The organism is Nitrosomonas sp. Nm132, assembly GCF_900100485.1.
GTDB lineage: Bacteria > Pseudomonadota > Gammaproteobacteria > Burkholderiales > Nitrosomonadaceae > Nitrosomonas.
This window is the reverse complement of the sequence record NZ_FNDH01000009.1, coordinates 1-56727: the sequence shown is the minus strand read 5'-3', so window position 1 is coordinate 56727 and position 56727 is coordinate 1. Positions and strand designations below refer to the sequence as shown.

67 protein-coding genes, 1 tRNA gene and 2 pseudogenes (1 of these 70 only partly in view) are annotated in these 56727 nt (G+C 45.5%); 21 read left to right on the top strand and 49 right to left on the bottom strand.

What is annotated here, in order from left to right; all coding sequences use genetic code 11:
• The 18 genes from BLP80_RS05565 to BLP80_RS05480 form a co-directional block, all read right to left on the bottom strand.
• On the bottom strand, positions 1-195 hold the 5' portion of the coding sequence (locus tag BLP80_RS05565; protein WP_090540979.1) for a hypothetical protein. 153 nt of this gene lie to the left of the window's left edge; 195 of the gene's 348 nt are visible here — the first part of the coding sequence; the start codon lies at positions 193-195; its stop codon lies beyond the left edge, outside the window.
• Entirely contained in the window at positions 195-1235 is a 1041-nt protein-coding gene (locus BLP80_RS05560; RefSeq protein WP_090540977.1) for a phage head spike fiber domain-containing protein, read from the bottom strand. Before BLP80_RS05560 ends, BLP80_RS05565 begins: the two co-directional genes overlap by 1 nt.
• A 3-nt stretch (positions 1236-1238) precedes the next feature.
• Positions 1239-1580 carry a hypothetical protein gene (locus BLP80_RS05555; RefSeq protein ID WP_090540974.1) on the bottom strand — a complete coding sequence of 114 codons (342 nt, stop codon included), beginning with the start codon at positions 1578-1580 and terminating at the stop codon, positions 1239-1241.
• Positions 1580-1798: a hypothetical protein gene (locus BLP80_RS05550; RefSeq protein ID WP_090540972.1), complete on the bottom strand. Its 219-nt coding sequence runs from the start codon at positions 1796-1798 to the stop codon at positions 1580-1582. The genes BLP80_RS05555 and BLP80_RS05550 overlap by 1 nt, the downstream gene beginning before the upstream one ends.
• Positions 1791-2108 (bottom strand): hypothetical protein, encoded by a 318-nt coding sequence (locus BLP80_RS05545; protein WP_090540970.1) that lies wholly within the window; start codon positions 2106-2108, stop codon positions 1791-1793. Before BLP80_RS05545 ends, BLP80_RS05550 begins: the two co-directional genes overlap by 8 nt.
• A 62-nt stretch (positions 2109-2170) precedes the next feature.
• Positions 2171-3631, bottom strand: coding sequence for a hypothetical protein (locus BLP80_RS05540; RefSeq protein ID WP_090540967.1), 1461 nt, complete (start codon positions 3629-3631; stop codon positions 2171-2173).
• A 45-nt stretch (positions 3632-3676) separates the two neighbouring features.
• Positions 3677-4318 (bottom strand): hypothetical protein, encoded by a 642-nt coding sequence (locus BLP80_RS05535; protein WP_090540965.1) that lies wholly within the window; start codon positions 4316-4318, stop codon positions 3677-3679.
• A gap of 23 nt (positions 4319-4341) precedes the next feature.
• A complete protein-coding gene (locus BLP80_RS05530) occupies positions 4342-5262 on the bottom strand; it encodes a hypothetical protein (protein WP_090540964.1) in 921 nt (306 codons plus the stop codon).
• Between the two features lie 146 nt (positions 5263-5408).
• Positions 5409-5657: a hypothetical protein gene (locus tag BLP80_RS05525; RefSeq protein ID WP_090540962.1), complete on the bottom strand. Its 249-nt coding sequence runs from the start codon at positions 5655-5657 to the stop codon at positions 5409-5411.
• Between the two features lie 76 nt (positions 5658-5733).
• Positions 5734-10269 carry a helicase-related protein gene (locus tag BLP80_RS05520; RefSeq protein WP_090540960.1) on the bottom strand — a complete coding sequence of 1512 codons (4536 nt, stop codon included), beginning with the start codon at positions 10267-10269 and terminating at the stop codon, positions 5734-5736.
• 25 nt (positions 10270-10294) lie between these two features.
• Positions 10295-10621, bottom strand: a complete 327-nt coding sequence (locus BLP80_RS05515; RefSeq protein ID WP_090540958.1) for a hypothetical protein — start codon at positions 10619-10621, stop codon at positions 10295-10297.
• The gene (locus BLP80_RS05510) at positions 10614-16973 is read right to left on the bottom strand and encodes an SNF2-related protein (protein WP_090540956.1); all 6360 of its coding nucleotides are present in this window, start codon (positions 16971-16973) and stop codon (positions 10614-10616) included. The genes BLP80_RS05515 and BLP80_RS05510 overlap by 8 nt, the downstream gene beginning before the upstream one ends.
• A gap of 108 nt (positions 16974-17081) precedes the next feature.
• Positions 17082-17687, bottom strand: a complete 606-nt coding sequence (locus BLP80_RS05505) for a hypothetical protein (protein ID WP_143002236.1) — start codon at positions 17685-17687, stop codon at positions 17082-17084.
• The gene (locus BLP80_RS05500; RefSeq protein ID WP_090540952.1) at positions 17657-18817 is read right to left on the bottom strand and encodes a hypothetical protein; all 1161 of its coding nucleotides are present in this window, start codon (positions 18815-18817) and stop codon (positions 17657-17659) included. The genes BLP80_RS05505 and BLP80_RS05500 overlap by 31 nt, the downstream gene beginning before the upstream one ends.
• Before the next feature lie 288 nt (positions 18818-19105).
• Positions 19106-19687, bottom strand: a complete 582-nt coding sequence (locus tag BLP80_RS05495; RefSeq protein WP_090540950.1) for an HD domain-containing protein — start codon at positions 19685-19687, stop codon at positions 19106-19108.
• A 27-nt stretch (positions 19688-19714) separates the two neighbouring features.
• Positions 19715-19909 carry a hypothetical protein gene (locus BLP80_RS05490; protein WP_090540948.1) on the bottom strand — a complete coding sequence of 65 codons (195 nt, stop codon included), beginning with the start codon at positions 19907-19909 and terminating at the stop codon, positions 19715-19717.
• On the bottom strand, positions 19893-21476 hold the full coding sequence (locus tag BLP80_RS05485; protein WP_143002235.1) for a zeta toxin family protein: 1584 nt from the start codon (positions 21474-21476) through the stop codon (positions 19893-19895). Before BLP80_RS05485 ends, BLP80_RS05490 begins: the two co-directional genes overlap by 17 nt.
• A 2-nt stretch (positions 21477-21478) precedes the next feature.
• Positions 21479-23227, bottom strand: a complete 1749-nt coding sequence (locus tag BLP80_RS05480; protein ID WP_090540943.1) for a phage portal protein — start codon at positions 23225-23227, stop codon at positions 21479-21481.
• A gap of 49 nt (positions 23228-23276) precedes the next feature.
• On the opposite strand from BLP80_RS05480, the gene BLP80_RS05475 reads away from it, so the two are divergent.
• The gene (locus tag BLP80_RS05475) at positions 23277-23534 is read left to right on the top strand and encodes a hypothetical protein (protein WP_143002234.1); all 258 of its coding nucleotides are present in this window, start codon (positions 23277-23279) and stop codon (positions 23532-23534) included.
• 5 nt (positions 23535-23539) lie between these two features.
• Here the strand turns inward: BLP80_RS05475 and BLP80_RS16595 are convergent, their stop codons facing one another.
• From BLP80_RS16595 to BLP80_RS05440, 7 genes are all read right to left on the bottom strand, one after another.
• Positions 23540-23953 (bottom strand): very short patch repair endonuclease, encoded by a 414-nt coding sequence (locus BLP80_RS16595; protein ID WP_371128812.1) that lies wholly within the window; start codon positions 23951-23953, stop codon positions 23540-23542.
• A gap of 5 nt (positions 23954-23958) precedes the next feature.
• The gene (locus BLP80_RS05465) at positions 23959-24828 is read right to left on the bottom strand and encodes a hypothetical protein (protein WP_090540939.1); all 870 of its coding nucleotides are present in this window, start codon (positions 24826-24828) and stop codon (positions 23959-23961) included.
• Positions 24821-25996 carry a DNA cytosine methyltransferase gene (locus BLP80_RS05460; RefSeq protein WP_090540936.1) on the bottom strand — a complete coding sequence of 392 codons (1176 nt, stop codon included), beginning with the start codon at positions 25994-25996 and terminating at the stop codon, positions 24821-24823. The genes BLP80_RS05465 and BLP80_RS05460 overlap by 8 nt, the downstream gene beginning before the upstream one ends.
• Before the next feature lie 142 nt (positions 25997-26138).
• Entirely contained in the window at positions 26139-27833 is a 1695-nt protein-coding gene (locus BLP80_RS05455) for an AIPR family protein (RefSeq protein WP_090540934.1), read from the bottom strand.
• 392 nt (positions 27834-28225) lie between these two features.
• Positions 28226-28468, bottom strand: a complete 243-nt coding sequence (locus tag BLP80_RS05445; protein ID WP_256324968.1) for a Mor transcription activator family protein — start codon at positions 28466-28468, stop codon at positions 28226-28228.
• Between the two features lie 14 nt (positions 28469-28482).
• The gene (locus BLP80_RS15605; protein ID WP_176754282.1) at positions 28483-28620 is read right to left on the bottom strand and encodes a hypothetical protein; all 138 of its coding nucleotides are present in this window, start codon (positions 28618-28620) and stop codon (positions 28483-28485) included.
• A 93-nt stretch (positions 28621-28713) separates the two neighbouring features.
• Positions 28714-29046: a hypothetical protein gene (locus BLP80_RS05440; protein WP_143002233.1), complete on the bottom strand. Its 333-nt coding sequence runs from the start codon at positions 29044-29046 to the stop codon at positions 28714-28716.
• 175 nt (positions 29047-29221) lie between these two features.
• Between BLP80_RS05440 and BLP80_RS05435 the strand changes: the two genes are divergently transcribed.
• A complete protein-coding gene (locus BLP80_RS05435) occupies positions 29222-29614 on the top strand; it encodes a YkvA family protein (protein WP_090541097.1) in 393 nt (130 codons plus the stop codon).
• Positions 29615-29703: 89 nt separating this feature from the next.
• On the opposite strand, the gene terL is transcribed toward BLP80_RS05435, so the two are convergent.
• From terL to BLP80_RS05320, 19 genes are all read right to left on the bottom strand, one after another.
• On the bottom strand, positions 29704-31227 hold the full coding sequence (terL, locus tag BLP80_RS05430) for a phage terminase large subunit (RefSeq protein WP_090540925.1): 1524 nt from the start codon (positions 31225-31227) through the stop codon (positions 29704-29706).
• Positions 31227-32138 carry an HNH endonuclease gene (locus tag BLP80_RS05425; RefSeq protein WP_090540923.1) on the bottom strand — a complete coding sequence of 304 codons (912 nt, stop codon included), beginning with the start codon at positions 32136-32138 and terminating at the stop codon, positions 31227-31229. Before BLP80_RS05425 ends, terL begins: the two co-directional genes overlap by 1 nt.
• A 10-nt stretch (positions 32139-32148) precedes the next feature.
• Positions 32149-32667, bottom strand: coding sequence for a hypothetical protein (locus tag BLP80_RS05420; RefSeq protein WP_090540921.1), 519 nt, complete (start codon positions 32665-32667; stop codon positions 32149-32151).
• Positions 32648-32857 carry a hypothetical protein gene (locus tag BLP80_RS15120; RefSeq protein WP_143002232.1) on the bottom strand — a complete coding sequence of 70 codons (210 nt, stop codon included), beginning with the start codon at positions 32855-32857 and terminating at the stop codon, positions 32648-32650. The genes BLP80_RS05420 and BLP80_RS15120 overlap by 20 nt, the downstream gene beginning before the upstream one ends.
• A 77-nt stretch (positions 32858-32934) precedes the next feature.
• Complete coding sequence (locus BLP80_RS05415; protein WP_090540919.1) at positions 32935-33219, bottom strand: hypothetical protein; 285 nt, start codon at positions 33217-33219, stop codon at positions 32935-32937.
• 16 nt (positions 33220-33235) lie between these two features.
• Entirely contained in the window at positions 33236-33535 is a 300-nt protein-coding gene (locus BLP80_RS05410) for a hypothetical protein (protein ID WP_090540917.1), read from the bottom strand.
• A gap of 34 nt (positions 33536-33569) precedes the next feature.
• On the bottom strand, positions 33570-34103 hold the full coding sequence (locus BLP80_RS05405; protein ID WP_090540915.1) for a hypothetical protein: 534 nt from the start codon (positions 34101-34103) through the stop codon (positions 33570-33572).
• A 235-nt stretch (positions 34104-34338) separates the two neighbouring features.
• Positions 34339-34806 (bottom strand): crossover junction endodeoxyribonuclease RuvC, encoded by a 468-nt coding sequence (locus BLP80_RS05395; protein WP_090540911.1) that lies wholly within the window; start codon positions 34804-34806, stop codon positions 34339-34341.
• Between the two features lie 193 nt (positions 34807-34999).
• Positions 35000-35536 carry an NUMOD1 domain-containing DNA-binding protein gene (locus BLP80_RS05385; protein ID WP_143002231.1) on the bottom strand — a complete coding sequence of 179 codons (537 nt, stop codon included), beginning with the start codon at positions 35534-35536 and terminating at the stop codon, positions 35000-35002.
• Positions 35537-35680: 144 nt separating this feature from the next.
• A complete protein-coding gene (locus BLP80_RS05375; RefSeq protein ID WP_090540902.1) occupies positions 35681-35971 on the bottom strand; it encodes a Ref family recombination enhancement nuclease in 291 nt (96 codons plus the stop codon).
• Positions 35968-36630 carry a DNA methyltransferase gene (locus BLP80_RS05370; RefSeq protein ID WP_090540900.1) on the bottom strand — a complete coding sequence of 221 codons (663 nt, stop codon included), beginning with the start codon at positions 36628-36630 and terminating at the stop codon, positions 35968-35970. The genes BLP80_RS05375 and BLP80_RS05370 overlap by 4 nt, the downstream gene beginning before the upstream one ends.
• Complete coding sequence (locus BLP80_RS05365) at positions 36627-37106, bottom strand: hypothetical protein (protein ID WP_090540898.1); 480 nt, start codon at positions 37104-37106, stop codon at positions 36627-36629. The genes BLP80_RS05370 and BLP80_RS05365 overlap by 4 nt, the downstream gene beginning before the upstream one ends.
• 6 nt (positions 37107-37112) lie before the next feature.
• On the bottom strand, positions 37113-37301 hold the full coding sequence (locus BLP80_RS05360; RefSeq protein ID WP_090540896.1) for a hypothetical protein: 189 nt from the start codon (positions 37299-37301) through the stop codon (positions 37113-37115).
• Complete coding sequence (locus BLP80_RS16590) at positions 37298-37486, bottom strand: DUF1737 domain-containing protein (RefSeq protein WP_090540893.1); 189 nt, start codon at positions 37484-37486, stop codon at positions 37298-37300. Before BLP80_RS16590 ends, BLP80_RS05360 begins: the two co-directional genes overlap by 4 nt.
• A gap of 10 nt (positions 37487-37496) precedes the next feature.
• Positions 37497-38228 carry a hypothetical protein gene (locus BLP80_RS05350; RefSeq protein WP_143002230.1) on the bottom strand — a complete coding sequence of 244 codons (732 nt, stop codon included), beginning with the start codon at positions 38226-38228 and terminating at the stop codon, positions 37497-37499.
• Complete coding sequence (locus BLP80_RS05345) at positions 38140-39219, bottom strand: YdaU family protein (RefSeq protein WP_090540888.1); 1080 nt, start codon at positions 39217-39219, stop codon at positions 38140-38142. The genes BLP80_RS05350 and BLP80_RS05345 overlap by 89 nt, the downstream gene beginning before the upstream one ends.
• A 3-nt stretch (positions 39220-39222) precedes the next feature.
• Positions 39223-39540: an HNH endonuclease gene (locus tag BLP80_RS05340; RefSeq protein ID WP_090540886.1), complete on the bottom strand. Its 318-nt coding sequence runs from the start codon at positions 39538-39540 to the stop codon at positions 39223-39225.
• Between the two features lie 9 nt (positions 39541-39549).
• Positions 39550-39804, bottom strand: a complete 255-nt coding sequence (locus BLP80_RS05335) for a hypothetical protein (RefSeq protein ID WP_090540884.1) — start codon at positions 39802-39804, stop codon at positions 39550-39552.
• A gap of 578 nt (positions 39805-40382) precedes the next feature.
• Positions 40383-40748: a helix-turn-helix domain-containing protein gene (locus tag BLP80_RS05320; RefSeq protein ID WP_090541094.1), complete on the bottom strand. Its 366-nt coding sequence runs from the start codon at positions 40746-40748 to the stop codon at positions 40383-40385.
• 96 nt (positions 40749-40844) lie between these two features.
• On the opposite strand from BLP80_RS05320, the gene BLP80_RS05315 reads away from it, so the two are divergent.
• The 5 genes from BLP80_RS05315 to BLP80_RS05300 all read left to right on the top strand — a co-directional run bounded on the left by BLP80_RS05315 (position 40845) and on the right by BLP80_RS05300 (position 44341).
• Positions 40845-41591 (top strand): S24 family peptidase, encoded by a 747-nt coding sequence (locus BLP80_RS05315; protein WP_176754280.1) that lies wholly within the window; start codon positions 40845-40847, stop codon positions 41589-41591.
• A complete protein-coding gene (locus BLP80_RS05310; protein ID WP_176754279.1) occupies positions 41592-42077 on the top strand; it encodes a thermonuclease family protein in 486 nt (161 codons plus the stop codon).
• 79 nt (positions 42078-42156) lie between these two features.
• The gene (locus BLP80_RS15600; RefSeq protein ID WP_176754278.1) at positions 42157-42357 is read left to right on the top strand and encodes a hypothetical protein; all 201 of its coding nucleotides are present in this window, start codon (positions 42157-42159) and stop codon (positions 42355-42357) included.
• Entirely contained in the window at positions 42329-42748 is a 420-nt protein-coding gene (locus tag BLP80_RS05305) for a DUF2335 domain-containing protein (RefSeq protein WP_176754277.1), read from the top strand. Before BLP80_RS15600 ends, BLP80_RS05305 begins: the two co-directional genes overlap by 29 nt.
• A gap of 99 nt (positions 42749-42847) precedes the next feature.
• Positions 42848-44341 (top strand): hypothetical protein, encoded by a 1494-nt coding sequence (locus BLP80_RS05300; RefSeq protein ID WP_090540873.1) that lies wholly within the window; start codon positions 42848-42850, stop codon positions 44339-44341.
• A 311-nt stretch (positions 44342-44652) separates the two neighbouring features.
• On the opposite strand, the gene BLP80_RS05295 is transcribed toward BLP80_RS05300, so the two are convergent.
• From BLP80_RS05295 to BLP80_RS05285, 3 genes are all read right to left on the bottom strand, one after another.
• Positions 44653-44952, bottom strand: coding sequence for a hypothetical protein (locus BLP80_RS05295; RefSeq protein ID WP_090540871.1), 300 nt, complete (start codon positions 44950-44952; stop codon positions 44653-44655).
• A 192-nt stretch (positions 44953-45144) separates the two neighbouring features.
• Positions 45145-45423 (bottom strand): helix-turn-helix domain-containing protein, encoded by a 279-nt coding sequence (locus BLP80_RS05290; protein ID WP_090540870.1) that lies wholly within the window; start codon positions 45421-45423, stop codon positions 45145-45147.
• On the bottom strand, positions 45420-45791 hold the full coding sequence (locus BLP80_RS05285; protein WP_256324967.1) for a type II toxin-antitoxin system RelE/ParE family toxin: 372 nt from the start codon (positions 45789-45791) through the stop codon (positions 45420-45422). Before BLP80_RS05285 ends, BLP80_RS05290 begins: the two co-directional genes overlap by 4 nt.
• A 261-nt stretch (positions 45792-46052) precedes the next feature.
• On the opposite strand from BLP80_RS05285, the gene BLP80_RS05280 reads away from it, so the two are divergent.
• The 13 genes from BLP80_RS05280 to BLP80_RS05220 all read left to right on the top strand — a co-directional run bounded on the left by BLP80_RS05280 (position 46053) and on the right by BLP80_RS05220 (position 55999).
• Positions 46053-46310: a hypothetical protein gene (locus tag BLP80_RS05280; protein WP_090540869.1), complete on the top strand. Its 258-nt coding sequence runs from the start codon at positions 46053-46055 to the stop codon at positions 46308-46310.
• 22 nt (positions 46311-46332) lie between these two features.
• On the top strand, positions 46333-46506 hold the full coding sequence (locus tag BLP80_RS15595) for a hypothetical protein (protein WP_176754276.1): 174 nt from the start codon (positions 46333-46335) through the stop codon (positions 46504-46506).
• A 201-nt stretch (positions 46507-46707) separates the two neighbouring features.
• The gene (locus tag BLP80_RS05270; protein ID WP_090540865.1) at positions 46708-46938 is read left to right on the top strand and encodes a hypothetical protein; all 231 of its coding nucleotides are present in this window, start codon (positions 46708-46710) and stop codon (positions 46936-46938) included.
• Between the two features lie 114 nt (positions 46939-47052).
• Complete coding sequence (locus tag BLP80_RS05265) at positions 47053-47880, top strand: PD-(D/E)XK nuclease family protein (protein ID WP_090540862.1); 828 nt, start codon at positions 47053-47055, stop codon at positions 47878-47880.
• A complete protein-coding gene (locus tag BLP80_RS05260; protein WP_090540860.1) occupies positions 47831-48487 on the top strand; it encodes an HNH endonuclease signature motif containing protein in 657 nt (218 codons plus the stop codon). The genes BLP80_RS05265 and BLP80_RS05260 overlap by 50 nt, the downstream gene beginning before the upstream one ends.
• Before the next feature lie 239 nt (positions 48488-48726).
• Positions 48727-49728 carry a hypothetical protein gene (locus BLP80_RS05255; protein ID WP_090540858.1) on the top strand — a complete coding sequence of 334 codons (1002 nt, stop codon included), beginning with the start codon at positions 48727-48729 and terminating at the stop codon, positions 49726-49728.
• Between the two features lie 63 nt (positions 49729-49791).
• A complete protein-coding gene (locus BLP80_RS05250) occupies positions 49792-49989 on the top strand; it encodes a hypothetical protein (RefSeq protein WP_090540856.1) in 198 nt (65 codons plus the stop codon).
• Between the two features lie 4 nt (positions 49990-49993).
• Positions 49994-50656: a 3'-5' exonuclease gene (locus BLP80_RS05245; RefSeq protein WP_090540853.1), complete on the top strand. Its 663-nt coding sequence runs from the start codon at positions 49994-49996 to the stop codon at positions 50654-50656.
• A complete protein-coding gene (locus tag BLP80_RS05240) occupies positions 50653-52407 on the top strand; it encodes an AAA family ATPase (protein ID WP_090540852.1) in 1755 nt (584 codons plus the stop codon). Before BLP80_RS05245 ends, BLP80_RS05240 begins: the two co-directional genes overlap by 4 nt.
• Entirely contained in the window at positions 52404-52889 is a 486-nt protein-coding gene (locus BLP80_RS05235; RefSeq protein ID WP_090540851.1) for a hypothetical protein, read from the top strand. Before BLP80_RS05240 ends, BLP80_RS05235 begins: the two co-directional genes overlap by 4 nt.
• A gap of 52 nt (positions 52890-52941) precedes the next feature.
• Positions 52942-53847 (top strand): recombination-associated protein RdgC, encoded by a 906-nt coding sequence (locus BLP80_RS05230; protein WP_090540849.1) that lies wholly within the window; start codon positions 52942-52944, stop codon positions 53845-53847.
• Positions 53844-54413 carry a hypothetical protein gene (locus BLP80_RS05225; protein WP_090540847.1) on the top strand — a complete coding sequence of 190 codons (570 nt, stop codon included), beginning with the start codon at positions 53844-53846 and terminating at the stop codon, positions 54411-54413. Before BLP80_RS05230 ends, BLP80_RS05225 begins: the two co-directional genes overlap by 4 nt.
• Before the next feature lie 422 nt (positions 54414-54835).
• The gene (locus BLP80_RS05220) at positions 54836-55999 is read left to right on the top strand and encodes a site-specific integrase (RefSeq protein WP_090540845.1); all 1164 of its coding nucleotides are present in this window, start codon (positions 54836-54838) and stop codon (positions 55997-55999) included.
• Positions 56000-56117: 118 nt separating this feature from the next.
• Here the strand turns inward: BLP80_RS05220 and BLP80_RS05215 are convergent.
• Both BLP80_RS05215 and BLP80_RS16155 read right to left on the bottom strand, forming a co-directional pair.
• Positions 56118-56210: transfer RNA gene (locus BLP80_RS05215), tRNA-Ser, on the bottom strand.
• Positions 56211-56331: 121 nt separating this feature from the next.
• Positions 56332-56451: pseudogene (locus BLP80_RS16155) on the bottom strand (IS5/IS1182 family transposase); the annotation flags it as partial.
• Between BLP80_RS16155 and BLP80_RS05205 the strand changes: the two are divergent.
• Positions 56452-56727: pseudogene (locus BLP80_RS05205) on the top strand (helix-turn-helix domain-containing protein); the annotation flags it as partial.

Genomic DNA, 56727 nt, shown 5'->3' with positions numbered 1-56727 from the left:
ATCCAGCTGCGTCAGCGCTTGATGTGTCTGCTCTCTCAGATATGTTCTGCAGGCATAATGAGTTGCAGGCTCTTGGCCATCAGATGACAATCGCACAGAAAAAGTAAACGCACCACCCACATCAGGATCAATAATGCGCCCGACATCCTCGGCAATGGATTTGTGCTCAGCTGAAACCAGCAGGTTGTATAACATCACGCCACCATTTCGTTGTAAAAACTGGTTATCGCAGTCAGCTCATCAGCCGTGAGTGCGCGATTGATCAGTATCAGCCCAAGGCTGTCTGTATTGAGTGTTTGATTTGCACCGAGCGTCAACCCCTGCTCAATTACTGCGCCGCCAATTGTCGCCATAGCTCGGGTTGCATTCGCACCTAAGTCTGGATTGGTAGAAACCAGCGCATCATCTACGCCGTCGTAATCAAGCCAGTAAACTTGGTTATATCCAGACTCATATACATCGTACCCACCAATTGCTTTTTGATAATCTGTAAGTGCACCTTTTTCGAACTGAAAATTTGTAACTCCAATTGTGGAAATACCATCCCCTGTGTACTCCCTGAATGCAGCTGTGTCATTGTCAGTAATTCTAATACCAGCTAAACCACTACCATCATTCATGCTTTGAGATGTAAGCCAGAGTTTATATACACCGCCACCGAGATCTATATAACCCGCACTAACTCCCGCACTTGTTGCAATATTTTTCGTATCGAAATTAAAATTTGCAAATCTACCAACAAAAGAACCAGCTAAATATAATAGCGCCCTTCTGCTTCCAGAAATTTGTCTAACGTCACATGATACCGTACACGTATCACCAACAAGCAGATTTGGGATAGTGGTCGTTGGCGAAAGTGTGTGAACTCCGAAACTAGTAGTTTCAGTAATGCTGGCAGTATTGACCGTGACCCGACTTTTAGTCCACAGCAACGTAGTATTATCTTCACTATCGCCCACAACGTTTCGTATACCGCTCGTCGGCTGCCTCTTTAGTATCGGTTTTTTGGACGTTGTGACTTGAGTTGCGTGATTTTCATTACCAGATTTATCGAGTATTTTACCGACCGGCTGACCAAGTACCGCTGGAGTTGTGTCTGCTGAATCTTGAAACATCGCAGATAAATCTTGCGGATCATTCCAAAAACCTTGCTCACCGTTTGCAAACAGAGCTTTTAGATTAAATTTTATCGCTCTCCTGACAGGCACATTAAGTGCACCGATTCGCATAAGCATGAATCAAATCCTCGCCGCACTTACTGACAAGGTGCCATCGGCAAACACTCTCAGACATGCGATCTTACTGCCTTTGTCGATCTGAAAGTACTCGACAGCTCCAGCAGGTAACAGCATTGATGCGCCGGTTGCCACTGGGTTATCGCCGAAGGCAATGTAAACATCCACGGTTGAGCAAAGGCGCACAGTCCGCGTATTAATAGAAGCAGACTGCACTGACGATGCGCCGATTGCAACAGATTGCGATGACAGTATGCGCGCAACCGGATAAACGTGTGACGCGCCTTCGGTTCCATGCTGAGAAACCGAAGCTTTGGTGTCTCTATCCAGGGATCTCATAGTCATTACGATGACGCTATAACGCCAGATGCCCTGAGCGCACTTAATAGAGCATCAAATTCTGCTTTGGTAGGATTTGCTCCCGCCGCATTATCAACAGCAGCAGCCTGTCTTGGCAATGCGGCAACTGTTTCCTCCAATTCGATCAGTCGCTCTCCCAAAGACACTTTCTTAGCGCCTGGTGTCATATTATTCAGAATGCGCTTCTCTTGTAATTTATTCATTTGTTATTTCCTTGTCTTTTGAGCGACCAGTCTTCTTGTGTGGTTTGTTGACGAGGACAGATTGACTCTCAGGCGAATGGACTGCTGATTCATCACTGGTCATTTCTCCCTCCTGCTTTCCATTAGAAGGCTCTTTATCCACGTCAATCAGCTTGTATCCACCAACTTTCAGAAATCTATGAACTACCGTCTGATCCAATTTATCAACCGGATCGACCGATACCATGCCGCCTAACTTATAAGATTCAAATTCAATCCCGTTAATATTGCTCGACGCATTAGGCAAGGTGCAAAGTAATTTCTTAACCATTCCACTATCTCCCGTAACTCAACAGGAAACCAAAAGGATTCCTGCTGAGATTTAATTGCTGATTACGCGAATGGCTTCCACATCGCACCGTTGCTCACGATGTTCTTGATAAGGACATGGTGACGGCGTTTACCAATACGAAGATAGCCGAATAGCAATTGCGCCCAAGGAACAACCGCGCTAACCGTTGGGTAAAGCGGGAATTTCAGCATAGGCAGCAACTGTCTCCAGGTGATCGCCATTGCGCCAGGCGCCATATTCAGAATATAAGCGCTGGATGAACCGGGGATTTCACGGTTCAGATCGATGTAGGTTGTGGTAGCACCTGCTTTTGCTACTCGTGCCATCTGACGGACATCATTAGCGTTGGCCGTCCCATTCAGGCGGCTACGATAGATCACATAGCCAGTTTCTGCTCCACCAGCCGATGCGGTAATGGTCAGCGTGACTTTATCGCCAACCGCCACAGCGACCTGAGCAGATGCCTTACCGGTTGACTCGCCGGAAGCATTGACGCCGGTTACAAAGTAGTAATAATTGCCGTCATGCGCAGCGCCAAACTTGGAGCTCACATCACTTGTAGCCACACCAGCCACGGAAGCAGGCTTAATCGTATCCATTTCGGCAGCTTCCGCAGGATTACTCACCTCAAAAGGCATTTGCTGCCGCTCGTCACGGATAAATACGTCATTTACCGTTTTGATATTGCCCCAGCTCGTGCGAATACCTACAACTGGAGAACCCAGGCTGATACCGCCTCCAGGCACATCGGTTAACGGTACGCGCCATGCGGGATCAAGCCCGATATCAAAATCTGATTGGGTAAGCTGGCTCATGAAAAGGTGAGTGGGCGTACCGAAGTTACCGTATCCGGCAATCTGCGCAGCCGCTTTGCTTACCAAATCAATAGACGCAAGCGATTGACCCTCTGCGTCCAGGATGTTATCCGCCGAGACTTGACCAGCATCAACACCATCCAACAGCAATGCGCGCAATCCGTCATACTCGGTAGGAACAACCGTGGAATCGCCCTCAAAGCACAGGTATTCGGCATCCGTCAGCAACTGCAATGCGCCGTTCTGAGCTTCAACTGCCTCGGCATCCGCAATCGCATTTTGCAGTGTTTGCACGAAAGACACCTCGCGACGGGTCATCAGATATTTGACCATGCCGGTACGACGATTGTACTGACCTTGCGCCACACGGATATTGCCCGTCTCAGTATTAGTCGATCCGCCTAATCTACCGCCAACGCCTGATTGCTCAGTCCATTCATCTACCGTAGCCGTTGCATTGGTTTTTTGCAGCTCGTTGAATAAAGCAAAATGCTTATTCTCCTGGATAGTGGACAGCATGGTTTTTTCGAGCGATTGAATACGCAGCGCACCGCCACCAGTCAGCTGCGCAACATCAGTACCGTAACCCGCTTCAAGCGCCTTCTGCAAATCTTGAACATCCCCCAACGACATCTGACCAGTACCTGATGCATTGCCGGTCAAAGATTGGATTACTTGTGGATTCATTATAATTTTCCTTAACTTAGTGACTAATGATAACGATACGGGAACTTAGCTGATTACTCTGCTAACGATGTCCGACGGAATCGGCATGCCCTTGTTCAGATACGCTTCCGCGCGAGCCACGTCATTGCCGGTTATTTTTCCGGAAGCTTGCGCGCTCAATGCCTTTGTCATGAATTCATTTGCAGACATGCCTTCTTCTTCCTGAACAGACTTAACGAGAGCAGCGGACTTCTTCTCCACGACGCTAACAACCGCCTTGCGTCCGCGACCTTGACCGGACAATTGGCCGATCTTTTCCTGTAGAGACTTAATCATGTCTCCCTGTGATTTGATGAGCGTGACCGCAGTGCCAAGCGCTTTAGTCAACGTTCCTTCATTCTTCTCGATACGATTCATCAACGACTTAACCAGCTTGGTTCCGTCTTGCGCTTCAATGATTTCTCCGCTATCAAGGGTGAATTGAAATGATTTGGTCATGTTTTCATCTCCAACTTCCACTTCATCGTCACTTAGATCGTCGTCGCTTTCTTCTTCATTTCCATCGACATTTTCATTCTCATCACTCACATCGCCTTCACCACCTTCAGCCGCCGCAGCTTGGATCTTTTTATCATCCTCGCCAGTGTCGTCGGATGGCATGGCCTTGCTCATGGTTTCGAGTTCGTCTAACAGTTTTTCAAAACTCATAATTTTCTCCATATCTCCGTTTATTACCCGCCCGACCTGATTGCCTGGCGATTTTTCAACCCACGTTTTAAATCGCGCATGAAGCGCTCAACACATTCGGCGGCCTCGTCCCGAGACAACCCGAACTTCTGCGTGCAATGCGCAACCAGGTCACGTATCCCTGGGTTCTTACCGAGACTGCCTTTATGCAAAGCCTCCGATAAGCGATTGCGTAATTCAAAATATCCAATGGGATTGCCATGCAGGGATTGCTTGCGCAATGCCGCGCCGCCCGACAATTGAGCGGAATCCGTGCCGTAACCTGCTTCCAACGCCTTGGCGATATCAAGACCGGATGCCCCCCAGCTCTTGACGAGCACACCTATGGGAACGGTGGCCACTGTGGGAACCGCTGGATTGACTGGCGTTTTGCTAAAGCCTATATTCGACCAGCGCACTTTCTTGATCATGTTTTTGCGTGCCTGGGTGCCTGCATCAATTTCAACGGATCGCTCAAGAATTGATCCGCCAACGCTCGGATACCATCTCGCTGGAGGCTGTATTTCAGTCAAGCTTTCCCAGAATTGATTGGCCTGTTCAGCGGCAACACCTTGACCAGAATAAATCTCGCCTTTAACAAATGTCTTGGCACCATCAAAGCGGACATCAAGCGGTCTACCAATCTCGTAGTTCTGATAATCCGGTATGCCTGCATACCCTTTGGCCGGATTGGGCTTGCCGATCAAACTGAAATGGTCGATATCCAGATTTCCGTAGCGTAGAAACCAGTCCGCGCTATCCTTGAGCGCTTTCTGCAGAACCACTTCATTCTGCTGGTCAAGCGCCTCGTTGCTCGCTTCCAGATAAATCAGACGCTGCCCAGACTCCATCGCAGGAGTTGCCTTGAGCATGCTCCCGATGCTTATGTAATCTGGTGTCGCTGCAAGTATCTCCGCGTCGTTCATGCAGCAATGTTTGCATCACGACTTGATAGATAAGGGATTGATCACAAAAAAACCGCCAGAAGGCGGTCAAAGTGCGCTACCAAAGCTCACTGGCGATTTCGCCAGTGAGAAATCGTTCTCTCTCACTTGGAGAATTCCAAGTGAAACTAAATCCGAATAGATGCTTTTGCTTGCGCGATGATCATGTGCAGCAGGCCACGCTCTTTGATTAAATTCATATATTCCTGCGACTGGTCCAATGATGAAGACCGTATTTGCTGAATGCGCGCATTGACTTCATCCAGCCTCGTTTCAGCCCGCTTGAGTATCAGCTTCTCGCTTTCATTGATGCGATGCTGCATGACGGCCAACTCGCCTAGCTGTCTCCTTGAGCGATCCTTGAGATCATCAATCAACAGCGTGTCTCCAGAAAACTGTCAGACGCCGGGGAAACCCCGCAACTAACAAGCAGCAGGGCAAAAATAATTGCTCTCAAAACAACCCTCCTTGATTTTGTGTTAGTTCTCGCTGGCGCAGGAAATAAGCCAGGCCGGTATCATCAAGTCCTTCCAGCGGGCTCGTAGTCAAATCCCTCAACTGATACTTTTTTGCCAATCGGTCTCTTGCTCTGCGCTCAGAAGGATGGTCTCCAACCAAATCAATCAATTCAATATCATTTTTCTGCCCAATCCGGTGTATGCGCGCCCTCCTCTGGGCGTGAGTCATCGCAGTATTCACCACGTCGTACTGAATCAGGTACTGACCGCGCTGCGCGTTTAGCCCCGTGCTTGCAGCATCTGACGCCACAAGAATATCGACTTTCGGTTCTTCACCCCCATCGGGGCTGAACATCTTGCGCTTACGATCCTTCTCAGCAGACGAATCTGCTCCTGATATCGTAACGACGCGCATCCCTTCCTTTTCCAGCCGCGACTTGATGGATTCAACGGCTTCCAGGCTGTGTGAAAAAATAATTCCTGGTTTCCCGCTTCTCGCTTTGACCTGTTTCGCCACTTCGTCCAGTTTCGCAGATTCTGGGTGAGCATTGATTATTCGTTGCGTAGCGGACTCACGGACAATCCCAATTGCGTTTTGCAACGACTTCGCAATCGATTCATGCCGATCTTCGGGAACGCCATCGAACATAGCGGGATTCACCCGTTTTGCAGCTTCAATATCCACCTTGCCTTGCATTCTGGCAATGCGCATAGACGCCAAATCCTTATCCAATGAAGACAGAGCGTGTTTCTGGCCTTCACTGAGCGGCACGTTCACCACATCGCTTTTGACATTGACTTTTGGTTCTATCTTGTGAGGATAGAAGTATCTTGCCATTTCTCGACGCAATGCATCCTTTGATGCCAATGTATCTGTTCCGTAGCGGCGCATGAACTCCGCTCTGTCGGTATATCTTTCCGGTGCTACCTTCTGCAACGCGGAGAATATTTCCGACGCGTCATTGCGAACCGGGTCGGCGGTCATGCTCACATAGTAAGGAGTATTTGCAGAAAAAGAGCCGATCACGTTGGACATGGCGGAATCTTCCTTCCCTTGACGGTCGAGAAGGTTATGACCTTCATCGATCATCATGTACTGAAAATCGATTCCTTCTTTCTCCATCAGATCACGCGCCCACTCTTTGCGTTCTGCGTGAGTCATCACTGATACACGCTCAGACATTTCTTTTGGCGGAATACCCGCGCGTTGCGAACCCAGATATAACAGATCGTCACGAAGCGATTGATGAGTTACAACACAAAGATGATTATCAGGATTTTTATATGCCGCGATTCGCTCCGCACGGTTTGCGCCAGGCTCGATGTGCCAGTTAAACTTGTTCGGCTCAAGATACCTGATGGCCTCTCCCGAAAACTGCCCTTGGACTATGCTTGGAACTACCGCAATCCCTCTTTTTACAAGCCCTTGCTGATGAAGATGGGTAAATCCGCCGAGACCGACAAGCGTTTTTCCGGATCCCGCGCCTAGGTGCAAGCCGATGCGCTTGTTTGCCTGAATCAGCTTGATAGCCCGCTGACGCGCGTAATTATCGCCCCCGCTCATCGATGGATTCCAGAGTTTTACGGGTTGCCCCGGCTTAAAGTTTTTGCCGACAATACCCATCATCCCGGCAATCTGCCGCTCTGCTTCATGCCCTACTGTATGCCGCTCATCGCTTCTTAATTCTTTAATGGCTTCCTCAGCAGGCATTTCCTCAGTAGAAAAGAAATCCATTTGCGACTGTTCAAACGCTTCCTGACGTTCTCTCACCGCATCCAGTTTGTCAGAGACAGAACCTGCAGCATATCTGCCTTGAGAGCGCTCACGCAGACTGTCTATCAACTGCCTTTGTTCTGCCATTCTTGCTTCCCGCGTTTCCTGGTCTGTTGCATCCAGATGATTCAGGTTATTACGGATAACAGACCGGCCTATCTTCAAAGGATTATCGGGATTCAGTTTATTGTGCTCATCAACAAACTTTTTGGACACGCGCGAACGAATCATGTCCTGAATGGACTCGTAGGCTTTTTCATGCCCACGCATCGTGTCAATATACTTATCCCAGGTTAGAGATGCAGCATTAACCTTCGCCGCAAGCTCATCACGCTGATTGCGCCAAGCCGACCATTCCGGGTTAGTAGCCGTGTCGCCAAACATATCGACAAACTCTTTTTCCGGCTCGTTTTTGTCCAATTGCTCCAGGTCTTGACGCAACATGCTGGATTCCGGGGTTTCCTTCGCCACATGACGATAGAAATACTCTCTAAGCGTCCTTTGATCAGTATGGGTCAACTCGCCTATCTGCTTATATGCCGCCACACCCTCCGGTGCCTCTGACAATGCGCGATGGAGTGCATCAACTGATTTTTGGTTGATTTCAAACTTTTGACGGTTGATCGGGGATCTTGATCCACCGTATCTGGATTGTACGAATTGGTCTGCATATTGCTCGAAATGGTCAGAGAGCGATTCAGCTCGTTGTATTTTTCCATCTTGATCCTTTAATGGTGCAACAACATCTAGCGCAGCTCTGTACGCTTCATCACTACCTGCTTTCTGGAAGAAATCCAGCGATTGAATATCAGCCAGAATATCGGCAGGCGTATCACCATCAGCCGTGCGTCCACCGATATAATCTCGCAGTGATTGTTCCAAGTCCTCGCCCGGTTGAAATGGTTCAGCTAACCTTGGCGCAATACCCGGCTTAACCTCCATTGCCAAATCCGGCCTGTTGGCAACGCCCAACGGCAGCCAACCATCTTCATCGTGATCGCCACGCATGATTGATAGGTTACGCTTGATTTGCTCGACATCTGCCCGATTGACAGGTTTTGCCAGTCTATCCATTCCATCAGCGTTAATTGTCAAGAAGGTCTGACCGGATAAATCGTCAATTTGATAGTCGCCACGCTGCAATCCGATTGCCCGTGCTCGAACGACCGTGCTATCCACCGGCAGATTGCCTAACGGTACCTGTACTGAATCTTTTGCACCCTGCTTGAGCGCAACCACCAGCGCCGCATTGGCTTCCATCTCGCCCAACGCCTGCCCTACGATCTTTTGCGCATCCGTCACCGCAGTTCTACGCTTAGAATTGAGCTCTTGCGCCGTTTTAAGATCGGCTCCTGTTGCGCCCTCGCCTATCTCTATTTCACGTGCGACATCCATCAATTCACGCGCTCGGCCCAATGCCTGTTCGCTGGTTTCCATGTAATGATGAAGGTGGAATTCCTGCATGCCTTCAGCAATCCGATCCACGTCTTCTTTCAGATCGTTATGGATTCGCCTTGCCAGCACTTGCGCTGCACCGGCTATACCCAGCACATCGACCACTGAGCGATCTACCAAAGCATCACCGCCCACAGCAAGCGCCAGGGAATTAATGCTGTTATAAGCACCGATACCCATATATTTTCCAACGGTTTCCTCCGGTTTATCACCGGCTAACCGCTGAAATTCCGCCAAAAATGTGCGTGTTTGCGCAGTGCGAAGGTCGTTTTCGATATCTTCTGCAATGCTCTTTTCCAGATCCGGATCAGCAGAATACTCGAGCACGAATGCTTTCGGTTCCACCTTGCTGGTAGCTGCATCAACTTCGGCCAATTTTACTTTAGCCTGCTGATTAATGGCTTTCAGTTTCTTTTCGGCCTTGAGTAATTCGACCGCAGCCTTAGCATCGTCCAGCACATTCACGGCATTGGATACAACCGGCTCACGGATATTCTCAAGTTCAGCTCTCAATAGCTTTGATGCTTCACCACGGCGAATTGCCGCCATTCGTTGAGCATCGGTTAACTGAGCAAGTTTCTCAGAGCGGATTTTGTTGGATTCGACTGACAGCTCATCATCGGTTAAACCGGCTTGTTCAGCTCTTCCTTTGTAATTGGTATCATAACCAAGGCCGCTGGATTGACTGGGAACGGGATCAAGATCATCAACAGAGAGCGTTTCCTCATCTTGCGAATTGAGCGGTATTTCACCTATTCCAGCGGCTAGTCTTGCTTCTTCGCTTGATAGCAATTTTTGCCGTTGCAGCTCTACTGCTTGCTTTGCTTTTTCCAGTAGTTTTTTGTGATGGGTATTGCGCAGCTTGTTGATGGTCGCTTCAGATAGATGGCCGTACTCTTTTTCTGGAAATTCCAGAGAAGATTGATCCCAACTCATTGATTGCGCAACAGCCTGAACGTATTCCTTCTCAGCTACCTTGCGTTGCTGAATGATCGCTTGACGCACCTTGGTTTTGGACTCACCTATACCAAGCTCTTTATCTTTTTTGCGCTGCTCTTTTCTTTGTTCGGTTTGCGCTTTTCTACGCTCAGCCGCCTCTTTCTTGTAATCGGATTCTGAGCGTACATTACGCAGCTTCAGGTAGTTAAGCTTGCCGCCAGCACCGCCAATAACGCGCATGCTTCCATCTGATTCCTCCTGAATGAGTAACGGCTGACCTTTTGCATCCTTACCGTTGGGATGTACCGTGATCCAGCGCGCGCCAGGAGGAATTGCCGCTTTTAGAAAGAAGATTGGCTTCATCAGCCAATCGTAAGGTCACGACAAATCAGACTCCAGCATCTTCATCATGCAAAAGAATTACCCCACCGCCCGATAAATCCTCCACAGTTTCACGCCCCAGGTTATATGATGCATTGCTACGATATTCTTCTACAGCAGCTTCTATCGCTTCCTGCAGAGTCTTATGCTCAGGCATTCTGGCTATCGTATCTGCATCCATATACTCGCCCAATAGATACAGATTTTCATTCGTATAATATCGCTTCATCAGCGCTTTGACAAAATACCAATAGACGCCAAAATTTCTATAACGCCTCGGGTCTTGCTGCAACAGTTGCAGGGTAGAATCTGCGAACGTTTTAGGATCAACCATTCTTAATGCGCCCCTCTATGATTTCTCGTATCGTTTTATGCTCATCCCCGCCCCATTGTCTAGGCCGCAGTATTCCAGCATTCTGAATACCGGTTTCCGCATTAACCGCCTTCATGTCAGCAATGCCAGATGCTTCCGCTAATTTAAGCATCATTTTAAGCACTTGATCGCTGTGACCATAGTCTTGATGCAACTGGCTCAATACCTCCTTATGATCTGCTTCTTTGTAATGACGCAGGCCGGATTCAACCATTGCTGAAACAAGATCGTCGTACCCAGCATCTTTCGCCATGCCAATCAATGCGGCATGCACCGATTTTTCGTGCCTAGATCCGTGAAAGTACCCATTGTGCTTACCAAGCGACCGGCCACCAAGCACCTCGACTTGCGGCAAATGATCGACTAATTTATCGCCCAATACACCCAGGTGCCGTGCTTTTGCCCACAGGATAGCCAGCGCCTTTTTGGGCAGCTTTACGTGCGCGCCATGCCCTTTCGTGTAGTCCTGAACCACACCCAAGGGCGCAACCTCGTCAATTGTCTGATTAAGCGTTTTGGCTTTCTTGGCTCTTTCGACTTGCTCTTTATGGAAACGATCCTTCAGCGCCTTGACAGATTTCGATGTTCTTTCATCGTAATAAGAGAATGATTCGCCATTTGTACTAGCAACATGACTCGAAAATGGATTGACTTTTTTATCTCCAAACGATGCCCCTCTGTATTCTTTGATTGCATGCGTCACACCACTGCTATTACTGCCTCGCTTTCTGCTCGATGTAAATGCCTCTGTGCCAAATTTTATATTGCGCTCCTGATCCATCCAGGCGTCTTCCAGTCGTTTTTTATTCTCATCGGTAGGCAGCACAAAATCATGAGTATCTAGCTTGTCACGCACAGAATAATGATCCACCAAATCAAAAGCGCCGCTCTCTTTATTTATCATGGGTAACTTCCCATTCGGAATGCTTAGCTTGTAATTCTTAGCACCCTCCTTCAATTGCGCCTGAATGGCAGCACCCGATGCAGTTAAGACATTAGACGGAATACCGACAAGCTGCTTGTAATCTTTGATATCACTCAATCCCGCCGCCGCCCTTTCTTCAATCTTGATAGACACTGCCTTTGCTTCATCCTCTTCGCTGAAAGCAAAAGGAGTAATACCGTGTTTCAAATCAGCAAGCTTCACGGTGCGCTTACGCCCATCAATATCAGCGTAGCCTCGAACGGATACGGTGCGATCTTTGAGATTAACGCCGGTTACGACAAATTGACCTTCTTTTTCACCCCCTTCATTCACGGCATGAAACGCGAAGCCAGCATGAAAAACATTCCCGGATTGCGGCTCCATGAGTGCATCGGTATCTGAATCCAGCAGGTTTTTTGCGGTAAAGAATCGATTGCCTTTCAACGCAACCCTAGCCTTCTCCATCTTGGATTGCAGCATTGCGGCACTGGTCGTGTTTTTGTTTTTAAGCGCTTTGTAGCCCGCCGTTAAAGTCTGGAACCTAACGTATTCCTCGGCAGCTTTGGCGCGCTCACCGGCCTCGTGACGCTGCAGCGCAGCTTCTTTGTCGGAAGCAAATTTCTCACGCGCCGCATCAGGGTCAGCGGACAGCATAATAAGCATTTCATCCCGGCTAATATTGCCCTCCCGAGACAGATTTTCAATCTTATCACCGCCATTCCATAGCAAGTCTTGCCAATCCTTCTTGGCGCCTATCGACTGGTAACGGTAGCCGTCAAACGACCCTTTTGACAGGTAAGTATGAATTCTCACAGCCTCGCTGATATTGCCTTGGCGTAATCCACGGCCATTACGTTGTTGCACGCTGGCGGGCTCCCACGGCAAGTCCATATGGTGAATATCAGTGGTGCCCATTTGCAAGTTAATACCCTCACCCATGGTAGCTGTGTTACCGATAACCACTTTCAGTTTGCCGCTATTGAACTGATCGGCAATATTCTGACGCTTCACCGAACTCGACGCCACTTGGGCATTAATCACACCGATTTTATTTTTAGGTATGCCGGATTTTACAAGCTCTCTCACAATCTTGTCGTGAGCATCAATGTAATCAGAAAATACAACCTGACCGCCCTCTTTAATGCCGCTAGCAACGTGCTTGGCGAGCTCCTTGTATTTCGGACTGGTAACGCCCACGTAAGTCTCGGGATCATATATTTCCAGGTCAAGGGCCGCTTTGTTCATTTTATCCATGACACTGAATATGTGCGCATCGCCGGTAGCGTCTTTCTTGGCAGCATTGACGGCCATCTCACGCAATTCATCATAGACAGCTTGTTGCTGTGGCGTCATATCAATCAGGTGCATTCGATCATCACGCCCAGGCAGCTTGAGCCCAACGTCATCCGCCGTGGTGCGACGTATATATTGCGCCATGAGATTGCGCAATTCATCCATGTTCTTGAAGCCAGCAACTACCAAAGCTTCCTCAATCTCGCCGCTAGTGCTCAAGACATTATCTGTCTCGAACTTGCAGAATCTATCCAGGAATTCTTCACTGTTACGGATACCGATTCTTTCAAATGCTTCTGGTGCGATGTGCGACAACATTGAGTAGATTTCCAACGGGCTATTTTTGGTAGGTGTGGCTGTCAGACCATAAACACCCTTGCCGCCATTATTATTCAACAGCCAACGGGCCTTTAAATTGAAGTCAAGTGCCCGATTCGACAGACCCTGACCACCCAAGAATTTTGGACTGTCACCGAAACGAGATTTCGCCGCATATAGATTCTTGTTATGGTGTGCCTCATCCGCAATCACCATATCCACGCCCAAATCATTGAAGTAAATCACGCCCGTTGTGCCGGAGAACTCTCGCTTGGCAATCGATTGCTCATAAGCTTCGCGGATTTTCTTGATGCGCTTATCACCGGCATTACCCAACGAATCGCCACGTTGCACCCAAAAATCTGTGTCGTACATCTCTTTTTTGGTTTTAGGGTCAAGGTCGATTTCCTGAAATACCGGCTCAGAGATAACAATGAAGTCATAATCGTTTTGCGTTATGTCATGGTATTTACGTTCACGCTCATTTTTGTTGTCGTCCCGCCCAACTAGCTTACCGTTCGCATCATAAGAAAAATCACCGCCTATGGTCATCACTTTGGAACCAGGGAACCATTTTTGAGATTCCACATACCAGTTGGCCAGCACCGATTTAGGCGCGACGATAATAGGTTTTTGAGCTTTGCCGGTAAGCTTGGCCAGTCGCGCCAACATCAGCGCCCGGATCGTCTTGCCTAGCCCGACATCGTCCGCAATAATGCCCTTGCCTGCCGCAAGCGCCCACCGCAGACCGGGCCACTGATATGGCTTGATCTTGTCATGATTCGCCAGACCAGGAATATCAATCGGTTCATCAGAATATTCACGATGCACGAACCCACGGAATTTACGATTATATAAATCCTCCACCATCTCCCGATGTTCAGACGTGAGCAACCACTCTTTGAATTGCTCGTTCCACTCTTCGATGGTAGGCAGATCATCTTTTCTGACGCCGGTACGATTCAGGTATTTATCGAGCAATCCGTCATTGATAGCCACCCCTTTACCTATCTTGTAAACGCCGCCCTCGAACGTCACAGACGCCGGCGCCATATCCCGATACCAGCTAGATTCAGGGAATTTTTCACGCAACTCATCGGCCCGACTATCAATCCACACTTCCATGACATTCAATGGAATGAATGCGCTATTCAATTGGATATCCACATCCTCAAGCGATTTCGGATCGATGGTTTCCTCAAGCTGGCGCTTCTGATTCTCTAGCTTCGATCGCATTACGCCATCCATTCCACCCACGGACAGCTTGGCATTGACCGTATCGAGCTTAGGCCATAATTGCCCGGTCAGATAAGCATCCATGGGAGACCAGCGCTCGTCATTAACCACCGCATAGCGCGCATCCGCAAATAGCTGATCTAGCACTTCGTCTTCATCTTTATTCAGAGCTTCAGCCAATTCAGCCACTGTGAAGTCACCAGACTCATGAGATAGCGCCAACGATTGAGCAACCGCATCAAATCCGCCCTCAATCCTTTCTGCTTCTCTACCGGACACAACATCAGATAATCTGCCATCCTTGCCTACCGCTCCTATCAGCCGATACAGGGTTTTATCGTTCGCAGCAGCAACCAATAAATCCGGGTGATTGGATGGTATGCCATGCAGCCCCATCCATTCCCGCACATCTTCTTCAAGCTTGGCCCGATCCACGGCTTGCCCGCTCATTAATCTATCGATTTCGGCAGCCAGCTCCAAAGCACTCGTCACCGCTTCAGACTGCATGGCCTCGTCAGCTCTGTGCCAACGGGGAGGATTGCCCTGCAATACGTAGGTAACGCCATCCTCTATCTTGATATCCCCTACCTTGGCACCATCATGATAAGGTTTTTTGTCGGCAGCATTTAGCGCGCGATTCTTGTCGCTTTCATCCGGCAAGGCATTCAAGATATCCTGCATTGACGGTGTTTTAGTTTCTGAGTTCGGGTCGAATTTCTCAATCAGATCAGGTACGTCACGCATTGAACCATTGACCGTGTAAATCTCACCGAAAGCGCGCATTGCCGTGCCCACTTCACCGAACACGTTACTTTTGCCGCGCCCTTCAAAGTAAGCTCCTGACAGGAATTCGTCATCCCATACGCCAATCGATTGCAACGTCTTTTTATCCAGCGTACCCAGCGCCCCAGCCACATCATCGGGCCGTTTACGCAAATAAATCACATCTGCGGTAACATCGGTATGACTTGCCTCGAATGCACTATTAGGCAGCCGCTGAGCGCCCAGGAATTCAGCCTTACGCAACATTCTTTCCCGGAACTTGCGCCCATTCTTGCTATCCATAATGCCGCTTGGCACTACCAGCATACACAATCCATCAGCCCGCGTTTTATCCAAGCTGGTGTCGATGAAATACTCTTCCGCCTTCGACAAATCCTTCTTGTCATCTTTCAGAAGCATGCCTCGCGGCCCATACGGCGGATTGCCGATCACGATATCGAATCGCCGCGTATCCTGTGTAGCAAAGCGTTCCAGCGATGCATTCACGATTTCATGACGCTCACCATGCAATGCTTCAGCTATCTTAGCGGAAATACTTTCCAATTCGACACCGGTAACCTTGATTCCATCAGGCGCAGTGTGCAGGAATACGCCCGATCCACATGATGGCTCCAAAGCCGTGCCGTGGGTAATACCAAGTCTTTCCGCAACCTTCCACATAGCCAATGCCACTGCCGGATCGGTATAGAATTCGTTAAGCGAATCACCGCAACCGCCATTCCCGGAATACTGGCGCAATAATGCTCGGTCTGCATCGGTCATATCTCCCGGCACTTTCATCACCAGAGCCGCAGCAGCCGTATTCAGCTTCCTACGCTCTGCCTTGGTAATACCAGCTTTCACACCAAAGACCAGGGGATCGATAGCATTATCGATTTTCTCTTGACTGACGGTTTCCGAATCATTGGAATCGTTAGTGTCTAATGGTGTTTTTTTCTTAATTGAGTTTTGATAGGCCTCTCCTTCCAGATGCTTTTCCCGGATAAACCAGCCACCATCCTTAAGGAAGGTATATTGGTCGATTCCGGCAGCTTCTTCCTTGGTCAAATCCTTTCGGATAATTCCTCGTATGATCTTGCCCTTCCTAGTGACGTGCTCGACGATAGGCAGATCATCACTTGCAGACTCGGACACTTCCGGCTTATCAAGCCTGATCCAGTCAGATATTTGAACTGGGTAAATGCCGTTTCTGGCATGCCGCCCACGTGTCGCGCTGGATAGGTGTGCATAGACCTTACCATCCTCACGAGCGGCTCCAGTGTTGGTGATATACCAGGTGTCACCGTCGTGCTCTACAATTGGCAAATCAAGTTTGGGAGGTGTCACATAACCCTCGGTCTTAGAAGGATTCCCAGACGCAGCAGGTTGCGCAAATAGATCGGGCTGTTTCACTTCCTCGACCTTCAGCCCATCGAACATCGCAGATACTTCCTTGATGGTCTTGCCATCAAGTGCAGCTATTTTCTCGAAGATCGTTTGTTGCTGACCTTCAGTCAGCATTGATAGCTTGGACGCAAGAGACTGCATTCCGCCTTGCTTGGCAATGAATGCGTCTAACTTTGAGGGTTTTTTCGATTGTTCAGTGGAATTATCACCAAATAAATTCCCCTGCGTACCGCCAGAATCAGGCAGTTTCTTTTTTTGAATCCGCACGTGCGGTTTTACTACACTTCCGTCTTTACGGACTGATCCCTGCACTAATACAGGAGCGTCAAACAGCAGCGATTGCTGTTCTGCTTTCAGGAAAAGAATCAACATAGGCTCGCGACTTCGACAAAAGGTTATTGAGCCTATTGTCGTGTCACGATGCTTTTTTTATGAATCTTGTTTTAAGAATGTGATGCTTAGATATTCATCATCGCAGCATTAAATCGAGCACCGATTGACGTTGGCTTTGAAGAATAGAATCATCGATTTGATCATTCCAGACTGTTCTCTTGTCGCTTTGACCTTTTCGATAAATTCCTCAACCGGCAATGCTGTTATTGGCCCTAGAAAGCGTGGATCATCGTAATGCGCAAGGTAAGCTGCCTTGGCTTCATCCTCAGACATAAATCCGATCAAACATTTATCTTCGTCGTATTGGTTCCACTTGCCGTATTTGCGCTGATGAACTACGTAAACGATTTCTGCTATATCAAGATATGGCCCAAGATATACATCCACCTCGTCCCCATCTACTCCATTTGAGCCGCTGATATAACCGTAGTCATATTTCATTCTGGTTTCCCAGTTATGGCCACGGCGCACGGAACCGGCAGGATTCTCGATACGAATGCTCAATCCTCGCCACTTGATAACAGGCATTTTGTACTTGTCAGCCTTGGCTGCTTCTGGAGATGGTTCGCCAGGATTGCGACGAATTTCACCTTCATTCAGGTCTTTGACTGCAGCACCACGAATTACAGCTTGATTGATAGGATGATTCTTGAGGAAAAATATCATTTCTTCTCCAGTGTATTTTTCAACCATTCAGCAAAATCAGGATCATCATCCGCTCTGGATTCGGATAATTTTATCCATTGACCACGGCACATTGGATGCGCTACACCTGCAGGCACCCACCACTGCTCTTCAGGCAAACGCTCCACCAACTCGCCTCCTACACGTTTACGCGGGGAACCTGATCGCTCTACATTGTTTTTTCCTACCCAAATCATCTTATCCGGGTCTTTATCATCCTTGCTAGCTGGAACCACTTCCATTACTACACCGTCTATCTTCCGGCAAAATGGACATGCTCCACGATACTGCTCAATTCTTTTTACCTTGGCGCCAGGAGACAATGAAGCAATAAATCCTTGATTTGCGACCTCTCCTGCTTCTGTCAACGCAATACGCCGCCAATCTCTGTTCAATACGGCAAATTCATCTAACAATCGCGTTTTTAGGGCTGACCCCGGCGTAGCTGCTCCACCATTGAGCATCTTCTGTTCTTCATGCTGCATGATCACATCACGCATTTTGTGACGCACGTTGTCAGATAGCCTTGTCACTGCTTCGGCTGCACGCGCACGCCCAAAGTCCAGTACCGCATGTTGCACGGATGATAGTTTGAATTGCTTGGACGCACCCTTGACGGTATTGGGCATAGCTGCCAGCAACCTGTCTGCCTGCTTCAAGTTTGGTGACTTTTGCATGTTTGCTTGCACCTTGCCCATTAATCCTGATCGCGTTGCCAGCCATTCTGCTTCGGTACGCAATTCATCTTCCGGCAGATAACGCTGCACCAAAAAATCAACGACCATTCCCCAATCATCCAGGGTGAATTGCTCCGGTGGCAAGGCTTCAAGATAGAGCTTGACCAATGCAAGCTCGCCTTTGTCCCACCGGCGTATCATGCCCTCCGGCCTTGGAACAGGACTATCTTTACGGTGTTTTTCACCTTTAGCCCACGCAGTTAACTCTGTCCTTACCTTTTCGAGACGAGTTAATCCTCGTTCGGTAAATAACTCGATTAATCGTCTGATATATGGGGATTCATGCGGATTCCAGATAGAATCATCACCGCCATGATCGTGGACTGATTTGTAGATTGCCTCTAGCGCTTCATCTGATTGATGTTCGCTCAATGGGCCTATATCGATTAGAAGCGTTGTCATGACACATATTGTCAGGTCACGACATACAATAGTTGCAGCCGGTTTCTCAGCTTGCAAAAATAGAATCGCCGACTAACGCACGGAATCGACTGGCTCACGCAAGAAACAGAGGATGGGTAACTCTGCAAAAGGAGATCTGCTCACCAGCTGCGTGATGTTTTTTGAAGCACCCCACACACACGCTCGGAGTAATTAATAAGACAATACTTAGCAGCAAAAAGTTTTGCCCAGGTTGTCGAAGATAATTATGGTACGTTACGACACCATACCGCTATGGAATGAAGCAGTTTAGTGACTGAGAACTATTTGGTAGGCTAGATCGAATAATCGTTTTAACGCTTCTGGATGCTCTCTCATGCCTTCAATCACCTTTCTGGCATGATTGGCGTATTCAATCTTTTTGTCTTTTGACATTCCAACTGGTGGAGCATTGACCAGATCGCGCAGGTTAGCCGTCTTGTCGGCCATCTTGAGTCTGATAGCCTTTGGAGACCACGGCTTGGCAATTTGTGCTGTTTTGCTGTCCAGCTTGGATAGGTTTGGATTATTGGTTACTTCCAGCACCAGATTGGCAACCTCGTTGCCGAACTCTGCTTCCAATTCCTCGTAGCTGGTGTCGGTATCTTCCAGTGTGTCATGTAGTAATGCGCTTAACAGGATAACCGGATCGGTTACTTTGGCCTCTCTACTCAGAATAGATGCCACCTGGACTGGGTGTGTTATGTAGGGTGTTTTGCCATCCTTGCGGGTTTGGCCTTTATGCTTGGCAGCCGCAAATTTTGCAGCTCGACGGTAATGGTCATGAACGTAGGTATTACCTCGGGTGTAGCCGCTAATGTGCGACTTGAAGAATGGGATAACTTGCTCCATTCTTTTCCCCCTTCTTCCAGATTTGATTTAATGATTAGTTACTGCTGGCTGTTGCTGTTTAGCCTTCCGTTCTTCAATCATCTTCTGGATATAATCAGGCATCTCTACACCTGTTTTATATCCCTCTGGTCTATCAATACCATCATAGGCATCGTACAGGTCTGGCCTTTCATCAGGTCCTGGAATGGGCTTTTTCACATTCACTTCATTGTGTTTTTCCATCGTTGCACCTCCAAAATACAATTATCCTCTCACTAATTGCCTTCGTCAATTTCGCAATGGCCTTCTTCATTGAGATCAAAATAGGCTGCTGACCTTGCTGTACGTTATTATCACGGAAACTCCAGTCATCTACTAAATGTTTGACTTGATCAAAGCTATGCTCATTGGTCGTATTGCTCAATACTACCTCTGGCGGCACAAATCTCTTGGTTTTTCCAAGAAACCTAGCCACCGCTCTCTTGGCTGCTTCTTGGCGCGGCAAATGCATATAATGTGCCTCCGTTCGGTATCCGGCATCCTTAAACGCATGAACGTCTGCAATTGAGCTCTTGGCGGTTTTCATAGTTTTATCAAGAACTACGTTCAAGCCAAGGAAACGTGCAGTCTTAACCAATTCATCGAATATATCACCGGATTCTTCATGAACCTGGTGTGCATTCCAACCCTCATATTCAGGAAGCATGCCTTTTATATGATCAGCATCCAACACGATAAATTTAGATGGATCGTAAACATTTCCTTCAAACCATGACTTGCCTGATCCTCCACGACCTCCCAAAATGATAAATACAGGTTTCTCACCATCAAATGGCGTAGCATCCTTAATTTTCTCGGGTGACATAATTTTACGGACAATCTGATGATGCAATGCTTTACGTGCATCTTCATACTTGCCGTCCTGCCTGTACTTATCAATTGTCTGCTCAACCGATCTCAGTCGATCACGAACGTTCGTAATTTTATCTGTAGTATCCTCTGGGAAGTGGTAAAGAATTTCTTCTGGAGTCACATCAGCTTTATCATGAGTTTTTGCGTATTCTGACGCATTAAAATTATCAGGATGAATAGGCTCCTGCTTGCCTAGAACCGGTCTCTCGTGCTCTGGCTTCTTCGTACTTGGACCTGCTTTGTGCCCTGTTACCTGATCCCAGCGCACCTGATGAATATGACCGCTTGAATCCTTGACATGAGCACCATCTTTACCAGGATTGCCAACGACCTCACCCTCTCCGGTAAGCTCTCCTAATTTAAATTGAATTCTGTCAACAGCCTCAATATTATGGATACCATATCCTGCCGTTGATCCACGCCTATCCTTTGGGTCAGGGTCTTTTGCTTTTGATCGTTTATTACCTGCGGTGATTTCAGGATTACTTCGTACCCATTTTTTTTGATTTCGTCCTGTACGGTCCGTCCTGTTTTCCAAGTGAAGGCCTGCACGATTAGCGATCTTCTCTGACTTTGTAAACAACAATAGCCGTTTATCAGCCAATGCTTTAACCATGTATTGATCCTCTTTCGCTTCCGGTGGAATGTGCACAAACCGTCTTTTCCCCGCAGGATCCTCGACAATCATGCCGTCATCACCTTCATGTATTATTTTTAGTTTTTGTGATATTCGCTTCTTATGGCCTAGCACACGTTCCCATGTGACACTCTGACGTTTTCCTTCATGATCTACCGTCACACCATGTTTCCCGACAGACAGCACCTTTCCACAGCACGGGTCATCTTTATGGTGGAAATATATTTCGTCACCTACTACTGCGCGGGATACCTTGTCCAAGATCAGACCTCGAACGTGTAAACCGGAAGGCCGAATGACTTTCCTAGATTCTCATCATCAGAATCATTGTCATCATCACCGTCTTCCTCACCAGGCTCTCCAAAATCAGCATCTTCCTGATCCCCTGCGCCGTCTTTTCCGGGATCTCCAAAATCGGACTGTCCATGATTCTCGTCACCTTCAGGATTGCCGCCTTGCTCGTTCGGGTTACCAAAATCTTGATCATTCTGTTGCTGTTCGGACTGCCAAGCGCCAAGTAAGGCAGGATTGACAGGGGCCTCACCCCATTTGTCATTTAGCTTGTCATAACCTTCTTGGGCGCGTATTTCATTGACCTTGAGTACCAGCTTGCGAATTTCATGGCGCTTTTCTTCGTCTTCCTCATCGAGCCCTGTCCAGCGAAACACATATTGCTCGCTGAAATCCTGAATAATGAAATCCGAGAAAATATTTTCCAGATAAGTCAGAAGTGGGCGTAAGCCGCTGTCTTTTGAATTTGCCAGCTTCTCCGATGTATCCGAACCAGAAAGGGATGATTTACTGGCGCTAAAACTCTCAAAGTTAATCTCATCAGGAGAAATGCCGTAAATGGCACAGATGATCGATGCCAGGAACGTCATCCATTTCGAGAACATCATCTCATCGACATCGACACCAAAGCGCTCAAAGGCCGCGCGGGATTCCTGATCCTTGGATACCATGACCGGCAACGTCCAGGCATTGTTGACACCCTTCACCATTGCATTCCAGTAGCGCTTGAATGCCGACAGGTCTTTCTCGGAATAATTTCCGGATAAGTGCAACAGCCCTTTGGGAATCGCGTTACTATCGAAGTATTTTTGATTGTAGGTCATGGCATTCAGGAAGCCGGTGACCACGCGAATCAATAACTCGGTCTCAGCCAGACCATAACCACCAGTTAATACATCCGTACGCGGATTGCGCGGCACATAGATCAGATCGTCATAGGTATAGGCAGTACGGATGCGCCCCTGCACCACCTGCAGCGCGAATATCTCGTCATCTCCCTCATAACCATCTTCCGTGCAAAGCCTGATCGTGGAACCATCCACGGCATACAATCCATCCATCCCAAGCTTTCTGTCACGCTTGTATTCTGTCTCGATAGCCATTGAATCCATGGTGAGACTATCCCGGGCCAGCTTGGCCACGAATGACGGAAAATCATCGCGCTTAAGTCGCATTCTTTGGCGTGGTTTTGCTTCCCACCCGCAGTTAAGCATGAAATCCTGCATCAATTGGATGGATTGACGGTTGGTATCCGTTACCTCTGCCTCACGGTCTTTGAGCTTGATCTCGAAGCCAGGCCCGCGACCGGATTCCTGTATCCTGCAGAACCGCTGAACCTGGCGGATACGTGTCATGATTACGGAATTGAGTATCGGCGTCTGTTCGACCATGGCACGCATGGAGTCGAAGCTGAACACGCCAGGCTTATCGTAGTAGTGCCCCATGACCGATACCTGCATATCATCCAGATACACGGATTGCATGCCAGGTTGCTTATTCTTGACTGCTTTAGAAGGGAAAGGAATGATATTCGGCTTCGCTAAAGCCTTTCTCATTTCCTGTTCAGCCAAGTCATCAAGAATATAGTCAATGACCGGCTGTATCTCAGGGCGCGGAATTAATTCTGATAATGCACTTTTTTGTAACTCTGCATGGGCGTCATAGCGCTCATCTTGTGGCGCATTATCGTCGAAGGCTACGTATGAGGGAATGTCGTTCATGCGCTAAAGTAGCATCACGACACTGCCGGGGATGCAGGATCAGCCGGATATGGCATCTTTGATGCTGCTTCAATTCAGCAGAACAATTAAATCCACACTCTCGGTGCCAGCGATCGATATTGTTGACAGAAAAGTGCTTGCCATTGGGCGTGGCTGTGCAGTGAATGATGATGCTTTTGATTTGTCGTGTCATACCGCCATGATGGCGGAAGACATTGGGCGGAATAAGGCGGAAGGAAGACCGCAGGTGGGGTTTGGGCGGATGGGGTTAAAAGGTTATGTGGGTTTTAAAGGGTTATCAAATTAGCTGTTTTAATGCCGCAAAGATAGAAGCTGGTGAATCTTTTCTGAAAATGTCATTTTATCTTTAATCTCACATTCCCAAATTATAAAAACTTTCCAGCCGAGTGCGGTTAGCTCGAGGGTATTTTTCTGATCTCGTAAAACATTGCGATTTAGTTTAGCTTGCCAATAGTCTTGTCGAGTAGCGGGTATTGAAGAATATTTGCATTCTGGATGTTGATGCCAAAAACAGCCATGAACCAAAATAACTGTTCGATATTTAGGCAGCACAATATCAGGTTTGCCTGGGAGGTCTTTTCGATGCAGTCGGAAACGAAACCCAGATGCGTGCAGCAGTCTTCTGACTATGATTTCTAGGCCCGTGTCTCGGCTCTTGACTGCCGCCATAGTTCTACGACGTTGTTCGGGGCTTAGGTTATCCACAATATTTATCGTGCTCTTCGAATTGAAGTCCAACCGCTTTGATGTAACTGAGAGTTGTTTGTTGTGTAGGTTGTTCGACGTTGAATATCCGCTTCATGCATACGTACTTCGATGCGGACTTTCACAGCATCATCTTTAAGCGTGTGAAATGCGTTAGCAAGAATTTTCAAAAATCGAATATCACTCAAGTTCCAGGGAGTTGGATTTGGATTATTGCGTGCATCGGGTATAGTACGAGGAAATAGATAGATACATGGCGGTGGGACATGCTTTCCTGAAAGATTAGTGAAACGATCTGGATAAGATTGCAACTTTGGACAAGGTCTTGCTAAAGTGCCACATAACATATCCCAAATAATGAGGCCGTCCACTCGTTCGCGACGAGCTACGATTTCTGCACTTAGTCGAGTATGAATCCCACTCCACGCATTATGCCGAGGATCAGAGCCTGGGTTTTGGCAAAGTGACCAAATGATAAATTCATCAGCATTTTGCGGTCTCACAAAGATATTGGTGTTGTTTCCGTCAAGACAGCCCTTTGCTTCTATGCAACAAAGCCTGCCATCATCAAAATGTACCTCAAAATCATGGCGATCACGTGAACCTACAAATTCATAATGTTGAATGAGGCCATTACTTTGTAAAAATTTAAGAGTATCTTCAATGAATGCATACTTGATACTTGTGGTAGCGGCTTGCTGTCCACGAATTCTCTCGATGGCACTTTTAAACAATCCTGATTCCTCGAAAGCTTCACGATCCAGCCCATGAGAACCGATGGTGTGGGCAGCAGCTTTTAAGGCGTCTGAGTATTCATCAACGATTTGCGCCCAATCTTCACGAAGTGAGCAAGGTATTATTGGGTGGCTAGGCAAGCGTTGCCTCCGACACGAGCTGGCGTCCCTTGGCCTTGCATGTTGACATTGCAATAGGCCGAATTATATGTTGCTCTAACCACGCTACAACGGGGACAACAACACCGTCCCCAGTTAGATGATAAGCATCATTATATCGTTCCGGCAGTATATAGCTTTCAGGTAAGCCCATTAGTCGAGCAGTCTCCCGTGGCGAAATAAGCCGTGAACGAATATGCCTTCCTTCGACAACCATAATTATTTGACGACTTGAGCCACCCGCAGGTGTACGCAAGCAACCGCTAACACCATCAAAGCGCACCTCGGCGCGTTGTATGCCGAATCTTGTACGTTTGTAGATCGTGCCAACCTGGCGAGAACTAGATTTCTGTGCTTCGTGCACTTTTTCCAAGTTTGCGGGTGACATCATATTGAGTAATTTTAACGTTTCTGATTCTGAATGCCATTTAACGCCATGCGGTTCATTTTCAATGATATCTGAAAGATGAGGGGCTTCTTGATCTGGCATCGGCATCTTCCACCATACCCATGCTTTACGAGACTTATGCGGCAAAGCTTCGACTACATCTTGCAATGATTGCGGATGCCATGTCGGATTAGGCACTCGACCACTAAGAAATTTCGGAATCCCGACACCACGGGTGACAGCAATGATAAATAAGCGTGGACGAGATTGTGCGACAAAATATGCTCCGTCAAGCAGCACTGCGCCAACGCGATAATCCGCATTTGCCAAAGATGATATCAGAGTGGCTAAGTCCTGACCATTGTGCGAGGTAATCAGGCCAGCTACATTTTCTAATACTATTATAGGAGGGTTGCGTCCCTCTCGTTTGAGCGATAACATTAAGTTCCAGAACGGCCAAAATACTCCACTGCGTTCTCCAGCAAGACCAGCCCCAGAACCTGCTAAACTAAGATCTTGGCATGGAAATGAGGCCCAAGACAATGTGGCTTTGCCAGGCAGCTGACTGGCAGTAATATTTCTTACATCACTAATAAGGAGCTCAGGTGCTCTGTTGAAATTAATTCGATATGAGGCAGTTTTTTTGCCGTCAAAATCATTTGCGAAATGACACTCCCAAGCGTCTCCAAGACCAAGACGAGCCATTCCGCCACCAGCGAAGAATTCGTAAAAACCAAATGGACGTAATAAATCGAAATTCATGAACCCTATCTCCTTTGAGTTTAAGGATACACGAAGAACTAATTGCTACTCAATGTTTAACAGTTTCTTTTCTTCATGAAAAAAACGGTGTTACTTTAAAGGTAAAAACTGATTGCCAGAAGAAAATATATTCTTCTGTATTTTATGTTTCAATTATAGATCTTAGCTTTTCTTTTAATTCTTCAATTAATTTTATCCCTTTGGCAACCTTATCATTACCACCAAGCTTTTTATACAAATCAAATACTAAAACAATTGAATTATTGATAAGATTGGGAGTTGCTTGCTTTATATCGAGTTTGGCTACTGTACTGTTTGTCGGATAAATATTACAGACAATCTGTGCTGTAACTGCATACAAAACATAAAACTTAATATCGTTTATTTCTGTTGGATCATATTGTCTGCTAGATTTAAGTTCTACCTCAATTTGTCTACCCCATGATGCCAACAAATAGTAAGTATTTAAGTCATTATTTTCATGAAATAACTTATTATATGAATCGTCATCTTCTAAAAGAGTCGAAGGTCTTGCCCTAGCATAGTCAGGCTTTTGCATAAGGGAGGACATTAAACACTGCGACATGAAAGGGATGCTAACTATATCCTTAGGTTTTTTTCCTTCGTTTTTATAATAATTCTTGCGCCTATCATAAAAGAGCCCTTTTGGCTTCAGATATTCTTCGATTTGTCTATGTATTTGATCTGTAGCTCTTAACGATGCTTTAGGAATGGGTGTTTGACTATTGGTGGCACGTATAATCCTATCTCTAGTTTCTTCATTTTCAGGTACGATAACTCTAATCAGTACATCTCTTTTTTCATTTTCTAAATTTTGATTGTTGTTTGAGAAAAACCTAAATATCTCATTGGAAGTTTGCAGGCCATTAACGATCTCAGGATTATGAATTACTAATTCTTTACCCCCTGGTGCAGATGCTTCACTGGCTAAAATTGTCACACCGTTATTTAACCACCAGAATTCTTCTGTACCAGGGTTTTCTAGAGTATCTTGTATTTCATTATTAACGTTATTTTTACCTTGATAATCACGTACATTTGATTCAAATATATGCTTTATTAGTTTGCCATTGTCATCAGTTATAAATTTATAGTATTCAGCTAAATTGGTTAGTACTATAAATACTTGTTCACTAGTTGAAAGCGGAGTTTCAGAAATTTTTAACCTAAAAACATCGTTTACTCTTTCTTGCGTCAGCTTCATTAATTGATCTGCGCCAATGAAGTTTACATCAACGAAAGCACCAGGAAGCTTCTCAACTATATCCTTTTTGAGTTCATCCGCTTGCATTTGTACATTGGGATGAATATCAATTCCTTTAGAAACGTAATAAACAATGATTTTTAATTTTGGTTTTTTTGTAATTAAAGCAACATATGTAGATCGGAATAATTCAAATGAAGCTAAAACTTTGTCATTGTATCTTCCCTCAAATTTTGCACGATCAAAATCAAGATCAAATAGATTTCTACAAAGCTTTGTTAGTTTTATAAGTGGATTTTCATTAAATGAATTTTCATATTTGGCTTGAATTAAAAAGAATTCAATATCAACATTTTTTTTATATTTATCTTTAATGTTTTCATCTTCTTTTACTAATTCGCCGTTTGTAAAAAGGTAAATGGAGTCAGTTCCTCCGTCATGACTTTTTCCACATATTCCTGAGTTTATTTCGTCAAAGCTCAATTCAAAATCTTTTAAAACTTGCAATGAAGCATAAAATTCGAAGAAATCACTTAAGGAAATGTCTTCCTCATAATGCGCTAATTCTTGTTCAACAGTTGCTTCCAGAAGAATCTGGTTATTTTTTGACATTGCTATTCCTAGTATTCATAGGTTTTAGAGGTTGAATCATTTTATTTTTATAAATTTGGTAAAAACCACCGTCTTCAGACAGTTGCCTTGACTTTAAATGTGTTGACTCATGCGCGTTTAGCTTGATGCGAGTAGACGATTTTAGTCGCCACATCCAATCTTCGCTAACCCGTCTACTTTCAGTAGGTGCTAGTTTAGTGTCCACAATTTTCATGGGCAAGACAGTAAGCAACTGCTTTTTATTGAAACAGGGTAATGTTTATTCCGGGTACTCCAAAAACAAGCTAAAGTTTTTGCAATCTCAGCCGTTAAACAACATACAACAATTGTATTTTCATTCCTTCAAGCTCGGTAAGTTCTACATTGCTCACCGGGTTATTTTTTGTTTGTCCTTAAAACAACCCCATCTGCCTTGATTCTTCCTGCTGTTCAACCGCCAGAATCTTGCGCACTTGCCTCTCAGTGAGGCCATATTTGAGCGCAAGCTGGCGTTGGCTAAGTGTTGGCCATTCCTCGCGGATTTTGCTGTTGCGCAGCGCGACGCTGATGGCTTGTGCTTTGGGGATGCCGAAGTGATCCAGCCCTCCGAAGAGCTCTACCAACTTGAGCGCAGCATCAATACCCACGATATCGATCAGCGTGTGATCTTCTAGCAGTTGCTTATGGGCACATACAGGCGCACGCCGCCATAGTGCTGAGCTAGCTTGAGCGTGGCGGGCAGACCGATTAGCTCAGCTATCTCCTGTAGGATGCAGGGTAACAAACTCTCATCCGGTACGTTGGTCATCAGTGCCTGAAATGATTCAAGCTGGTCTATCTTCAGATAAGTTCCAATGATTTTTCGATAATAGCAATTAAATGTCTATCATTTGTATTTTCTTTATCTGTACCATCCCCCCATCCCATCTGACTGAATATGCTTGCCATCAGGGGTGAGGTACCCACCTCTGCCATCCGATTGATAATGTCCTTCCGGGGTGAAATATCCACCCATATTATCGGGTTGAATATGTCCATCTTTAGTGAGGAATCCACCCCTACCATCGGATTGGATATGGCCACCATTTGGCGCATAGTAGCCGCCCATCCTGTCTGATTGGTAGTGGCCTTCATTGGTGAAATAGCCGCCCAACTTATCTGGTTGGATGTGATCTCCAGAAGCAAATGCCAGATGGGAAATAAAAATGGTTAGTAATGCGTATATAAATTTCATATATTTGTGGATCTAGCGAAGATTGTTATTATGATGAAAGCTAAATCGACGCAATTCTATTAATCATAAGAAAATAGCATGCAACTTTCTGAGTTATATTTCAATTTTGACGTAATGTATTGCGTCATTTCGGAGGTCTAATTTCGTTGGGCGTCTATTTAGCGAGACAGTGGTAGTGCTCGAAAAATTGAAACAACGCGCGCGCCATCTCAAGGCGGAAACCTTTGCGCTTTACCTTGCTGCCCGTGACCCACGGACACCTTGGTATACCAAGCTTCTCGTTGCCGGTATCGTTGCTTATGCCATCAGCCCTATTGATCTTATTCCGGACTTTGTACCTGTTCTTGGCTACCTGGATGATTTCATCCTGATACCTCTGGGTATTGCATTGGCAATCAAGCTGATTCCCCATTCCGTTCTGGCTGAATGCCGAGCACGAGCACAGGAAACCATTAAAAATGAAAAACCAGTAAGTCGGGTTGCTGGCGCAGCAATTATCGCAATTTGGCTACTGTTGGCTACGCTCTGCATCGTGTGGGGCTATGAAGCGCTCATGGCGCAACCGTGAGCACACCCAACGATTCAATCAACCGGACGTGCTAAAGCGCGCCGGTTATTTCAAAAGTAGAATAATAGCCAATTAGATTTTTATTTATTTCAACCCTCCGCCTCCACAAATAATGAACATCCAGGATCGTGTGCACGCACCTTCACGTGCCGCTCTTCACACAGCTTGGTTTCAGAGTTGAACGCCGTGCAATTGCCGCACACTTCGCCTTCCGTAGGCTGCTTTTCGAGTATTCCCATCACGCCATCAGGTAAGCCAGGCATACCCTTTTCGACCATTTCTTGACGTTTCTGCATCACTTCTGTCTCAGGATTTTTTGGCAGAATAAATAATGTTTTCCCATAGTCTCCAGTCATCATGTATCCATAAACAGCGGCATCGACCATATCATCATGCTCACAGTCCGGGCCAAACGATAATAGTTCGTTGATAAACTCTTGTGGAAGTGTCTCTGCATGCCAGACAAGCCCGTTCTCGTATCGTGTAATCAAGCCTTGTGCACGCGTCAATTTATCTTTATCTGGTCTTACCTGTCGCACAGGAAGATCGGTAGAGCGCAATAATTCCTCTACTACAGCAGCCTGATATTGCACCACTTCAATAGCAATCGATTCTGGGCGCCATCTTTCCGCTTTACTTTGGATAAAATCCAACGCATCCCGGAAACCAACTCGCCTTCGTTCTGCATCTACTATCCACACGCGGCCTGTGTTCTTATCCACACCAACAGTAACAATTGCAGTATAGTCAGCGTTTTCCTTCATTGAAATTGCAAGATCAACTCCCTGATACAGCGTCATACCCTCCGGTGGCTGACCGCTATGGAGATGCTCTGCCTTAATGAACGTGCCAGCGAAAGTTACGAATTGCGCCTCGATCTCCTGCATGAACGCCAAACGAGGCATGCTAGAGCGCATTCTTTCAATGTCTTCCCGATTGATATGAGGATTTTCCCAAGTCGGTATCTGCCAGGATTGCCATTGGTCATCTCGCGCCGGATTTGCGGCATGACCATAATCAAACAGAGTCTTGAAGAAATTATCACCCTTCGGAGTGCTAACAATCCATGCCTCTCCTTGGTAATCAAGCAAAAGCGGCTGTATGTTCTGACTCCATGATTCTTCCAGTCGTTTTATCATGGCGGCCTCATCGATAACTACCGTGGCATACTTCCTGCCCCGGCCAGCATCAGGATTGTCCAATGACCAGAACTCAATACACCCACCAGTATTTAGGTCAATACGCTTATTCTGTTCTGATTTCTGGGAAGTAATGGGTTTCAGCAGATAAACTAGATTCCGCCACGATTCAAGCATGGTTTGATAGGTGGGGGCATACAACGCCACCGGGTACCCATGAAGCGCTCCCTTTTTGCGAGGGCCATCAAGGAGCACATCAGCAGAGAGGAAAGTTTTCCCGAACCTTCTGCCACACGAAGCGACATTGTAACGTCGACTTTCTGCGAGCATTCTTATTTGAGCAGGGTGAAGCTGCGGCATTCCCAAACGCTCACGTATAGTTTCCGAATCACCATTAATCCGCTTAAGTTCTTCTGTGCGGCGGCGGCGAATTTCCAGCTCAGCCGCTGCCCGAATAGATAACGGAATAACCATTACAACAGCATCCCAATCTCATTAGCCCATGTAAACGGGTCTTTGGCATTTTTACGACCATTGCAAGATCGACATAACAATTGAATATTGTCAATCGCGTTACTTCCACCTTTGCTCAGAGGCTGAATGTGATCGCGATCATATGAGTTACCAAACTTTGCACCACAATAAGCACAGCGACCTTTTTGTTTTTCATTTAATTCTTCAATCTCTTTCTCTGTGAATTTTCCATTAGCACCATGCCTCAACGCACGACGAATAGAACCTCGATGGCGAGAATATCTGAGTGCATTATTTGGCATCCAAACGACACTATCTGATTTAGCGCACCCGCATGAAATAGTGCGCCCACTTCGCAATGAAGAAAGAGAAACTTTCTTTTCACATCCACAGTCACATTTGCACAACCACAATGTGTGGCCTGAAGAATTTTTTCCAGATCGCTCAACAGCAGTAAGTTTGCCAAATCGCTCGCCAGATAAATTTATCAATCGCCTATTTCTAGCGTTTTCATACTCGTAGCAACCACACGAAGGATTCTTGCTTTTTCTTAAATACAGACCTGTAACCGTAACATCCTTTCCACAATCACAGCGCGTATTGAATTGAGACATTCCTTTTTTAGATTCGCATGTAGAAATTACGACCAAACGACCAAACCTCTCTCCTGGCAAATAATTAATGGATACGCCAAGTGTTCGCCCGCAAACCTTAGCTGGATCGCCAAGAAGGAGGCAACCACATGACTTGATTTGTCCACTGATTAGATTGCCTCGAATTATGGATTTCTCGTTGCCGCATTCACAACGGCATATCCACCTTGAACCAGAATGGCTTTTTCTTTCGGAATCACGACGAATTACCGTGAGGCGACCAAACACCATTCCGGTCATATCTTTAGCAGTCACCATGTTCTTGTAATTAAACTGGCATTCTCCCTTTAGCTATCGCCGCCAATTGCTCATCCGTAAGCGTCGTCACGTCCACAATTTGATCTAAATTCCAAGCTTTCCTCTCCCCATCCTGAATGATCTTCAACGTTTCACTCGCAATCTTGGCTGCTTTCAAGTCTTCGAATGCGATACGCTTTTCCTCAAGACTTGATGCCTCACTATGCGTTTTGCAGCCTGCCTCCACCATCTCGCGAACCGTCGGCCATTCTTCACGATGCCGTTCAATAACGGCGGCACGGCGCTCCGCTTCAGCATCAATCGCCTCAGCCCGTTTTGAAAGGTTGTCACTGGAAACATAGCCGGAAACTTTCTCGGAAACTTTCCGCCTGATCGCCGGTTCAATACTCCGCGTCCATCCTTCTTTCTCGGCCTTTTTATTAATTGCCGTATGAGAAATACCGAATATCACGGATAACTCTCTGGCAGAAGCGCCTACTTCAAATTTGGCACGAATATCATTCCATTGCTCAGGAGTTAGTCGAGCCACTTACCAGCCCTCCCTCTATCGTTCTGGCGTTCAGGAATGAATAACCAATAAAATTCTGGCAGCCATCCAGCGTCAAAGCCGGAGTGATAAACCACCGCGCAACCTGGTCGCCCGGTTCGCGCCGCATGCATCGTTGACACAAAAGCGCGTTCTTTCCTTTACATCTCTCCACATCGTAAGGTAATGTCATGTGTTTAATTGCTATCCAGTTTATTGTGATTTGTACTCTTGCCGGAACACACATTAACCTAACATCACGATCGATAATCAATGCAGCATACTTTCCGCTTTAGGAGCCTTAACCCACCCGTACTTACTCATGATTCTTTCATCAAGCGTTTCTATATCAATCTCTGCGTCCAAAACGAGAACGGTCACGTCTTTAAAGCCCAGAGTAGTTAATCTATCCCTCAATGCCGAGAAGTACATTTGTGCTTCTTTATCGGGCACCTTCCCGGCGGGAATACGAATAAGCAGAATGTCACCATCCTTGATATCGAGCTTGCTGACTTCAAGCTCTGGCACTCCACTTGCATTGTTTTGTTCTTCCACCTCTTTCTCCTTTTAATTAATCATCTATCTGCTTGGCTATAATTTCAGTTTGATATGGCTCGTTTGGATTATCCGAATACACACATCTAATCCCTAAATCAGTACCGTCTTTCAGCTTGAGACCACAGCAACAGATATCCCTGTGATCATCAGAAACTGCTATCTGTCCGCAATCAGCACATCTGAATACCTTGCCTACCTCCCTCCAGACACGTTCACCCGCAGCCTCCTTAATCGTTTTCTGACTAGAAGCGTCAGCAAACAAATCAAGTTGCGCATTCTCTACGCGCCGAATTGCCCGGCTTTTGTATCTCACCAGAATGCGTCCAAAGCAGTTCCGGCAGATATGATCAGTCAGATACCAACTCTCTGGCTTCAATCGCAAGCGCCCTTCTATAAAAACCAAACCGTACGTTTTTCTGACTGTCTCTCAGCATTCTAATAATCATTTCATTCGTCGATTCTGCAAGTACAGCCCTTGCAATATGCAATTCGTCACCAGTTACATACGGCACACTCATTGGTTTCAATGGCCTTTGTTTAATCGGCTTAGTGCCTTTAGCATTCTTCCCCTTCAACCACTCTTGTTGCCTGTTGTAGCAGCTCACACAAATATTGTCGCTGATAAATCGATTGGATGGCCTGTGACACCTGGCGCAGATTCTTTTACCTGATAGACGCGATGTAGATATTTCATGCTCTCCGGCATGCATTGCGCCTATCTTGCAGTTCCTGCAGTGATGAAGACGGAAGTTATCTTTTTCCTTGCGTGCTTGACGCCACATATCGGCGCACGATGATTTAGTCAGTGTTGCAGATAATCTGCTGCACTCGAAATATTCCCCAGGACAATCCCCTCTTAAAAAGTATTTGATAGGCTCCATCTCCAACATTCCTTGTCAGTTAAGCAGCGTTAACAACCATTAATTTTCTTCATAGTCCTTACATCTTCTACCGTGCTTGCGTTGTCTGCCATCAGCATCCGTTCTGGTGCAAACCACTATTTCCTGTCCGAATGCAAAATCCCGGTGTTCATGAATGCATCCTTTGCACGTCCTGGACTCCCTTACCATCAACACTTTGAGTGGGTCTTTGTATGCGAGCTTAGTTAGATACATTTTAGGCGGCGTCCACCAGCTTCATTGCGTAATGCAGCAAGCAGATTGCATCGGCTTCGTTGTCATCAGCAGGTTTGTACCCCAAGCTCTTTGCAGCCGCTATCATTGCATCCTTGTTCGCGTTACCTTTCCCTGTTGCGCTTTTTTTTATAGTCCCAACCGGAACTCCTTGATATGGGATCTGGTAATGCTCGCACCAAGCGGTAAGATGGGCCATAAATCCACCGTATGCATGTGCGGCATCTACTCCCAGGTGATTGCGCACCTCTTCAAAATAAACTGCGTCTATACCCTCAACAGAGGATTTAATTTCAGACAGCCAGCGTTTGAATCGCAAAAATCTCATACCGCCACCCTCAAACCTTCCTGGCTTAAAACTCTCAACGCCACTCGCGATGGCTCCATCCCCCTGATATATCGCCCATCCAGTATTGGCACCAAGGTCTAATGCTAGAATTTTGGTAATCAAGTGCTCCTCCGATTCTTTTTTCTTAAGCCACCGAGCGGTTTAAGAAAACCGTTATTTCTCAAAATATCGCGAACTTTAGACCGAGGCACCCCCGTCAAGCTTATGATCCTGCTGATACTTTTTCCAGACGCTTTCAATTTCTTGACTCTCAACTCGATGCCGCGCTCATCACTCAACGAAATAGCCATGACCTCTACTCCTCTGCTAGATATTTTTCTTTTGATTTAAAAATGTATCCGCCCGCCGTTTTTTGACCGCCCGAGCATGCCGCGCTTATGTTTACTCGCCCGATCCCGGTCATCTCTGCTGCGTGCGTGTGGCTGTCAAACTCATCAACAAATTTGCCATCGAGAGTGAGTTGCACGACCTTTCTTTTTCCTCCGCCATATCGGCTTGTTTTTGCTAGTCTTCCTGCTCTAATGAGCGTTTTCCGGACATACCCTAGCGTCGTGCCAATTAACTCAGGTATCCGCAGGAGATCAGTTGAGCAGTCGAATAAATCAATGATCTTGCCCTCTTTATTCGTTACCGTGTCTTCGATTATCATTTTCACCAACTCAGGGTCATAATCGGCTGCCTCTTCCTCATCGAATCTGGCTGATCCTCTGACAACACGCGCTTTATCCTGTATTTTCAAAGAATCTACTGCATTGCTCGCCCCAAACAAAATCATCCAGTTTTTATCTACTGCCCGCGCAGCTTCCATTTTTCCTCCTCTTATATTCGTCATACACATCTGATCTAAGCTTGTTTGCTGCCTCCGACCCTCTTTTTTTCTCAACACCATCCAGATATTTAATTCTCTCTGCCCTGTCGGGAAGATCGAGCACGTACTGGATTTCACAGAGATGCCTGAACGACTCTGAATTTTCAGTCACAGAAAACTCCTGTCCATCGCTAAAAACTTGTTCTGCAATCCCAGCAGGTAAAACTCATTTGGAAGTTTGAATAATCTGCAAAACTTTTTCGGGCCAATACCATGCAATCCGATTTCACCTGTATGATGGGCTTCGCATAAACATACGGTCATGTAGCTGTTTCGTGGATTGCTGCCGTCAGCCACGTGATGCACTTGCCCAGGCGTTCTCATACCATCGAACTCACGACAGAGGATGCAGCCCGTGGAAGATACAGAATTCATGTGATCGCGTTCTGCTTTAGTCATGCAAACAGCCTCATCTGCTTAGTGTGGTGCTCTATTCTTTCGCATGCCGCGTTGTAGTAATCAAGGTCGAGTTCACACCCAACAAACTCAAATCCTAGATTGTTGGCAGCGATGGCAGACGATCCTGAGCCTAGATGCGTATCTAAAATTCTGTCGCCTGGTTTGGCGTAGTTGGTTAGAAGAAATTCGTAGAGTTTAGTAGGCTTCTGAGTAGGATGAATCCTTACCTCTTTTTGTATTCCAGGCTCTTGCCAGAAACCAGACCAAAGATATTTGAATAGATCAATGCGGTTATAGAATGATTGATAAGCTATGTCCGCCATACTGAATGGGCTTCCTTGCTCTCCTTTAATCCAGACAATACGCCCACCAGAAGAACCCTGGAAATCAAAATAGTTTATCCCCCAAATAATCTGGTTTCTTGAGACACGCTTTAATTCATCAAAGTATTTTTGGTTAGGCACTGTCCAGCTACTTGAAACATCTTTGTAAGCACCAACATCACATCTTTGTTTTGTACCTTTGTAATATCCTGGCTTTTGTGGCCCATCAAAATAAGGCGGATCGACCAAGGCAAGCTCAAACGCCTTATCCTGCAATGTAGCCATATACTCCATACAATCCACTTGATACAGAGTTGCTTTGCCGATAGTCTTCATGCTGCCTCCACAAAACTCTGAGCCATGTGCTCAATCTGCTCTGGATCAAGATCAGGCCAATACCGATTTGCGATGTACTCGCAAAATTTCACCGCAACCTGCCTGAATTCCCCTTCCTCCATCGACTCAAAAGACAAGCTTCTCGGTATGCGATATTTCACTTCACCCTCACCAAAATCCACCATCATTTCATCGCAGGCAATGTTTCCTTCTAGCTGCATCTTTTTAAGCGCATCATGTGCATCCATCCCATGGAAATCATGGATATTCGCTACAACCAGCTGCCCTATCCGGTGAACCAGGCGGTTAAATCCTAGCGAACGAAGTTTGGATATACTCACCGCCACCACGTCATTCACATGATACTTACGCGCCCTTAAACGCTCCTGAGCGTAAGAATCTGCAGGCACTAGCGCCCCCTTGGCTACGCGGAAGAATATTTTTTCCTTTACCGGTTTCTTGCGAACCTGCTGCATCTCTCTCTAATCCTTGAAAAACAGCTTAACCACACGGTATGGCGCGTTAGTATCCGCATTCATAGGCGCTGCATCATTGTAGATATCCGCGACTTTCTGCAGGTCTTTCTCATTCAATCCAGACATTGATGTGTCATGTAGCGGATGGTTATTTCTATCGACGATTGCGCAACTGTAAAAATGCTCCCCGCTCATTTCCTACTTCCCTCCCTCTTGACCATTGCCTGGCACCATTGCCTACCAGAAATATGATTACTACCATCTGCAAATGGCGACCCAAGCGGCTCCCAGCCTAGCGTGATGCATTGGCAAACGCGATCAGTCAGTTCTGATAGCTCAGATTCTTTTAAGATCGTGTAATCGCTCACGGAATTAATCATTTGGCTCAATTCAAGCTACCCTCTCCTTGATTTCAAGATGTTCTGTGACATGCTTCAAGCCTACATCGGGAGACTGATATGTCATGCCTCTTTCACGCAGATTGCGCTTCCAGGCTGGCTCTTGCTCCATGATTTTCTTCATTTTTTCCAGCTCTCGTTGAGCAACTTCCGATTTGATGTTTGATGGCTTGTTGTATTCGATCAGAACCGGACGCTTGGGTACTTCACGCGGAGAAATTCCCGTCGCTACGTTGTGAATTGCCTCGTCAAGCGCGGCTTTCCACCGACCCTTCACGTTGATGTAAACCGTGTTCATGATGTCGCCACCCAGCTTCGCAGCGGCCCAGTAGATCGCAGGATTCGACCAGCGATCTTTCCCCTCGGAACGTGCCCGCATCTGCTCCACAGCCTCGTGGAAGGCTGTTTCGTAGTCAAGCGCAGGCCTGCACGCTTTCAGAAATTCCGGGAAAGACGGCGGCCAGTCGTAAAGCTCGATGCAGCGCGCAAGGCCGCGCTTTACTTCGTCGAAAGTGACGTTGCGTTCGTCAAGTTCTTCCCCCCAGCACTGACACCAGTTTTCATGGTCTTCCGGAGACTTAAATTGACCTCGCCACCTGTTCGGATAAAGCATATCCAGCTTATCGAAAAGATATTCAATCGGCGATCTGCCCTTGAAGCGCTGGCATCTCGCCAACCACGATTCCGTTAATGTCGATGATGTTATTTTTTCTTGGTTTTCCATATCCGTCATTTCCTCGGTTGTAGTCCGCTGCGTCGAATTTTTTTAACCCCTTTGCGCCTTTTGCAGGCGGTCCTTGAGCGCGTTGCTCAGCATCAGCTTTGTGTTGCATTGATCGCAGCAGCCACTTGCGAAAACACGCATCCCAATCAGCCCTAACCTCGCCTGTAGACTCGTAATGCGCCACGAACAGATCAGCCTCGGTGCCTACGTCAAGCTCGTGTTTTGCCGCCAACCTTACCGCCGCCTCGGTGGGCCTGAAAGGTTGCTGGATGTGCGTTTGAGTCAGTTTTTTAGATGGAGAAGGTTGATTTTTAGCGTGAGAGTGAGACGCGTTAGCGTCATTTTTTTCATTCGCGCCTAACTCTTTTAAGATCTTGCTACCTCTCTCAATAGGTGTACTTGGTTCTTGGTTAGTAGTTACTGGTTTATAGTTAGTAGTTATAGCCGTGCCAGGTGCGTCACAGGCACGTTCCAGTTCCGTCACAGGCGCGTCACAGGCACGTTCTTGTTTGATATCATGCTCGTAATTTGCTGTTTTATCGCATATTTCAGTCTTTTTGCCGCAGTGGATTCTGTGAAGCTCTCGGAGGGGCTCTGTTAAAGTTTTCCACCCTGGGATTACTCCTTTCTCTCGCAAATCAGAAAATAGTCTTTTCCTTTCTTCCCTGTGCCTTCGTTTGCGTTCTTTTTCATTTTCTTCTTTTGCCTGGCTTTTATCTTCGTAAAGCAGAAATTCCTCTATCTCCTCAAACGCCCTCTGATTAATCCACCCCTCTTCGGTGAGAATAAAAAATTCATTCAAAACCTGTTCCACATCTTCCTGATAGTCGCGGAGCATTAACAGCCTGCAAATCGCTTTTAAGTCGGCAGGAACGGGCTTTTCATGTAAATACTGCCAGTCCAATAACCTTCGATAACAAATATCTTCGATAGGGGTTAAGTGCCTTGTATGGCTCATGTAATCTGAGATATTGAACTGGTAGTAATGCATGACTTATCCCCTATCTGCCCTTTCCGGGAATTTCTTATCTTCAGTAGAAACCTTTCTAGCATTGCACTTCATGCACAATGTTTGAAGATTGTCAGGATGATGAGATCCCCCGTTTTTACGGGAAATTTTATGATCAGCAACTAAACGTTCATCAGAGCCGCATCTAACGCATTTATTTCCATCTCGATGAAAAACAAAATCTCTTAAAGCTGCATGACTTGGTATTTTGAATTTAAGGCGACCTTTAATTTCTGGCACCTTCCATTCTCTTAAGCTGTGATCAATCCAGAATTGAGGAGAGACGACCCCGTATTCACGCATGGCTTCTTCCTATTTTTTATTTGATGCTTCGTTAGAAATTGAACAAGCCGATTGATCAATGTCATACGCAGCAAAAGCTGCTGCCATATCGCATGCCTGCAATAAACGCGTGTCTTCGTCGTCAGCAATAATTTCCCTATTGCCAATGTCGTCGATAAGAACTGATCTGCTGATCAGCAGTAAAAGATCAAATACAATTTCATTTTCTGTTGCTGCTTTACGCAACCTTTCAACTTCACTAACAAATTCAGGATTGATATTCATTTTTATTCCCACCCCAATCCCCTACCTGCACCAAAGTACAGGTGCCCCTCAGTACGATTCACGGTGAGAAGTAATTCTTTTAGGATTATCAAAACTCTATTGGCGAGGGTGCTCGGTAATTCCTTATAAGACCTGATCCCAACATCCCTTTGATCGGTGGCGAAGGCCGTTGTGGCTTTCAGGGAGGCAGGCTCGTCCTGTCGATTTAATAAGGAATCATTAACATGGCCAATAAACCATGCAAGCCTTGTAAAACGCCTCCACGTGGGCCGAAGACTGTTCCGGTCAAAGCTCACAAACGGCGTCCGCCAAGGGATTGCAAATAAATAACCTGTAAATAACGCCGAGCGCCCTCGCCAATGGGGTTTAATCATTTCAGCCTCCATTCCCTACCTGCACCAAAGTACAGATGTACTCCTGTACAATTCCCATCCCGCATAAACTCCGGCATGATCAAAAAATTCCCCGTGGCGACCTGCTGGATGGGGTACAGCAGATAAGGGAGTAGCGCCACGAGGTAAGAGAACACAAGGAAATCAATAATCAGAGGCATTGCATAATCGTAATTACGGTCATTTTTATTCTCGTCGATCACTATTGCGAAGCTCTTCATTGCGTCGATCAGATGTGTCAGTGATTAACATCTTCCCAATGCCCGGAGTCGCTGGAGATAGCTCAGCTTCTGGATCAGGCGAAGGTTTGGTAGTTTCTAGTTTGAATGTAGTAAAGGTTCCGCGTAGGTATTTCCAGTCAACGTCTGGACGTAACTCTTCACACTTAACTGTGCCACCAGATTCACGCTCGATATTTATGCAAAGACTTTCTCCTGATTTTTTATACCCATATGCAATATTTCTGATGTGGGCAAAACTAGTGCCACATTTTGCCGAAAACACATCTCTCTCTTCTAAAGGGATGGTTTTAATGTAATCTTTTAGTTTCATAAGATTAGTATACACCATAAAGTGTATACTATGTCAATGCAGAAATACACCTTTTAGTGAATTTACTGAATGATTATGAATTGTTGTAATTACGATATGAAAATCACAGATATTCGCAGAGCAAATCTGAAAGACCTTGTGGACATGGAAAGTCTATCTGCAGTCTCAAAGAAAGCCGGAAAACCAGATAGACAAATCAATGACATGATTGCCGGAAGAAAATCTTTTGGTGAGAAAATTGCAAGGGAAATAGAAGAGAATTATGCATCTCACCTTCCTACAGGATGGCTTGATAAAGAAAATTATGTAAAAGAATTTTTCAAATCACATAAATCTTCCGCAATATATGACCAGGAACCTGTCATATCCTCAAAGATGACATCAGAGAAGGAACACACTAACGCTTCCGCCTTTTTCCACATTCTTGACGTAAAAGCTGCTTGCGGAGAAGGTCATTTTAATAATGATTACCACGAGATTGTACGATCGATAGAAATGGAACCAAATGAAGCACAACACCTGATTGGCAGCATGAATCGTAATAATAAGATTCAGATTGTCATTGCTAGTAAAGATAGCATGGCTCCTACCATCCAACCTGATGACTTGCTGTTTGTTGACATGTCGATCAAAGATTATGCCGGAGAGGCTATTTACATATTGCTTCACGGCGGCGAACTAATATGCAAAAGACTTTCAATTGTTGGAAAGACGCTCATGGTCAGCTCGGATAATAAGTTTTATCAGAGCTGGCCATGGGATGACCGCATGGAGGGCACACGGATTATCGGAAGAGTAATCCGGGCACTTCCCATGACGTTCAAGAAATTTGGATCGGTGTGAATGCAACCAAAAATAATCCTTTTTAATCTGATTCTGCTTGTATTATCACTCCCACTCTACGCTGCTCAAGAATACAGAGGCCGTGTCGTAGCCATATCCGATGGGGATACCCTAACGATTCTTGATTCGAATAAACGTCAAATCAAAGTTCGCCTAGCTGAGATTGACACGCCAGAATCAAAACAGCCATATGGTAGCAAGGCAAAACAAGAACTGTCAGCACTCGCTTATAACAAAACCGCTATCATCAAGGCTCAGAGCACGGATCGATACAAGCGCGTTGTTGGTCGTGTCTATGTGGGTAATGTTGATGTGAACGCGGAGCTGGTCAGACGCGGTTCTGCTTGGGTATATCGGCAATATGCCAAAGACAAAAAACTTTTTCTTCTCGAAGATCAAGCAAGAAAGAAACGGGTTGGTTTATGGAGTCTGCCTGAATCAGAGAAAATCCCACCTTGGGAGTGGCGTCGGTTTAAGAGAAGGTAAGCACGCTAAGTAATTTGCCAAGTTGAACTTATGAGCAATTAGAATAGCCTAATTAAACGTACTATGTTAGAGTTAGAAAATGAAAAAGGGAACAAGAAACGTTTTGCGTGGCATTGGGAGCTTGATAGATATTATGCCATCAAATGGATTAAACAAAGCAATTGCCCGTCAACATGCAAGTGATGACGTTGCTTCTCATTTCGGTCGAGTTGCAGTAGCGCTTAAGGATGCATGCGCTAGATTTGAGAACGATGTCAAAATCTCCACCAACAAGAAGTAGCCGGAAAACTCCTGTCAAATCTGGTAATAATAACCAGAATCATGTAACACCCTCTATTTCTGCAACAAGCTTCTCTGGCCCAATGCCACACCCAACCATACTGGAAGGGTACGAGAAGACAATTCCAGGAGCCGCTGAGCGCATCCTGGTCATGGCGGAATCAAGCATGAAACACAAGCATCAATATGATAGTGCTTTGCTTAAGGCGTCGGAAGATCAGATCAAGCGAGGGCAGGTTCTAGGTTTTTTAATTGGTTTGGCTACGATTTCCGCATCTGTCTACTTCGCTACAATAGGGTATCCTGTTCTAGCGGGAATAGTTGCAGGCTCTACCTTAATAGGTCTTGTCTCAGTATTTGTCATCGGAAGAATTACTGAAAGCAAGGAATAAAACCTAATTGATTTTACTTGAGCAAGAATAACAAATCTCCTATAGTAAAACTTGTTTTATTTATTCCTGTTTATTATAACTTGGTAAGGATATAGTCCAATGTCATACATAATTAGATGGTTTGTAATATCAGCTGCAAGTATAGGATCCATATTATTCTCCACAACCTTATTAGCTGTCATTCCCTATGAAAATAACAATCAAACATTGAATATATTGCATAGACTCTTTAATGTTTCTATTTTCGATCACTTCACATTACCGATGCATTATGGCAGCGTGCCGCCATCTGGTTATGCAATCGAAGGGCAACAATTCTATGTGCCATCTTGTAACAATAACCCACTATCAGGCACACAAAAACTCTATGGATTATATGCCAATAGTATAACGGATCACATGATAGCGGAAGCTTCATCAGTCAGTGGTTACACCAATGATCAAGGGATAATGGGTTGTCCATATACGACTCAAATTATTGGAACACAGCAAATTTTGCGATGGTGGAATGTATCGAATACAAATCATTTAGCAGCCTTCCCTAAACCAATAGAGGACCCTACATCCGCCGGTTTCACTAAAGATAATAACTTTTTTGGCTATGGTTTCCCACGCTACAAGGCTTTTTGTGAGGCAAAATTTAACGGCTCTCCTGGACTTGATAATTGCGGCGGCACTCAAATAACTGTCGGAACCAATGCTGCAGCAGGTAGTGCCATATTTACTCTGACTTGGAATGGCAAGCAATTTATAAACGATTGGGATTATGGACGACAAATACAGATCGCCGAAAATTCCGCTTCTTCTTGTAGTGGATACAACTGCGCAGATAATCCAACAGAAGCAGGAGATAAATGGGGGTGTAACCGACCCAACTCTGACAATCCACCTCATCTCGCATGGAGAGCGCATGGGTCGCCCACTATTAGCTATAGTTGTTCGAACAAAATCTTAAACACATCTACCTATCCTCTCCAGTGGGAACCACAATTACTAGCCCCTAATGGCTTTCCGGGAGGTGAAGATAATCCAGTTGGGTGGATTGGAACTTTCTCCAAGAAACTCACATTTGATTTTCAATCACGCCCTAATATCATCCAGTTTCAAACTACAATCAAATACCCAACAGCAGAGAATCAAGCACGGCAGCAAGTTACACCCGCCGTGTATCTAACAGAGGAGTTCACGAGGGCATATAAATATGAAGGTGGTACTGTCTATCAAGCTGGTGTTCCTAGAGGCGCGCTGTCAGGTGATCTCGATCCCACAATACCCACAACCGACCCATATTATAATTGTCTTTCGGTAACAGGATTAGTAGCTGGTGGCGTTATTAGATGCAATGATACGAATTCTCACTGCTTGGGAATTTACCAAAAACACATTGGCAATCATGTGAATCACGGGATATGCAAGACCAAACCTCTTGGTCGAGGAACCGATCAATATGGATGGCAAACCAGATCTTTAGCAACATTTAATATCAAAAACCCCATCCCTGCAGGCGACCTCATCATTAAATCGTACTTGGTTGTTGGATCTTTAACGACTGTACAGTCTGAAATGGATTGGCTCAGAGTAAATAATTACTAAAATAGTCCTCCGGCATAGCCGGGGGATTACCTTATTTATTTACTGGGTAAGCGTAAAGATTGGATGACTTGCGAGATGTCTGATAATCGAATCAAACAAAAGATTGTTTGGGGAAGCAATGAACCTTTATGTCATATGTTAAACATAAAAGACAATAAACCAACTTCACCGATTGTTACTTCTAATTAGCTTTGAACCTAGCTAGGGTAAAAATTACCATAGTTCAAAATAAAACCCCACCAGATCGCAGCATTATCTAGCGGGGTTTCCCCTTTTCAACGAGGGAAAATCACGAAGATCTCTTCGACAATTTACTGATTTAATGTGACAACGAAATTACCATTAGCATGTTGTGGATTAGCAATGTAATAGTTATTTCCGTTTTTTAACACACCCGCCTGGATAGTAGAACCGTTAGTCACTGATTTCACCGGAGTTGGATCTGAACCAGTAACATCTTGCTTAATATCAAAAACGACGCCCTGTGCGCTGCTTATAGTAAATCCAGATTGGGGATCATTATTAGGTAGTAATTGAAAATTGTAGCTAGAACGATGATCTTGCCCTTGTAAAGGTGCAGACTCGGAAGCAACAGACGCAAAATTGGTCATAATTCATATCTCCTAAATATTAAAGTCAATTTCTCTTTATAAAGAAATGCTTGGATAGATTAAGGTCCATACAATTAAAACCCCACCAGACTCGTGTAAATCTGATGGGGTTTCTCACTTTTCTTACTTAGTGTTCACGATAAAGCCGTGAAAGATTGTTATCGGCAGGCTATTCGTTTTCTTTAGCACATTCTAAGCAGCATCTTTAATGCTTATTTCCACTTCCAAACCAATGCTAGTGATCATATCCACCAGTGATTCCAGCGAAAACAAGTCAATCCTTCCACGCATCAAATCAGAAACACGTGGCTGAGTAACACCAAGTAGCTTTGCCGCTTTGACTTGTGTTAAGCCACGGTTTCTCAAATACTCCTGCAAAGACATCATCAGCTCAGAACGCATCTTCATGCTTACTGCTTGATGCGGCGTATCCTCAATGGCATCCCACACGCTATTAAATTTATCGTTCATTTAAACCTCCTCATTAATTCCTTATACCTCGATTTTGCTAGATCAATATTCGTTTTGGCAGTCTTTTCAGTTTTCTTTTTGAAGCAATGGAGCACAAATACAGTCTCATCAAATTTAGCAATATAAATTACCCTATAAACTCCATCTGCATCTCTCACACGAATCTCATTAACTCCTGAACCAATCGTTTTCATTGGCTTCCAGTCATCCGGATCAAATCCTTTTTGCACTCTATCTAGCTGAAAACCTGCTTCACGCCTTGCACTTATAGGAAACGTACGTAATTCACTGAGAGAGTCAGAGATGAATTCAATTTGTTTAACCATAGCATCATTATACAAGTTTTTGTATAACAAACAACCTTCCATCCTCCCTCATCTCCCCTACCTCCATCCCCTCATTCCCCTGCCTGGCGTTTCTTTCTTCCCTAACGAGACCAGCTACAAATAGGCTTACCCTTTGCCTTCCCCCTAGCTGATTCTGGGTTAGCTAATTTCACGCTTCCTTAATTTAATTTTTCCAACAAAAGCACCGGCAGAAATATTATAGCAAATATTACACCATTTGGTGTTGACAGTGTATTCACCTTATGGTGTAATTCTCTTATCAACAACACAAACATACACAAGATGAGGCGCTACTACGTAAGTCCTGATGACAAGAGCAAGAAGCAATCTGAGCTTATTGCGTCGGCTTTCAAGCATAAACATCCGCAAGCGTTTGAGTTGTTGCACAAGGAAGCGCCGTGGCCTGAGCTTTCAAGCATGGCAGAGGAAATTGAGAATTCGTTCCCAAAGACCTTTAAGCAGCTTGAGAAAGAGACATCTGATGCATTTAAAGATTGGCTATACGACGCAGAAGGCCATCATTCATTTGATATTGAGTAATTTCTTTAGGGAGGATTTACAAATGAAAAAGTTATCGATGAAGCACAACTCACAGCCAATTAAATGCAAGGTGCAAATAACCAGACCAGATGGCAAGACTTTCACTTATCAAGGTCTCTTCAAGTCAACGTCTGAAGCGGTCATGGATGCTCTTGAGAAATACGGAATCGTCAAAGTCGATGCGAGGGCTGCCTGATGGAAGAAGCATGTAAGAACTGCGTTTTTTCTGACAAAACGAGATTTTCCGTTAAGGGACACACGCTGTGCAGACGGTTTCCGCCAGGCGGCGACACAAATACTTTCCCCATTATTCATGAGGATGATTGGTGCGGGGAGTTTAAGGAGGATGTAGTTAACAAGGAAAAGGCTGCGGCCTGATTCAACAAGGAGGCTGGATATGGGGAACAACGAACAACAAAAATACGAAGAGAAGCTAAAAGCATTTAATTTTTCGGCAATCATGATGCTGGCAATACTAGCCCTGGCGGTAGTGGGTAATCTGGTAGACGACTACCTTGTTGATCGGATTGTTGAGCCTGCAATCCTGACGATTGAGCTTGGCGAGTGTGGACCAAGCGAGTTTGAAAATCCGGATTTTGTGGAGTCAAAGAATGCGCAATTTTATTAATCGGGTGGTGTTTATCCATAGATCAGGAATATCGATCAGCAAGTCTCTGATTATCGCTATTGAGTTTACGTATCGATTGATGCACGCAAGGCGGATCATCAGGAGGAGCGGGTTGTGAGTCCATCACTAACAATTAGGGCAAGTGCGTTCGCGTCATTATTTGACTGTGCTTATATGTTCGAGGCAATCCACATTCTCGGCATGAAAAATGTTGTTGGACGCAGAGCAATCCTGGGAACCGCAATACACGCAGGGACAGCAGCATTTGATAGCGCAAGACTGGCAGGCTCCACAATATCTGCCGATGATGCAGCCGGGGTGATGATGGATAAGCTTGCTAATCCAGATAGCGATTTTGATCCAAATAAAGACAGTTTATCAAAACGCGAGGCGGAAATTATTGGGATCACTTTGACGGCTAAATACTGCAATGAGTGGGCTCATAAATTTAATTATGTGGCTGTAGAAATGACGACAAAACCTTTGCTTGTGGATTGCGGTGGAGGGACAACAATTTGCTTAACCGGCTCTCTTGATAGAGCTCGTATTTACAAGGATGGCGACAGTGTTGGCATTACTGACATTAAAACAGGATCAAGAGCGGTTATTGAAGATAAAAAAACCGGACTTCATAAGGCAAACATTGCTGGACATGGCGCCCAGGTTGGGACGTACAGTCTACTTTATGAGCATACAACCGGGCAAGAGGTGACGGCTGACGCTGAAATCCTTGGAATGTCCACCAGCAGTTCAGCAAGGATTGCGGCCGGCACGATAAAAAATGCCAAGCAAATCATAACCGGAACTGAGGATCAGCCGGGGTTGCTTGAATTTGCGGCTGATATGTTCAGGTCTGGGAAATTTTATCCGAACAGCAAGTCTTTGCTTTGTAATGAAAAATACTGTCCACGTTTTAATAAATGCACTTTCCGTGAAAGGTAATCGCGTTATGCAAAAAATAAAAAGCACAGATCAAGTAAAGAAAATGTCTGACCTTTATCAATCAGGGAAGCTTCTAAAGGAAATAGCAGAGGTCATGGATTGTTCTGTAACAACAGTCTGGAGTCATTTAAATAAATTTGGCATCAAGATGCAATCAAAAGGAGAGAGATCAAAAGGGAAGCCAAATTTTTCCAGAAGAAAATTTGATCATTCATTGGCGGCATCATTGTACTCATCAGGGATGTCGTCAACAGATGTTGCTGAGAAATTAGGTATCTCAACTACGAGTGCAATAAAAGCAATACTCAATAGCGGATTGAAAATGCGCGGCGCAGGAGAAACCACATCATTAATGGCGAGAGGCAATGTATCAATGAGTTCACACGGCTATGTTCGTGTAAGCGAAGATAGAAAATCTCGAAGATACGAGCACGTGTTGATAGCTGAAAAAGCTATTGGCCGTAAATTACGCAAAGGAGAAGTGGTTCACCACATAGATTGTGACAAAACCAATAATAACCCAAGCAACCTTATGATCTGTACCACTGGATATCACATGCAACTACATGCTCGGATGAGACGCCATCCCTACTGGAACAAATTTTAATAATCATCATGTCATTTTAGAGAGAGTTAACTGAATGCATCAATAAGACCTGGCCGCTATGGTGAGACTCCAGATGCGAACACTCATGGAAAGACGGGGAATAACGATGACTTATGCCGCAAAACGTCATACCAGCCAACTAGGAGGCTGTAGCCAAAAAAGTGGGTTTAAATGCGGCAGAAAGCCAGACTAGATTAATGCATTCACCACAGTATTTAAATTTTTAAAAGGAAAAAATCATGCAACAAACAACGCAACTAACAGCATTGAAAACTAACCAACTGGTGAGTACGCCTGATGTAAAGGTTGATTTCTTCTCCAAAAGCGGTTTTGAGCTGGCGTGCAGAATATCAAGAGCATTTGCCACTTCCAATGCGGTACCGGAACCATTTCGACAATTCAATGAGAAAAAAGACAAACAAGGAAACATTACTTTAGTCGAGAATCCATCAGCAATCGGCAACTGCCTGGTTGCCATGGAGGTAGCTAATTCTGTCGGGCTGTCTGTAATCAGCGTCATGCAGAATGCGGATGTGATCCAAGGTCAATTACGCTGGTCAGCAAAATACCAGATTGCCGCAGTCAATGCGTCTCGACGGTTCACACCGCTCAAGTTCAAGCGGCAAAATCTTGGCCTCATCAAGGCAAAGTATAAAGAGAAAACGGATTGGAATAATCAGCTCAGAAAGTTCAACTATGTTGAGCATGACGTTGAAATTGAAAATTTGGAATGCATTGCCTGGGCTTATGAATTGGATGAAAACATGCGGCCAACGAAAGAGATTGTTCAGTCCATCCCAGTAACGATGCAGATGGCGGTGGAGGAAGGCTGGTATGCCAAGGATGGCTCAAAATGGCAAGGAGCCATGCGTTTACAGATGCTTCAGTATCGCGCAGCTTCCTTCTTCGCCTCTATATATGCGCCTGATGTAATCATGGGCATGGGCAGGAGTAGCGAGGAAGCGCGCGACATTATCGATGTAACGCCTCAATCGGACGGCTCTTATTCAGCCAATGTCAATCTACAAGACCTTAAATCGACGCATGATGTTGGGAATATCCCAGCAACAGGAGAATCTGTTGACCAGGAAACGGGCGAAATATCAACAGCAAGTCAAAACACCGAGCAGGCGGTCTCTGAAGGATTCAGAAACGAAGCGCCAGGCGAGTCTAGTGGAGCAGTATTAGAGCAGCCTGCACCGCAGCCGACAAGACAACGTAAACAAATTGATTTGGGGTGATGATTATGAGTAGGACGAGAGTGCAGCGTGGTTTTCAAAAGAGATAAAGGATTTAAGTAAATTATGAGCGAACAATTAAAACAAGCAATTGAAAATCTTTATGAGATTTTAAAAAGAGAGTCAATGAATGATTGTATTTATGTTGAATTAGATTTTAGCGCGGACGGATATTCATTTTCTCAAAAAATTAGACCTCATGAGACCCTTAAAAGAGAAGGAATAAGCATGAGAAATCTTCGTGGCGAATTCATCAAAGGATAATTTTATGAGCAAAGCAATCATATTCGATACAGAAACAACCGGAATTAACGATCCGGAAATTGTAGAAGCAGCTTGGATTGAGATTGCCGACTTGGCATCACTGGATGTAGTAAATGTGTTCCATGAAAGATACAAACCCTCCAAACCAATCCAACTGTCTGCCATGGCGGTGCATCACATCATGGATGAGGATCTGGTGGATTGCCCTCCTTCCAGCACGTTCCAATTGCCAGATGGAGTGGAGTACTTAATAGGTCACAACGTAGATTTCGACTGGACTGCAATTGGCAATCCTGATGTAAAACGTATTTGCACACTCGCTCTTTCGCGTAGCCTGTGGCCTGAGTTAGAGAGTCACAATCAATCCTCAATGATTTATTTCTTGCATAGAAGTATTGCTAGAGATTTATGCATGCACGCACACTCAGCTAGAGCCGACGTGGACGGCAATAGATTGTTACTGATGAGCATATTGAAAGATAAGTTGAAAAATGTTTCGTCATGGGAAGAGCTATGGCTGTGTTCTGAAGAAGCCAGAATTCCAAAAGTAATGCCATTTGGTAGGCACCGGGGGACACCGATCAAAGATGTCCCGCCAGATTATAGAGCGTGGCTTTTAAAGCAACCAGACGTTGATCAATACCTTATCAAGGCACTTACACAATGAAACTAGACAATATAAATATAAACAATTTGCTAGCTGTAAAAAAAGCAGAAATCGAAGTCAGGAAGCCGATTATTTTTGTTGCTGGCAATAACGCATCGGGCAAAACCTGTATTGCAGATGCTGTGTCTATGGCGTTAACCGGCGGTCTTTGTCGCGTCAAACTCAAACAAGAAGCTCCTTGGCTCATTAATGGCAACGAGGATGGCATGGCAGAAGTCACGGTCGGAGATAGCTATTTTTACCATCGGATTCTGAAAAACGGAACGGTCAAGGGGCAAGGCATTGATCCTGCGCCCGCCCTCCCCTACGTGCTCACTGCATCCAGATTTGCAGCATCCAAATCGGATGAGATACGCAAACTTGTTCTTAATATCTCGGGCACAAAGATAACAAGCGAAAAGATCAAAGATCGCATGATTGCCAAGGGTATTGATGGGCAAATGGCTGATCATGTCATTCCGCTCCTACGCGCAGGATTTCCAGACGCGCAAGCTGAGGCTCAAACAAAAGCCAGAGATGAAAAGGTTTTGTGGAAAGGCGTCACTGGAGAGGCTTACGGTGATAAAAAGGCCCCTGAATGGAAAGCCAAAGCAGAGGGAGACCTCACTCAAATGCAAAATGCAGTGATGGAAAAAGAGCAATTACTTGCAACCATTAATGTTGAATATGATCAGGTTACTCAACAATATGGAGCTATGGACGCTGAGAAAAGCAAGTCTGATGCCAGAGCATCAGAGATTGCAACTCTGCAAGAAGAAGCAGCCAAAATACCAAGGATCCAGAAAAAATTAGAATTCGATTTGCAGCAAGCCAAAGACACAGAGGCGCTAATCGAAAACACTAGGCGGTTGGCCAGTAACATAACTTCCGATGATACAGTGTGTCACTGCCCATCATGTGGGACCGAGGTTATATTTTTAGGCAGAGATAAAAAACTAATAGAACATGGCGATATGAGGGGTGATGAGGATGCAGCCGCCAACCTGACAACATTTGAAAATAGTCTAAACATCATTCTCAACTCGATTGAAAACGATAAGCGAGATCTGGCTAATTCAGAAAAAGCAAAAGCACAGCTTGATGCTATCAATTCAACTACATCACAAATTGACGATGCAGCGTTTCTTGCGATCACCGCCAAGCGCGATGAATTGAAGTCTCAAAAAAAATCTCTTGATGATGAAATAAAAAGTCTGTCTGAACAAGTGAAAGCTTTAATGGAGGCAGACCAAAAAACGGCAAAAGCACTTGAGCATCACACTCAAGTAATGAAGTGGCTAAAAGTGGCTGATGCTCTCGCGCCAGATGGTATCCCAGGAGAATTTTTAAAAGAAGCAATTGCGCCATTCCTAAAGAGATTGGAATTTACTGCAGATATCACCGGATGGCCTCCAGTAACGCTTGATAGTGATATGAACGTAATGGTGGAAGGCAGACCCTATTGTTTGAGTTCAAAGTCATTCCAGTGGCGCGCAGATGTTCTTCTGGCGGAGGCTGTCAGTCATGTGTCCGGTCTGAAGCTGTTCATCATCGACGGAATGGATATTCTGGAAAGTTCATCACGAGTAAGCGTATTCATGTTTCTTGAAGAGCTCGCAATCAGAGATGAGATTGATACCTGCATCATCAATGGCACGCTGCAAAAGCAGCATGCGCAAGCCGTAGCTAACGCATTCAACAATATTCAGGCGCACTGGATGCAGGACGGAGTGCTTGAGCAAGTTGAGGTACAAGAGGAGGCGGTAGCATGAGCATTACTGAATGTGATGGATATAAAAAACTGGTTGCTGCGGTGGAGCATGACGAGAAGAAAAGTCCAAATTTTCACGACTACCGAGGGAAGCTCAACTGGGTTGTTGCGCGAGCTGAGCATTACGCAGAAAAAACAGGACTATCAGCAGCACTCATCCTCGATGTATGGGAGAGTAAGCGCAACTACTGGTACATGAACTATTACCAAGATGCCAAACAGCCAGAAATCAAAGGTAACAAAGTTCGCATATTTAATACTGTTGAAGAGGCAAAGGCATCCATGGGAAAACTAGAATTCCGATGCCCAGGATGTGAAGGAGTCTCAACCAATCCTTACGAGTGCAATGCCAAAGAGGAATGCGACTGGAAGTCATACGGTCTATTCGGAACTGCCGGGAAAGGAATTTACGTATTTGTAAAATCAGAGTTGAACTGTCAGGAGATTTTCATGCCGGTGGCGTGGGAAACAGATGCTGCTTAGAGATAAAAATATTACGTTTTGTTAATCGAAAAAAATAAATGGAAACTAAAAAATGCTCGCAAAAAACGCAACCATTTTAACTTTTACCGGAATCACCCCGGAGACTCTGGAGGCAGCAGTATCAATCAGACCATTCGCGCCATGCGGTGCATCAGATGCGGTTAGCAGAGGTTTTGTGCCACCGATTGAGGCGCAAGAAAGTCTAGTCCGCATCGTCGATAACGTGGCGGTTATTGCCATGCGAGAAGATAGCAAAGTATTGCCGGCCAGTGTAGTAGTAGAAGAAACTAAGCTGCGCTCAAAGAAATTTGAAGAACAGCAAGGTTTCTCAGTTGGGCGCAAGCAAATGCGCGAAATCAAAGAGCTTGTGATTATAGAACTGCTTGCAAAAGCATTTGCCAGAGCCTCGATTACGCGAGCATGGTTTGATTTTAAAGCTGGATTATTGGTGGTGGATTCTTCTAGTGCAACAAAGGTGGATAGCTTGATCGGGTTATTGTGTAAAAGCTTGGGCGGAGATTATGAATTACGTCGCTGGCGGACTAATGTCATACCCTCGTCCCAATTTACAAATTGGGTACAAACAAGTGAGCCGCCACACTCTTTCTCAATCGACGATAGAGCTTTATTAAAGAACCATGAAGGCGGAGGAACAATACGAATTACAAACAACAATATCAATCTGGATGATATTAAAGAGCTCATAGAAAACGGCCGAAGCTGCGTTGAGTTGGCAATGACCTATGATGACAAATTTTCATTCGTTCTCACCAAGGATTTAGTTTTAAAACGAATTGGTTACATCGGTCTTGAAGATCGCGATCCAGACATGGATGAGATGAGCATCTTTGATGCTGAAATCATTCTGAGCGCCAATGCAGCGCGCGAAGCTTTCTCAGCCATCAATTCTGTGCTGGGAGGAGTGGTGAGTATTGAGAAAGTTGAAGCAGCACGATGAAAGCAAGACCAATTATTTTTTCATCGCAGATGGTTAGGGCGTTACTGGAAAATCGCAAAACTCAGACCAGGAGAATCGTTAATCCTCAGCCAGAATTGAGCAAAGAAGGAAATTTGATGGGCGACTGGCTTAAAAAACCACTTGCCGGTTTGTTGCTGCCAAAGCTACAAGATATCACTATTCATTGCCCGTTTGGAAAAATTGGAGACAGGCTTTGGGTGAGGGAGACGTTCCAGATCATATCTGGCAAATATTACTACGCAGCTACTCCTCCCAATCCATATGACATCTCAGATATACGATGGAAACCGTCAATATTGATGCCGCGCCTGGTATCGCGTATCAATTTGGAAATGGTGAGTGTGGGCGTTGAGCGTTTGCAGGATATTAGCGTAGAAGATGCGATTGCCGAGGGTGTTCCAGGTGAATCTGAAGCTGCGGAGTGGGGATGTACTTCGTATGAAAAACCAAGAAAGGCTTATTGGCGCATCTGGGAACAAATAAACGGGAAAGGATCGTGGAATGAAGATCCATACGTTTGGAAGATTGAATTCAGAAGGATATGAGCATGCATATGAGCAATAACGAATGGCCAGGTGGCATACGACGCGCAATGACGCAAAAAGAGCATGCGAGATGGAATGCAACACATTATCCAGGGACAAGGCAGATATGCTCAGATTGCGATGAGCCGACTGGCAGATGTGAGGATGATTCTCTATATAACGAGCCCGGTTATCCGATTTGTGAAGAATGCCACAACAAAATCCTAGATAAAAATAAATAGTTATGAGCGAAACAGAAGAAAGCGTATGGCTAGGTGAATTATGATTGCAAACTACGTAACAATTGATAAATTCTGCCAAGTAACAGGCTATACACCGGACGCAATCAGATCAAAAATTTCGCGTGGTGACTGGATCAGGGGGCGGGAGTACACTAAAGCGCCTGACGGAAGAATTCTAATCAACGTTGAGGGGTATCATTCATGGGTGGAGGCAAGTATCCGGGAGTCAGAGAGTCAAGCGATTCGTCGATTGAGATCGACTTCTACTACAAAGGAAAGCGCTGCAAGGAGCGTATCAGACTCAAGCCCACGCCCACTAACTTAAAGAAGGCGGCCCAGCATAGAGCGGCAATACTAAGCGCGATTGATGCAGGCACATTTGATTATTCATATACGTTTCCAAATTCAAAGAATGCGCTTAAGTTCGCGCCATCTCAATACACTGTCAAATCATATTTAATAGAATGGCTTGCTAATAAAAAGCCGACCATCAAAGCCAGTACATACAACGACTACAGAAAGATAATTGAGAATCTGGTAATACCTCAATTTGGATCGAAATTATTAACATGCTTGAGCCGAAATGATGTGAGAACGTGGGCGGCCAATCTCAATTGCTCTAATAAGCGCATATCTAATATTCTAAGTCCGCTACGTGCATCACTACAGGACGCGCTTCACGATGATCTGATTCAATTGAATCCTTTGCTTGGCTGGACATATCAGCGCAATGAAGCGCCCGCCACAAAAGATTATGTGGACCCGTTTACCCAGGAAGAGCAGCAAGCAATCATTAAGGCCGCAGCCGGGCAAATCAAAAATCAATGCATTGTGTTCTTTTGGACTGGTATGCGTACATCAGAATTGATTGCGTTGGAGTGGTCAGACATCGATTTCAATAGAAAGAAGATCAATATCAGCAAGGCAAAAACTCAATTCTCTGACGCTGATGAGACAACCAAAACAAAAACAGGGACGCGCGAAATAGATATGCTGCCACCTGTTGAGCAAGCGTTGATTAATCAAAAGCAGCACACTTTATTGCAAGGCGGCAAAATATTTCTTAACCCGATTAAAGGCGTGCAATGGACCGGTGATCAGCAAATCAGGAAATCGCTTTGGATTCCATTATTGAAACGAGCAAATGTTCGCTATAGAAACCCTTACCAAACTAGGCACACATTCGCTTCAATGATGCTATCAGCAGGAGAAAATTTGGCTTGGGTATCTACGCAGATGGGGCACTCGAGCGTGTTAATTACTGCACACACTTACGCTCGCTGGATACCCTCAAATACGCAGCAAGGCGGCAAGGCGCTTGATATGTTTGGGGAGTATTTATCAATCCTCAGAATCACAAAGTAATTGATCGTAACCCTTAAATGTTGACCAAAATGTTGACCACGCTATGCAAAAACATGACCAAATATGATCAAAAACAGTCAACCGTTTATCTGTAAGTATTTAATTTTTAATGGTTTTATGGCGGAGAAGGCGGGATTCGAACCCGCGGTACGGCGATAAACCATACACACGCTTTCCAGGCGTGCACCTTAAGCCACTCGGTCACTTCTCCTTTTTGCTCCTGCTAAATGATTTTTCAGCCAAGAAATAATAGGGTGGAAAGGATAAACTAGTTCATGCTTTGGAGCAACTTTTGCGCTGATTCTTTCTAAGAAGCTGTTTGGAAGCATAGTCACTACAACCGTCAACAATAACCCCAGTGTGTCCACCAGAATGTGACGTTTATGGCCATTAACCTTCTTGCCAGTATCAAAACCATGTTGTCCAGGAACCGCAGTACATTTGACGCTTTGGTGGAACGGACATGGCAACACCTTAACTTCTTTGAGCACACTTGTTATTTGCATTGTGCAGTTCCCCCGCATCAAGACTTCGTCAGGCAATGTAATTAATGTAGCGGTACCGTAGGCACGCGCCAATAGTGGTTTCACCTTGCTGTTTGAAGCCTTGACTTTGGCCATGATTGAACGGGAAATGCCGGTCAATCGTGTCGCTGAGCTAATGCAAGTCAATCCGCAACGCATCTGGACGATATTCAACCATTGGGTAGGTAAAGCGCTACAAGCGGA

Bases quoted from the DNA above. Each gene is read 5' to 3' on its own strand.
- BLP80_RS05560 (WP_090540977.1), bottom strand. From the start codon at position 1,235: ATGCTTATGCGAATCGGTGCACTTAATGTGCCTGTCAGGAGAGCGATA.
- BLP80_RS05555 (WP_090540974.1), bottom strand. From the start codon at position 1,580: ATGACTATGAGATCCCTGGATAGAGACACCAAAGCTTCGGTTTCTCAG.
- BLP80_RS05550 (WP_090540972.1), bottom strand. From the start codon at position 1,798: ATGAATAAATTACAAGAGAAGCGCATTCTGAATAATATGACACCAGGC.
- BLP80_RS05545 (WP_090540970.1), bottom strand. From the start codon at position 2,108: ATGGTTAAGAAATTACTTTGCACCTTGCCTAATGCGTCGAGCAATATT.
- BLP80_RS05540 (WP_090540967.1), bottom strand. From the start codon at position 3,631: ATGAATCCACAAGTAATCCAATCTTTGACCGGCAATGCATCAGGTACT.
- BLP80_RS05535 (WP_090540965.1), bottom strand. From the start codon at position 4,318: ATGAGTTTTGAAAAACTGTTAGACGAACTCGAAACCATGAGCAAGGCC.
- BLP80_RS05530 (WP_090540964.1), bottom strand. From the start codon at position 5,262: ATGAACGACGCGGAGATACTTGCAGCGACACCAGATTACATAAGCATC.
- BLP80_RS05520 (WP_090540960.1), bottom strand. From the start codon at position 10,269: ATGAAGCCAATCTTCTTTCTAAAAGCGGCAATTCCTCCTGGCGCGCGC.
- BLP80_RS05515 (WP_090540958.1), bottom strand. From the start codon at position 10,621: ATGGTTGATCCTAAAACGTTCGCAGATTCTACCCTGCAACTGTTGCAG.
- BLP80_RS05510 (WP_090540956.1), bottom strand. From the start codon at position 16,973: ATGTTGATTCTTTTCCTGAAAGCAGAACAGCAATCGCTGCTGTTTGAC.
- BLP80_RS05505 (WP_143002236.1), bottom strand. From the start codon at position 17,687: ATGGTTGAAAAATACACTGGAGAAGAAATGATATTTTTCCTCAAGAAT.
- BLP80_RS05500 (WP_090540952.1), bottom strand. From the start codon at position 18,817: ATGACAACGCTTCTAATCGATATAGGCCCATTGAGCGAACATCAATCA.
- BLP80_RS05495 (WP_090540950.1), bottom strand. From the start codon at position 19,687: ATGGAGCAAGTTATCCCATTCTTCAAGTCGCACATTAGCGGCTACACC.
- BLP80_RS05490 (WP_090540948.1), bottom strand. From the start codon at position 19,909: ATGGAAAAACACAATGAAGTGAATGTGAAAAAGCCCATTCCAGGACCT.
- BLP80_RS05480 (WP_090540943.1), bottom strand. From the start codon at position 23,227: ATGAACGACATTCCCTCATACGTAGCCTTCGACGATAATGCGCCACAA.
- BLP80_RS05475 (WP_143002234.1), top strand. From the start codon at position 23,277: ATGGCATCTTTGATGCTGCTTCAATTCAGCAGAACAATTAAATCCACA.
- BLP80_RS05460 (WP_090540936.1), bottom strand. From the start codon at position 25,996: ATGAATTTCGATTTATTACGTCCATTTGGTTTTTACGAATTCTTCGCT.
- BLP80_RS05455 (WP_090540934.1), bottom strand. From the start codon at position 27,833: ATGTCAAAAAATAACCAGATTCTTCTGGAAGCAACTGTTGAACAAGAA.
- BLP80_RS15605 (WP_176754282.1), bottom strand. From the start codon at position 28,620: ATGACCAACGTACCGGATGAGAGTTTGTTACCCTGCATCCTACAGGAG.
- BLP80_RS05440 (WP_143002233.1), bottom strand. From the start codon at position 29,046: ATGAAATTTATATACGCATTACTAACCATTTTTATTTCCCATCTGGCA.
- terL (WP_090540925.1), bottom strand. From the start codon at position 31,227: ATGGTTATTCCGTTATCTATTCGGGCAGCGGCTGAGCTGGAAATTCGC.
- BLP80_RS05425 (WP_090540923.1), bottom strand. From the start codon at position 32,138: ATGGTGACTGCTAAAGATATGACCGGAATGGTGTTTGGTCGCCTCACG.
- BLP80_RS15120 (WP_143002232.1), bottom strand. From the start codon at position 32,857: ATGACATTACCTTACGATGTGGAGAGATGTAAAGGAAAGAACGCGCTT.
- BLP80_RS05405 (WP_090540915.1), bottom strand. From the start codon at position 34,103: ATGGAGCCTATCAAATACTTTTTAAGAGGGGATTGTCCTGGGGAATAT.
- BLP80_RS05385 (WP_143002231.1), bottom strand. From the start codon at position 35,536: ATGACGAATATAAGAGGAGGAAAAATGGAAGCTGCGCGGGCAGTAGAT.
- BLP80_RS05375 (WP_090540902.1), bottom strand. From the start codon at position 35,971: ATGACTAAAGCAGAACGCGATCACATGAATTCTGTATCTTCCACGGGC.
- BLP80_RS05370 (WP_090540900.1), bottom strand. From the start codon at position 36,630: ATGAAGACTATCGGCAAAGCAACTCTGTATCAAGTGGATTGTATGGAG.
- BLP80_RS05365 (WP_090540898.1), bottom strand. From the start codon at position 37,106: ATGCAGCAGGTTCGCAAGAAACCGGTAAAGGAAAAAATATTCTTCCGC.
- BLP80_RS05360 (WP_090540896.1), bottom strand. From the start codon at position 37,301: ATGAGCGGGGAGCATTTTTACAGTTGCGCAATCGTCGATAGAAATAAC.
- BLP80_RS16590 (WP_090540893.1), bottom strand. From the start codon at position 37,486: ATGATTAATTCCGTGAGCGATTACACGATCTTAAAAGAATCTGAGCTA.
- BLP80_RS05350 (WP_143002230.1), bottom strand. From the start codon at position 38,228: ATGGAAAACCAAGAAAAAATAACATCATCGACATTAACGGAATCGTGG.
- BLP80_RS05345 (WP_090540888.1), bottom strand. From the start codon at position 39,219: ATGCATTACTACCAGTTCAATATCTCAGATTACATGAGCCATACAAGG.
- BLP80_RS05340 (WP_090540886.1), bottom strand. From the start codon at position 39,540: ATGCGTGAATACGGGGTCGTCTCTCCTCAATTCTGGATTGATCACAGC.
- BLP80_RS05335 (WP_090540884.1), bottom strand. From the start codon at position 39,804: ATGAATATCAATCCTGAATTTGTTAGTGAAGTTGAAAGGTTGCGTAAA.
- BLP80_RS05320 (WP_090541094.1), bottom strand. From the start codon at position 40,748: ATGAAACTAAAAGATTACATTAAAACCATCCCTTTAGAAGAGAGAGAT.
- BLP80_RS05315 (WP_176754280.1), top strand. From the start codon at position 40,845: ATGAAAATCACAGATATTCGCAGAGCAAATCTGAAAGACCTTGTGGAC.
- BLP80_RS05310 (WP_176754279.1), top strand. From the start codon at position 41,592: ATGCAACCAAAAATAATCCTTTTTAATCTGATTCTGCTTGTATTATCA.
- BLP80_RS15600 (WP_176754278.1), top strand. From the start codon at position 42,157: ATGAAAAAGGGAACAAGAAACGTTTTGCGTGGCATTGGGAGCTTGATA.
- BLP80_RS05305 (WP_176754277.1), top strand. From the start codon at position 42,329: ATGTCAAAATCTCCACCAACAAGAAGTAGCCGGAAAACTCCTGTCAAA.
- BLP80_RS05300 (WP_090540873.1), top strand. From the start codon at position 42,848: ATGTCATACATAATTAGATGGTTTGTAATATCAGCTGCAAGTATAGGA.
- BLP80_RS05295 (WP_090540871.1), bottom strand. From the start codon at position 44,952: ATGACCAATTTTGCGTCTGTTGCTTCCGAGTCTGCACCTTTACAAGGG.
- BLP80_RS05290 (WP_090540870.1), bottom strand. From the start codon at position 45,423: ATGAACGATAAATTTAATAGCGTGTGGGATGCCATTGAGGATACGCCG.
- BLP80_RS05285 (WP_256324967.1), bottom strand. From the start codon at position 45,791: ATGGAAGGTTGTTTGTTATACAAAAACTTGTATAATGATGCTATGGTT.
- BLP80_RS05280 (WP_090540869.1), top strand. From the start codon at position 46,053: ATGAGGCGCTACTACGTAAGTCCTGATGACAAGAGCAAGAAGCAATCT.
- BLP80_RS15595 (WP_176754276.1), top strand. From the start codon at position 46,333: ATGAAAAAGTTATCGATGAAGCACAACTCACAGCCAATTAAATGCAAG.
- BLP80_RS05270 (WP_090540865.1), top strand. From the start codon at position 46,708: ATGGGGAACAACGAACAACAAAAATACGAAGAGAAGCTAAAAGCATTT.
- BLP80_RS05260 (WP_090540860.1), top strand. From the start codon at position 47,831: ATGAAAAATACTGTCCACGTTTTAATAAATGCACTTTCCGTGAAAGGT.
- BLP80_RS05255 (WP_090540858.1), top strand. From the start codon at position 48,727: ATGCAACAAACAACGCAACTAACAGCATTGAAAACTAACCAACTGGTG.
- BLP80_RS05250 (WP_090540856.1), top strand. From the start codon at position 49,792: ATGAGCGAACAATTAAAACAAGCAATTGAAAATCTTTATGAGATTTTA.
- BLP80_RS05245 (WP_090540853.1), top strand. From the start codon at position 49,994: ATGAGCAAAGCAATCATATTCGATACAGAAACAACCGGAATTAACGAT.
- BLP80_RS05240 (WP_090540852.1), top strand. From the start codon at position 50,653: ATGAAACTAGACAATATAAATATAAACAATTTGCTAGCTGTAAAAAAA.
- BLP80_RS05235 (WP_090540851.1), top strand. From the start codon at position 52,404: ATGAGCATTACTGAATGTGATGGATATAAAAAACTGGTTGCTGCGGTG.
- BLP80_RS05230 (WP_090540849.1), top strand. From the start codon at position 52,942: ATGCTCGCAAAAAACGCAACCATTTTAACTTTTACCGGAATCACCCCG.
- BLP80_RS05225 (WP_090540847.1), top strand. From the start codon at position 53,844: ATGAAAGCAAGACCAATTATTTTTTCATCGCAGATGGTTAGGGCGTTA.
- BLP80_RS05220 (WP_090540845.1), top strand. From the start codon at position 54,836: ATGGGTGGAGGCAAGTATCCGGGAGTCAGAGAGTCAAGCGATTCGTCG.